We start from the raw sequence: 57,671 nt of genomic DNA, 5'->3' as shown, positions 1-57,671 counted from the left end.
TCATTGGTACCACTGATGTGGAATACAAAGGTGATCCGAAAGATGTCAAAATCGATGAAAACGAAGTTAACTATTTACTGAAAGTATATAATGACCACTTCAAAAAACAGCTAACGGTTAGCGATATCGTTTGGGATTACTCAGGTGTTCGTCCACTATGTGATGACGAATCTGATTCACCACAAGCCATCACTCGTGACTACACATTAGATATTCACGATGAACAAGGTAAAGCCCCATTACTGTCTGTATTTGGTGGTAAATTAACGACTTATCGAAAATTAGCCGAAGCCGCTGTCAATAAGCTCGCCACCTACTACCCGAATGCAGGTAGCCCTTGGACTAAAAATGGTCAATTACCTGGCGGGGATATTGAAGGTTGCGACCGTGACGGCTATGCACGTGTACTGCGCCAACATTATCAATGGCTACCTGAAGGCTTAGCCCTGCGTTTTGCCAGAACTTACGGTAGCAACAGTAAATTAATCCTTGAAGGTGCGAATTCACTCAGTGATCTCGGTGAAGCCTTTGGTGCCAATGTTTACGAGGCTGAATTACGTTATTTAGTTAAACATGAATGGGTAACTGAATTAGATGATGCTATCTGGCGCCGTACTAAGCTCGGTATGTGGCTAAATGATGAAGAAAAACAACGTATTGCACAGTGGTTATCAGAGCATTCGCTATCTGAGCGTGCTTCTGTATAACGGCAAAATATCATGACTCGCTAAACAATGTTTCCCTAGATTAGGGGCTTTTAGTTAAGTGACTTGTAAGGCCTGATTTTACTGTTCAACAGGGGTCAGGCCTTTTAATTTGGCGCTATATCACTGACAAGGTAACTTTGATGATACCTTACTACCTTAGTTCCCTCTCATTTATGCCATGTCATCCGTTTTTTTGAAACCTAATCCTAATAAAGTACATATCCCTATTGAATCAAAATACCCCTTAAATTTTACTCGTCACATCTAGGCCTAACGTCATCTTACGGGACGCGCACGCATGCTGTTAGTTTAGTGCGTAAGCAACCGTGAGTTCACTTTGACCTCAACCCCATATCTGATAATCTGTGCTTATAAATATCTATTGATAGTTAAATATAATGATAAATAAGTTTAAAAACCTAAAGTTCTTTGAAAACGAACCACTAGTTCATCATTTAAACTACACACTGACAGAAACCGAGGTGAAGAACATACTGAATGGTTGGCTACCCTTATGTATGGAAGATAAATGGCTCTCTTATAGTGAAGAGGGTTATGTTTATGTTCATCGAAGCTGGACTGGGCATTTGATGTATAAGTTTGCCATCCGCAATAATGTTATCAATAGTGTGGAAATTGCGATGGATGATTTTGTCGATATGACCAACGAAAGAAAAATAGAGGTTTTCTTATCGCTCTTACCCCATTTATCAAAAGAGCATTCAAATGACTGGTCGTAGTATGAGGTTTCTGTAAAGGCGCTGCGGCTCTATCTTAGCCCCTAGAAAGAGGGAGTGGTGAGAAATCAACGCGCCTAAAGTCGCCAACAAAATTGGACACTTTATCGCTAAACAGCTTATAATACCCATTCACCTTACCAAATTACTCAACTTAGTAGGTACGCCCCACGATGAATTAAGCACTGCCAGAAAATATTTTCCAATACCAATTTGGTATTCATTTTTCTGTTCCTGGCAGGCAACCACTTTCATCGACGCTTATTGATAAGTCAACAACGTTGTCTGTCCTCGCAATTTTGGAGGTGCATATGACTGTTGCTTGTCACTTTTCACAACTTAATATTGAATTTAACCAAACCGCCCTATTTCCCCCACTGAGCGGGACTTTATCTTGCCAAAAAAACGCCTTAATCGGGAATAATGGCACTGGTAAGTCGGTTTTAATGCGACTTCTTGCACAAACTCTCCCCCCTACACAAGGTAACGTGCACTGGAATATTCCCTTTCTCCACGTCGATCAGTTAACTCGATTAGCGGGTGATACATTGGTTGATGCTTTAGGCATCTCTGAGATTTATTATGCATTTGCCCGCATTGAATCAGGAAATGGCACCTTTGATGATTTCGAACAGGTTGAAGATAAATGGCATTTGCCATCTCAATGGGAAAATCTATTGGACTCAGCCAGACTACCCGTTTCCATGGAAACCCCTATTGCATCTTTAAGTGGTGGCGAACGCACACGTCTCGCCCTTTGCCGTGCTTTTTTGCAGAAAAATAGTTTTCTATTACTTGATGAACCCGATAATCACTTAGATGCGCAGAGTCGACAATGGCTAAGTGAAAAGTTATCTGAACATACCGCTGGGTGCTTAGTTATATCGCATAATCGGGCATTGCTCGGGGAGATGGACGCCACCTTTGAGCTAACCGCTAAAGGGTTGTATGAATATGGAGGGAATTATGACTTATACGACACTCAGAAAAACTTCGAAATAGCGGCAATTGATGCACAAGCCGAACGTTTAGAAAAACAAATTAATCAAGAGAAAAAACAACAACAGATCACATTGAAAAAAGCGGCTCAACGTAAAAAACAAGGAGAGAAGATTCGTTATGGTGGTTCTCAATCCTTGTTACTACTTGATATGCAGAAAAATCGTGCCGAAAAAAGGCAGTCAAAAGTTGCCGACCGCCATCAGCGCGTCATGGATAACTTACAAAATCAGCAACAAGAAAACCATGAAAAAATTCGCCATATCAAACCGCAAAAAATGGCGATTAACTACCAAAGTGAGGGAAGAAAAGTAACCGTTTTCGCTTCTGAATTAATGTTACCTTATGGCCATTCATCACCACTTTCATTCACTATATACAGTGGAGAACACTGGCATATTCAGGGCAACAATGGTTGCGGGAAATCCACGTTACTCAAAGTATTAATGGGGTATCTTCCGGCGGTCTCAGGAGAATATCGTTTAAGTGGCACAGTGTGTTATTTAGATCAGCATTTGAGTTTACTGGATAAATCCTTGCCGGTTGGGGAAGCACTTCATCAATACCAACCATTATTCTCCGTTGAACAATGGCGCACACAGCTTGGTATGCTACGCATTCGAGGGGAGAAATCATTACAGCCACTAACACAACTTAGTGGCGGTGAACAATTGAAAGCCACCTTGTTAGCGCTCACTCATAGCCCTAACCCGCCGGCTATTTTGTTACTTGATGAACCCGATAACCATCTGGACTTGGACTCAAAACAGTTACTTGAGGACTTACTCAACGATTATCAAGGTAGTTTATTACTGGTTTCTCATGATGAAGCATTCATTGAACGGTGCAATATCACCAACACGTTAACTCTCTCTGATGATTAACACTATTGGCCACCATAACCCACGGTGGCCAATTTTTAACGAATAAAGGTGTTTTTTACTCGGCTAGACACCAAAAAATAGGGGACCCATAAGGCGCAGTAGAAACTCCCATTAATCGCTGTAATCACATTCGAATAATTAACTTCAATACCGAATGTATAGGGGAAAACAAAGCGAGCCACAATAATCATCACGGTATACAGTAACATGGTAATGATAAATAACCATTTCGCGCTTTTTTTCCATTTTGCTGCAGCAATAAATGTCCACAGAAACAAGGCTATCAAAACCCCATAGCCTGTTTGTAACAGGTAAAACCCTGTCGAAAAACCAGCAACATAAAAGTCAGAATCAGCTTGTGTCGCTAATGGCCAAACGGTTTTTACTTGTGCAATATCTAGCAATAACATCATGACCGTTTTGTATAACATGTAAAATAACCCTATAACGGGTAAAATCAACCATCCACTGACCCCTTGTAGTGGTTTTTTCGCAACCGTCTGAGAAACACCTTGTACTATTGGCTGCCCTATTTGAGTGGTTGATTGGTGCGTATCCATTCCGATAACCTTTATGAGTTTTGCATTTTTTGTTCAATAAATGCTTTGAGTATAATAGCCTGATTATGTTGCGTGTCTTTTGCACTGTATAATAACGTTAAACTCCCCTGCTTTGCTTGTGAAACTAACGGCTGCCATGCCGTTGTATGGTTTAATTCTTGCAGGTAGTGCTCGGTAAATTGTACAAATTGATCAGTGTGTTGATGAAACCATTTTCGCAATTCATTTGTTGGTGCGACATCTTTATTCCATTCATCATGCTGTAAGTCGGTTTTTTTGATCCCCCTTGGCCATAGCCGGTCAACGAGTACCCGGTAACCATCGTCATCTGCAACAGGGTCATAGACTCTTTTACACTTAATCATCATGCCTCCTGCTTAATAAATTATCGTTGAAACAACACAAACTAGTTCACAAACGTATTTTTAACGCGTCTTGATACTAAGAAATAGGGTATCCAAATAGCGCAACCAATTAAACCTCTGAATATATCCTTAATATCTGAGGCATCCACCGCTATACCTAACAAACTACTCGCTAATAGAATATCCGTGATGGTCAAAGCTAAGGAAAAAAGCTGGAAAAAAATATACACTTTAATCGTCAACATTTTCTTAGTAAAAAAGACGTAGCAAAGAAAAAGTAAGACAGCATATAAAATAACGTTACCTAGCACTTCGAAGTAAATCAGCTCTTTAAATAACGGAATAAATGAATCGGATTGTGGGTTAGTTAGTTCATGCCAATATTCGATCACTTGGGCATTTTGGCTATAAATTACAAAAGGGAGCACAATAAGAGACAGCACGATCCCTAACATAGGCAAAATTAGCCACCCACCAATCCCTTTTAGTTCAGGGGTAGGTTTTGGCGGTGATGTCGAAGTACTATCTGGTAAACTCCCATTTTCAATTTTCATCTACACGTCCTTATTAGAGATAACCATCATGTCATTACAAAAATAATAGACTTAAGTAAGATAGCATATTTAATTAATAAAAAATGAGTAACTAAATGCGCTTAATCACAATATATAGTGAATAAAGAAAAATCCTATAAGGTCTTAATAATGAAAACATTTTTAGTTAAACTCCCCCTACCCTCACATTATCTTTCTAGTGATTTCTTCGCCTTTCATCTTAGAGACCAACAAAATGTCGCAGAAATTGTTGAAGGAAATACCTTGCACAAAGGATTAATCTGGCAACAACAAGCTGCAAAATTAAATTTAATGATTAAAAATCAGCAAGCAACGCTATCACTGGAAATTGACTCGCCAACCGTTATACCTCAAGAGTCTGAGCTTCATTCTCTCGCAAAACATTTATTAGGATTAAACCAACCAGTTGAACAGTTTGAAGCGCAATACATGACAGACCCAATAATTGGGAAACTGATTAAAAAACAACAGGGATTAAGAATTTATCAATCAGCTAATGCCTTTGAAGCCTTAGTTTGGGCTATTATTGGTCAACAAATCAGTGTTCATGCCGCAATTGCAATTCGCCGAAGATTTATCCAAGCAGTTGGGCTTCAACATACCTCAGGAATTTGGTGTTTTCCGGATGTACTGCAAGTTTCTCGAGTTAGTGACGATACCCTTCGCCAAGCAGGGTTTTCAATTGGTAAAGTCGTTGCTCTGAGAGCGCTTTGTGACGCAATAGAGAACCAACAAATTGACTTATCACAGCAAATAAACCATGAGAACGTAAATTTCATCACTGAACAACTATTACAAATTAAAGGTATTGGTCCTTGGACGGTTAGCTATGCACTCCTTCGTGGATTTAATTACTTAAATGGCTCTTTACATGGCGATGTTGCGGTCAGGCGTAATTTGCAAACGTTGCTGACTAAACAAGAGCCACCAACGGCTAAGGAAACAGAAAAATGGCTAACACAGTTTTCTCCTTGGCGAGCCCTTGTTGCCGCCCATTTGTGGCGTAGTCAATCTGCTGCGGGTTATTAACCCTCAGCTAAAAGTTAAGGTAATGACCTGATTTAATTCATTTTGGCCTTATGTTTTATTATCTGAATCGCTTAAATTTTATCAGGTAATAATTATGGATAATTTCAATGTGGGTGCAAACCATTTACATCATGTTCAAGGTGACAGGCTTTTTGACGATGAACTACCTAACGAAGCCGACGAAATATGGGGCCATATAAGAGAATGGTTCTCTCCCAAATTAGAACCCCTTGCATATGAATGCCTTAATGATTTTTATCATGGTGATCTATTAGTCACACCGCCTGAGCAACTTGAAAGCTTTTTGACATTAAAATCATTAGCTTCACAAGGGCATCAAAACAATTTTACGACAGAATATGTAAGGGGAATGGAGGCCGCTGAGTGCACTATAATAAACGCCACTCATGGTCTAGCTGAGTCTGTCCTCATACCATTAAGTGAACCTGAATATTTGGGGAGTTTGGCAGACTTTACAGCAAGAAGGTAATTCCTTTTCACTTATTAAATATTTTTCTTGGAAGGCCATACCGCTTTAAATTTAAGGTCATCCCCTGATTTGATTTCTTATAACTTTATATTTATATCGCCCAGAAATAACCAGTATTTATAAGGGGGTAACATTGAATAATTTTAGCATTGGTCATAATAGCAACCAAATTAATAGTATTAACAATCATATAGGTACATTCCAATTAAATACTCTATGGCAAGCAATAGAAGAATGTTTTCCACCAGAAACTCATGAACGAGCAAATGAACACTTTAATAATCTTTTTTCGAATGCTAGGTTACAACCGAATGAGCAACTAGCAATTTTTTTGACATTACAATCATTAGCTTCACCCAGTACCCAAAGTAATTTTAGAACTGGCTATTATTCAGGAACAAATACCGTTACCTGCACCATAGATACTTTTCGTCAAAATGGTTCCATGTGCATGGATATACCATTAATTGAACGCGATTATCATGCTGAACATCTTAATTTTGCTTTAAATAGCTGGGTAAATAACGCGCCGATAGGAGAGAACCGAAATGAGGCTGCCGATATAATACAACGATGTTTTGCGCAAAATAGCGATAATATTGATTTATCAAACCAGAATATTAGTAGTTTACCCACTTTTCTACCGCCTAATTTGCGTTCGCTTAATGTGGCTAATAATCAGTTAACCTCCCTGCCCATATTTTCAGACTCACTAATAACATTAAATCTTTCTCATAACCAGCTAACGAGTTTGTCGAGTCTTCCTGAAGATTTAGAACGATTAAATATCGCTAATAACCAGTTAACCAACTTACCAAGACTTCCACTTTATATGGTTAGCTTACAGGCCAATAATAATCAATTAACCAACATGCCAATGCTGCCATACGCTTTATCTGATTTAAACGTATCGAATAATCAGCTGACTTACCTACAAACAAGCCAAACACCGCTAATAACCTTAGATATTTCTCATAACCAGTTTACTCAGCTTCCCTATCTACCCCCTACCCTAAGGGAACTGTATGCATCCCATAACCCATTAGTTAACAGCCCTATCATTCCTGCTGGTTTAGATTCTGATTTATAACGCAGTACCAGAAACAACAGATTTGCTGAGCCATAAAGTCGATATCTGAAGGGGAAATTTAATCCTAAAGCCACGTTACTCTGACTGACTCGTAAACAGTCACGGTGCCACAAACACAGAAGCCCAACTCAGGCGAATTGGGCTTCTGATGACTAACAATAACGTTTTAGCGTAACCAGTTAGTTTTCACTAATTGTACAACTTCGTCACCACGACCAGTCATAATCGCTTTTAACATATACAAACTAAAACCTTTTGCTTCTTGAGCTTCAATTTCTGGCGGCATTGACAGTTCCTGCTTAGCAGTCAGTACATCAACTACCACCGGACCATCATGAGCAAATGCGTCTTTCAAGGCTCCCTCTAGGTCTTCGCTTTTTTCAACACGGATCCCTTTGATACCGGCAGCATTGGCAATAGCGGCAAAATTAGGGTTGTGTAGATCAGTCCCTGCGGTTAAGAAACCTGCAACCTTCATCTCCATCGCGACAAACCCAAGCACCCCATTATTATGGATAATAATCTTCACTGGCAGTTGCATTTGTGAAAGGGAAATAAAGTCCCCCATTAACATACTAAAACCACCATCGCCACACATCGCAACGACTTGGCGTTTCTTATCAACCGCCTGTGCACCAATAGCCTGTGGCATCGCATTCGCCATTGAACCATGGTTAAATGAGCCGATAAGACGACGCTTGCCATTCATTTTCAAATAACGCGCAGCCCAAACGGTTGGAGTGCCAACATCACAAGTGAAAATAGCATCTTCCGCAGCAAGCTCACTGATTTTTGTTGCCAAATATTGTGGGTGGATCAACCCCTCATGCCCCGGTTTAGCAAGGTCATCCAACCCTTTACGTGCCTCTGCATAATGTTTTAAAGCACCGTCGAGGTGTTTTGTTTCCTGCTTGATCTGTAAATGAGGCTGTAACGCATCAAGTGTCGCTTTAATATCACCAATTAACCCCATATCAATATGGCAGTGTGACCCTAAGCTACCTGCATTAATATCAATTTGAATGATTTTTGCTTCATTGGGGTAGAAAGGACGGTAAGGGAATTGAGTTCCTAATAATACAACAGTATCCGCATTCATCATGGCGTGGTAACCTGATGAAAAGCCAATTAACCCAGTCATACCAACGCTATACGGGTTATTCCATTCAATATGTTCTTTACCTCGTAAAGCATGTACAACAGGAGCTTTCAGTGTTTCAGCTAACTTAACCACTTCATCATGAGCACCCGCGCAACCATTCCCACAAAACAGGGTCACATTCTTAGATTGATTAAGTACCTGAGCTAATTTTTCAATTTCACTACGCTGAGGCATGATTAACGGAGCTTGAGGCTGATACCATGTTTCTTTTGCGGTTTCAGGTGCATCTTTTAATGCTACATCACCGGGTATCACAACAACAGACACCCCTTTATTCAAAATCGCTTTACGCAGGGCAATCCCTAAAACCTGTGGAATTTGTTCTGGATTAGACACCATTTCACAGTAGTGGCTACATTCGCGGAACAGTTCTGTAGGATGCGTTTCTTGGAAATAATTACTGCCGATTTCACTTGATGGAATATGCGCTGCAATCGCCAATACTGGCACTCGATTACGATGACAGTCATACAACCCATTGATAAGGTGCATGTTACCTGGTCCACAGGAACCTGCACACACTGCCAAGTTTCCTGTCAACTGGGCCTCTGCCCCAGCGGCAAAAGCAGCAACCTCTTCATGGCGGGTTCCTAACCATTCGATAGCACCTTGACGGCGTAAGCTATCGGTTAAGCCATTCAATGAGTCTCCAGTAACGCCCCAAATACGTTTAACACCTGCATTATCAAGTACTTTTGCAATATAGGATGCAACACTCTGTTTTTTCATATTGGCACTCTTTTAAATCGCATGTTATACACAGCATATTTTTTCCTAAAATAAACTGCATATTATTGAGGTAAGCAACAAAGTCCTTCTTTATATTCTGCCACTCTCGTTTATAACTAAGCATACAAATGACTGACTATTTAATTGATTGTAACTAAGTCAATTCTGCATTCCTACTTGTCTAGCTGATTATAAAAAAGAACAACATAATCCACCGTTATTATCAAAAGAAGAAGGTACTGACAGCACAAATTAATTAGCGAAGGGTTACAATACACTTTCAAATAAATAATTCTTAGAGAGTATTATTTGCTTTTTTGCTACCCATCTATATATGACTATCAACAATAAAATAATGATTCAATTATTTAATATTAGCCACCGAAACTTACCCGTGAAAATAATGATTCTGATCAAAATAGTGCCATTTATCCGCTAGGCTTACGCTTAAACGACCCTCTATTTTTTCTAAAATAATAGCTGTAGCTGTATTTCTGAATAATTTTGAACCTAATAATTTATTGGAGTTTACAGGTGATGAAAGGTGGTCAGAAAAAACAACAAGCGCTTTACGATAAGCGGATTTTGACTTAAGTAGCATTATCGCTTGCTCAATAACTCCTTGTATTTCTAAGCAATATGTATTCACATCAATACATAAACAATTATTTTTAATATTCAATTTATTATGAATGACAGTTGCTTGAGTCGATGAAAAAGACTTAATCATTGTAGAGGCAAGGATAAGAACATCAATATCATCATCCTTGATAATTGGTTTTGCCGCATTAATTAACATCGTTAACGCGTTTTTATTTGATGAAAACATAATGTGAGATTTCTTTGAATGAAGATTTATCCGTCTCTGATTGTCTCTTCTTGCACTCAGGCATTCCTCTACAATGCAATTATTTTTACTTATCAAGAATGGTCGATAGATATTAATTGCTGAAATTCTTATTGTACAATTCATGATACCCTCCTATGATGCACTAATATTTATCATAGACGGCTTTTCTTATTTTAAAATACAACACATTGATTAATATGATTTTAATAGTATCACTAAGAGGCTATTTAGCCAGTAAACTATGACAATACAACAGTAACAATCATAAAATACACTTTATGAAATTAGCGCTTAGCCTCCCCTTAATAACTAGCATAAAATACCTATATTTTACATTTAAGCGATATTAATGTAATATTACCCTCGGATTTTATAACTTAAGGTGATCTTCTTGCTGTATTTACAGGACAAACTCTCTCATTACTCTACCCACAAATTCCCTGCTTTAGGCCTGTTATTCAGCGCTACATTAAAATATTAAAAACTTATCTATTACTTAAACAACGACTATTCTAAATAATAAGGTTTTGCATTTTATTCAGATATGAAAACCCACATCTTAAATGCAGTTGTTTTGGTTGTTCACATTCAAATAAGAGGATGGTTTCATGAAATTCAAGAAGAAAAAAGAAAAACCGTTAAATATTAGTGATATTACAATAATTGATGACGGGAAACTTAAAAAAGCAATTACCGCCGCTTCGCTGGGTAATGCGATGGAATGGTTTGACTTTGGTGTTTACGGCTTCTTAGCCTATGTCTTAGGTCAGGTTTTCTTTCCGGACGCATCACCGAGCGTTCAGATGATTGCAGCATTAGCGACTTTCTCAGTACCTTTCTTAGTTAGGCCTTTAGGTGGGGTCGTATTCGGGATACTTGGCGACAAATACGGTCGTCAGAAAGTGCTTTCAATGACCATTATTATTATGGCTGTAAGTACCTTCTGTATTGGTTTAATTCCCGCTTATGAAACGATTGGTATCTGGGCACCCATACTGCTATTAATTGCTAAATTAGCTCAAGGTTTCTCTGTGGGTGGCGAATACTCCGGTGCCGCTATATTTGTTGCTGAATACTCACCCGACCGTAAACGTGGGTTTATGGGAAGCTGGTTAGATTTCGGTTCTATTGCTGGCTTCGTATTGGGTGCCGGTGTTGTGGTGCTTATTTCCAGTATCGTTGGTGAGGCTAACTTCCATGATTGGGGGTGGAGAATTCCATTCTTCTTAGCATTACCATTAGGGATCATCGGCCTTTATCTGCGCCATTCCCTTGAGGAAACGCCTGCATTCCAACAACATATCGAATCATTAGAGCAACAAGATAAAGCTAATATTCAAGATCCACCAAAAGTCTCCGTGCGTGAAGTTGCATCTAAGTACTGGAAAAGCTTACTTATTTGTGTTGGATTAGTGATAGCAACTAATGTAACTTATTATATGTTGCTTACCTACATGCCAAGTTATTTATCACATAACTTAAATTACTCGACTGACCATGGTGTACTCATCATCATTGCAATTATGATTGGTATGCTATTTGTTCAACCGATTATCGGTTTAACCAGTGATAAAATTGGCCGTCGCCCATTTGTTATCACTGGTAGCGTAGGGTTAATTCTTTTAGCCTATCCAGCATTTATGTTAATAAATAGCGGTTCAGTTGGCTTAATTTTCCTTGGCTTATTAATTCTAGCTGTTTTACTGAACTGTTTTACTGGGGTTATGGCATCAATTTTACCGGCGATTTTCCCAACGCATATTCGTTACAGTGCCCTTGCCATCGCATTTAATATTTCCGTGTTAATTGCGGGTGCCACTCCAACTGTTGCGGCTTGGTTAGTTGAATCAACTACCGACTTGTATATGCCTGCTTATTACCTGATTGTAATCGCACTAATTGGCTTATACACCGGTATTCGAATGCCAGAAACAGCCAATAAACCATTGCGAGGGGCAACACCTGCGGCATCAGATAAAGCAGAAGCAAAAGAAATTTTAAGTGAGCACTTTGACAATATTGAGCAAAGAGTTGAAGATATTGATCAAGAAATTGCTGAGCTTGAGAAAAAACGCCAATCTTTAATCAACCAGCACCCTAAATTAGATTAAACACTGTAGGGCCTGAAATATGGCCCTTCTGCTTTTTAAACACAACGAATAAAACTGAATATCCCAAGGAGGGAGGCGATGGCAGCCAAACAAGTTTGTCATCTTATCTGGTTCCGCAATGATTTACGGGTCACTGATAACAAAGCACTATCCTCTGCTTGTGCGGACCCCCAAGCCAATGTTATCGCCCTCTTCACCGCCACGCCGGAACAATGGCAACAACACGATGTATCGCCAAGGCAAATTTCGTTTATCCACCAGCATCTCATTGAATTACAACGTTCTCTTGCCAAATTAGGTATCCCATTAGTTTGCCAAACGGTGGCGAATTTTATGGATGCGGCCGAGTGGGTATTAAACTATGCTAAAACTCAGCAAGCTGATGCCTTGTTCTTTAATCGCCAATATGAATGGAATGAAAAACAAAGGGATGACTGGCTGGTAAAAAATGCTCATGGAATGCATATTCATGCTTTTGATGATTTTTTGTTATTGCCGCCGGGTTCTGTGACCAACCAAAAGGGGGAAATGTACCAAGTGTATACCCCTTTTCGTCGTGCCTTTCTCACCCAATTAACCGCCACAGACTGCCGTTCATTGCGTGTACCAAACAAAAGAGCCGACTCTTTAAATATCAAAGAAACCGCCCCTTTATTCCCACATGAGCACATAGCGGTTTCCCAGCAATTCCCTATTGGTGAACAAGCCGCCTTAAAACAGCTAAGGCAGTTCTGTACTCAACACGTCACACGCTACCAGCAAGATAGAGATATCCCCTCTATTCACGGGACCAGCCAATTATCGCCATATCTTGCCATTGGTGTACTGTCACCTCGGCAGTGTTTTAACCGGTTACAAGCAGAAAACCCAGATGTTTTAGATTACCCTGATAGCGGTGCATTCACTTGGTTAAATGAATTGATCTGGCGTGAATTTTATAGCCATTTACTCGTCGCATTTCCACGTCTTTGTCGCTATCAGCCATTTATTCAATGGACTCAACATATTCATTGGAATAATTCATCAACTGATTTCGACGCATGGAAAACCGGAAAAACAGGTTATCCTATTGTTGACGCCGCCATGCGACAACTTAATGAAACTGGTTGGATGCATAATCGCTTGCGTATGATTGTCGCAAGCTTCTTAGTAAAGGATTTGCTTATCGACTGGCGCAAAGGTGAAAAATATTTCATCAGCCAACTGATTGATGGCAGCCTAGCCGCAAATAATGGTGGTTGGCAGTGGTCTGCATCAACGGGGGTCGACGCTTGCCCGTGGTTTCGTATTTTCAACCCAACAACCCAAGGGAAAAAGTTCGATGCCCAAGGGAAATTTATACGCCGCTGGCTGCCAGAGCTAAATAACGTACCCGATAAATATATTCATACCCCCCATGAATGGTCTCTAATCAACAATACACCTCTCGATTACCCAGAACCGATTGTTGACCATAAGCAAGCCCGTTTAGCCACTTTAGAAGCTTTTGAAGCAGGGAAACGTAATAGTCTAAAACAGTAGGCTGTTTAAAATACGATAAATCGCAAAGTTATTATTTGCGTTAGGGGATATCATACGGCGCTAACAATAAGGAGTATATATGAACGTTATCTTACAAGTTGATTTCCCCTACCAAGGGCCTTGGGGCGCAGAAATGACCATAGCAATGGATGAATTAGCCAATTCGATTAACCAAGAACCTGGCTTTGTATGGAAAATTTGGACAGAAAACCAGCAAACCCAACAAGCCGGTGGGGTTTATCTGTTTACTTCTGAGGCTGATGCCAAAGCTTACCTACAAAAACACAGCGCACGCTTGAAATCATTTGGTATTCCTGAAGTTCGTGGTGAAATTTTTGCAGTAAATACTGCGCTTAGCCAATTGAACCAAGCACAGTTTATAAGCGAGTAATTATTTACTGGCGCTGAAATTCGAATAGCATCACATCTGAGGTAAATGAGCCATCTTCCTGAACCGCAAAATGGCTTTTTACCTCATGACTTAATGTTTTTTGATATTGACGGATCGCATTAACCAAAAGCTCTGGAGTTCGCATCCGCTCAACCCAACTGGTAAACTCCAGCGGCAAACGAAAACTTTTGACCCCACTGACGAACAACCCTGCGTTATTGAGCATACCAGACCATTCACCCGCCGAATAATCTCGAATATGTGAAGTATCACGGAGAACTTCAACCGTTTGCAGATAAATGTCTAACAACGGGTGCCCCGGAGAAACAACATCAATAAAAATGCCTTTTCCTGCAGGCTGTAAAACACGATGCACCTCACGCAGCGCTTTTTCTACGTCATGCCAATGGTGCGCTGAATAACGGCTAATCACCATATCAAACGAATTATCTTCAAATGGTAATGACTCCGCAGTCCCTTTGCATGTCGTAATATTGTTGAGCCCGCGTTCCTGTGCATTTTTAGCGACCACATTGAGCATCGAATCCGATAAGTCATAGGCAACCACTGACTTTACTAACTGAGCCGCATGAAAGCTGGCATGACCCGCACCACAACCTAGGTCAAGCACATGTGCCTGCTGACTCGCTTGCAGCAATTGCTGTAAAATCTGTAAGTCTTCACCCTGCGCATGAACTTGGCTGGTTAAATACGAATTAGCCTGCTCGTCAAATTGTTGGTAAACCGCTTGGTGGTGCGTTTTCATTTCACTTTCCCTAGGTCAAATTAACAATAACTCAATAAAAGCAGAAAATGATTGAAAAAGCACCTATTTATTCAACCAATAGTTTGGCAACAAGTAATGACTAAAAATCCCCTTCCCGTCGTTCCACTAAGGTTAAAATACTGTATAACGCCACCACTGTGTTGTCCTGATTAAAGACTTGCACATCCCATTCAACCACGCCATTTGGTGTATCTTCAGCAAGTTTTTGCGCTTTTTTAATCTTTTTCTTGCATGTTAGGCGAACTTGGATCGTATCACCAATTTTAACAGGTTCAATAAAACGTAGGTTTTCCATTCCATAATTAGCGATGACAGGCCCAACACCCGCATCTACAAATAACCCTGCCGCAGCCGAAACAACAAAATACCCATGAGCGATGCGTTCACCAAATAAGGATTGCGCCGCACCAATTTTGTCGACGTGTACATAGAAATGGTCACCACTCAGGCAAGCAAAATGAGTAATATCCGCTTCTGTCACTGTGCGTCTTGCTGTTAGCAGCGTATCGCCAATCACGAGGTCCTCAAAGTGTTTGCGGAATGGATGCACTACGTCAGCAACGGTATCTGCGCCCCTAATCCATTGTTTTGTAATAGAAGTTAACATCGATGGGCTGCCCTGAATGGCTGTACGCTGCATATAGTGTTTCACTGCCCGAAGCCCGCCAAGCTCCTCACCACCACCCGCACGCCCAGGCCCACCATGTACCAATAAGGGGAGTGGAGAACCATGCCCTGTTGACTCCAACGCTGAAGCTTCATTTAAAATCAGCATCCGGCCGTGAGCCCTTGCGCTCATACGGATTACCGATTGAGCTACTTGCGGGTCTGCGGTCACTAATGTCCCCGCTAAGCTTCCTCCCCCTAAAATGGCTAATTGTACAGCCTGCTGAATATCATCATTGTCATAACACATTAAGGTTGCGACTGGCCCAAAAGCCTCGGTTTCATGTACCGCATGGTGTTTAAAAGGTTCCGCACAATAGAGTAAAGTTGGTGGATAAAATGCCCCATTCTTGGGGTCTCCCCCCACAATATCCAGTTGATTAAACTGCCCACCACACAAGACTTCACAGCCGTTTTGACGCAAATAGTCGACTTTGTCTTGCACATCTTGGCGCTGTTCTAAGTTAATCAATGCCCCCATACGAACCCCTTCAACCGCAGGGTCCCCCATCGTCGTGCTCGATAAACGCTTAAGTAGCGCTTGCTTGACATTTTCAAGCTGATTTTTGGGCACAATAACCCGACGAATAGCGGTGCATTTCTGCCCTGCTTTTGCCGTCATTTCACGAACTACTTCCTTAATAAATAAAGCAAATTCAGGTTGTTCCGGATGTACGTCATTCCCTAATACCGCGCAGTTTAGTGAGTCTGCCTCCATGGTGAATGGAACCGATTTCGCAATAATTGTGGGATGTGATTTTAGCTTCTGCCCTGTCGCCGCAGAACCGGTAAATGTCACGACATCTTCAAAATCAAGGTAGTCAAACATATTACCCACACCACCACAAACCAACTGGATCGCCCCTTCGGGAACCAGACCACTCTCAACCATTAGCTTCACCATCGCTTGAGTCACCTGCGCGGATGCTGTTGCAGGCTTGATAATCGCAGGCATACCAGCCAACCACGTTGGAGCCAGCTTTTCCAGCATCCCCCAGCAAGGGAAATTAAACGCATTGATATGCAAAGCAACCCCACGACGAGATGTCAAAATATGACGACCAATAAATTGCCCTTGTTTCGATAGTGGGATCATTTCATCTTCTGGCCAAATAGTATCATCTGGTAATTCACGGTTTGCTAACCCTGAATAGGAGAATAAAGTGGCAATCCCCCCTTCAATATCAACCCAACTATCCGCTTTCGTCGCCCCGGTTTGTGCTGAAATAGCATAGAGGTGCGCTTTATGTTCTAGCAGGTACTTCGCCAATGATTTGAGCATTTGACCACGTTGCTGAAATGTGAGTGCAGACAAGGTTTCACCACCCACTTTTCGACCATATTCTAAGCTATCCGCTAATGGCAGCCCCTCGGTCGTTACCGTATATAAGGTTTCATTCGTCAGAGCATGGTAAATTTTCCGCCCTTCCCCCTCACCTTGTACCCACTTCCCCATAATATAACTTGTTAAATGTGACATATTCCTCTCCAGAAATAAAAACACTAAATAATATTTGATTGTAAATATGTATCATAAATACAAGCATAGATGCCAATTTAAATTTAACAAATTAAAAACATTTCCGCATAAAAACCATCTTTCATATTAAAACCACATAAAACATACCGAATATAACCAACTGTTTATATTGATTTAATAATTATTAATTGTGAGGCGCATCGCAAAAGCAGGTTAATAAACATTGACCTTTTTGTTAACCATTCCTAGCATTAATGTTAAATAAATATGATTCATCATTCAAAAATTACATTTAATTTTCGAATCACTTAATGGAAAAATCAATGAGCGAGCTAAATCAGGCTAACTTCGAAGCCAAAATCGAAGCCGATATTTCCATCGAGCCCAAGGACTGGATGCCCGATGCTTATCGGCAGAACCTTATCCGCCAAATAGGCCAACATGCCCATTCGGAAGTGATTGGCATGTTACCGGAAGCAAATTGGTTAACACGCGCACCAACACTGCGCCGCAAAGCTATCTTACTGGCCAAAATTCAAGATGAAGCAGGGCATGGTCTATATCTGTATAGCGCAGCAGAAACCCTCGGTTGCTCTCGCCAAGACATTTACCAAAAACTACTTGATGAAAAAATGAAGTATTCCTCCATTTTCAATTACCCCACATTAAGCTGGGCTGACATTGGTGTAATTGGTTGGTTAGTCGATGGGGCAGCCATTGTAAACCAAGTGGCTCTGTGCCGCGCATCATATGGGCCATATGCACGCGCCATGGTGAAAATCTGTAAAGAAGAAAGTTTCCATCAACGTCAAGGTTATGAAGCAGTTATGGCGCTTGCACAAGGAAGTGAAGAACAAAAAGCAATGCTGCAAGATGCAATAAACCGCTTTTGGTGGCCTGTACTGACCATGTTTGGCCCAAATGATTCAGACTCACCGCATAGCGCACAAAGTATGGCTTGGAAAATCAAGCGCTTCAGTAATGATGAATTACGCCAAAAATTTGTGGATAACACAGTTCCGCAGGTTGAAGCACTCGGCATGACTATTCCTGACCCTGATTTGGTTTGGGATGAAGAACTTGGTCACTACCGATTTGGCGAAATTGACTGGGAAGAATTTTATCAAGTCATTAAAGGTAATGGTATTTGTAATCACGAACGTGTTGGTGCGAAACGCAAAGGATGGGAAGACGGTGCTTGGGTACGTGAAGGCGCAATGGCACATAGTCGCAAACAAAAAGCCGTTAAATCTGCCGCTTAACTCATTTAACCACTTACTGAAAAGGAAAACCCCATGAGCAATCAAGATTGGCCACTGTATGAAGTTTTTGTCCGTAGCAAACAAGGGCTTGCTCATCGCCACGTTGGTAGCTTACACGCGGCCGATGACCAAATGGCGCTGGAAAATGCCCGCGACGCCTACACAAGGCGCAGCGAGGGCTGTTCGATTTGGGTGGTAAAAGCTGCACATTTAATCGCCTCACAGCCCGAAGACAAGAGCACATTTTTTGACCCTGCAGATACCAAAGTCTATCGCCACCCAACTTTCTATACCATCCCTGATGGTATCAAAAACATGTAAGGAGCTTACGATGGATCAACAACAACAGCTCCACCACTACACATTAAGGCTCGGTGATACCCCATTAATTCTTGCACAGCGCCTATGCGAATGGTGTGGCCATGCCCCTGAAATTGAAATTGACCTTGCACTGTCTAATATCGGCTTAGACTTATTGGGGCAAGCTCGTCATTTTTTAAGTTATGCAGCGCAATTAAAAGGGGCCGGATATGATGAGGACACCCTCGCTTTTTTGCGTGATGAAAGGGAATTTAGCAACCTATTACTCGTCGAACAACCGAATAATGACTTTGCCGATACCCTAGTGCGCCAATTCTTTATAGATGCTTATCACGTTCCATTATATGAATCACTGATTCATAGCCACGATAAACAACTCTCAGCGATAGCTGAAAAATCCTTAAAAGAAGCCCTTTATCATTTACGTTTTAGCCGTAATTGGATGATCCGCTTAGGGGATGGTAGCGAAGAGAGTCACAGGAAAATTCAGCGCTCCATTGATGAATTATGGCGCTTTACCGGTGAACTCTTCCATGCAGACGCTATTGAAGTTGCACTCAGCGAGGTGGGCATAGCCGTTGACCCACGCAGCCTAAAAGAAACTTGGCTAAATACGGTCAATGAAACATTTGCCGAGGCGACACTCAACATACCTGAAAAAGAGGCCTATCGCATCGGTGGTAAGCAAGGTAGCCACACTGAACACTTAGGCCTGTTATTAACACAGCTGCAATTTATGCAACGTGCTTACCCAAATAGCCAGTGGTGACGTGATGGAACAGAGACTGCAACCTAACCAGCTTCAATCCCCCCAAGTTCATGTGATCTGGCAACAGCTTCAGCAAATTCCTGATCCTGAGCTGCCAGCACTCTCTATTACTGATCTTGGCATGATCCGCAATGTGGTACCTAACAAACAAGGGTGGAAAGTTATTTTTACACCTACCTATTCTGGTTGCCCAGCAACTGAATTTTTAATCAATGAAATCAAAACGGTTCTTGGTAAAGCAGGGTTCCAAAATATCGATATTGAAGTGATGCTGACCCCAGCTTGGACAACTGACTGGATGAACCAAGACGCCAAAAGGCGCTTACGGGAATTCGGTATCGCACCCCCGCAAGGAACATCCTGTGAACACCCTGAACACAAAGGTGCTGTCTGTTGTCCACGCTGTGATAGCCAACAAACAGAAAAAATTAGTGAGTTTGGTTCAACAGCCTGCAAAGCATTGTATCGCTGCACTGAATGTTTAGAACCGTTTGATTACTTTAAATGTATTTAGGGGCACCCTCATGACTGTATTCCATCGTTTAAATATTGCCGCTATTGAACGTGACACCCCTGATGCTGTCGCAGTGACATTCAGTGTTCCTGATGCGTTACGCGAGCAATATCATTATCGACCAGGGCAACACCTGACTTTAAAAGCCTCCATTCAGGGGGAAAATTTACGCCGTTGTTATTCTATTTGTAGCTCACCCGATGAAAACACACTGAAAATTGGCGTTAAAGCGATCTACGAAGGTCGGTTTTCCAATTTTATCAACCAACATCTAACTGTCGGTGATAGCCTTGAGGTGATGATCCCTCAAGGGCAATTTGGCTATCAACCTGAGCCGAATACTCAGGCGCACTATCTTGCTATCGCTGCCGGTTCAGGGATCACCCCCCTACTTTCGATTATTAAAGCCACATTACAGACGGAAACCAAAAGTCACTTTGTGTTGATTTATGGTAACCGCAATAGCCGTTCGGTGATGTTTAAAGAAAGCATTGCAGACCTCAAAAACCGGTTTGCACAGCGTTTTCAAGTACTTTACCTATTTAGCCAAGAGCAACAAGATAGCGAGTTATTAAGTGGACGCATCAGCCAACAGCAGCTCAATGCATTAGGTAAAACGTTATTGAATTTTCAACAATTTGACCGCGCTTTTATTTGTGGTCCAGAAAGTATGATGGATGAAGTACACGACACATTAATCAATTATGGTATGCCAAAAGAGTTTGTTCATACCGAGCGCTTTAATACATCCGGTATCAAATTCAAGCCGACCTCCGCCCTCGCCACCGAAACTCGTCAAGTCAGTATCCACCTTGATGGTCGCACAATGAACATCAGTATGGATAGCCAAGATGACAGCATTCTTGATGCCGCTTTACGCCAAGGAGCCGACTTGCCCTATGCCTGTAAAGGTGGGGTTTGCGCAACTTGTAAATGTAAATTGCGTGCAGGAGAAGTCGAAATGGGCGTCAATTATAGCTTAGAGCCTGACCAAATTTCTGATGGTTATATTCTTAGCTGCCAGTCTTGGCCTAAAGGAGATGGCGTCGTTCTGGATTTTGATGTGTAGGAGCCACAATGGAAAACCCTTGGATTTTATCTCACCAAAACAACCGGGTACTGACACTGACACTCAATCGGCCAGAAGTACGCAATGCATTAAGTACCGATTGTTTAGAACTCTTAGTGCAAAACTTAGAGCAAGCAGCAGCCAATGATGAGATTGGCGCGATCGTTATCACTGGGAATTCACGTTTTTTTGCTGCTGGCGCTGATCTTAAAGAATTACAGCAACAAACCGTTGCTAACGCTATCACTGATAGACGACCCCAAGTATGGCAGCGGCTCTCAATGATATCAAAACCTATCATTACCGCTGCTAATGGTTACGCCTTAGGCGCTGGGTTTGAACTACTGCTTGCTAGCGACATCATTATTGCGGGGGAGTCCGCACGTTTCGGCTTGCCTGAAATAACACTCGGTCTAATACCCGGTGCGGGAGGGACACAACGGCTGATCCGCTCCGTTGGTAAGTCTCTTGCCATGCAAATGGTACTCACAGGGGAGCCTATCAATGCAAAACACGCTCTTCAGGCAGGGCTAATTAGCGAAATTTGTGTGGATGAATTAGTTGTTGAACGAGCTCAGAAAATTGCGCAACGCATTGCAATACATGCACCTTTAGCGGTTCGGGCGGCAAAAGCTTCGCTAATTCATTCCCAAGAAAATCATTTGGCTGAAGGTTTACAACTTGAGCGTCAGTACTTTGTCGCCTTAGCCGGCACCGAAGATCGACGCGAAGGGATCGATGCATTCTTTGAAAAACGAAAACCTCAGTTTACAGGGAAATAATTATGACAAACCAAGCGATGATCCTCGCAACGCAAGAGAATGGGGTCCTCACTATTACATTAAACCGCCCCGATCGACTTAATAGCTTTAACGATGAAATGCATCGTCAGCTTAGTGATGCTATCAAGCTTGCGGAACGAGATGAAACGATACGCTGTTTAGTGATCACCGGAGCTGGTAGAGGGTTTTGTGCTGGTCAAGACCTTAACGACCGGAACGTCAGCGTAGGTAACGAAACGCCTGACCTTGGTTTCTCCGTTGAAACCTACTATAACCCGTTAATCCGCCGTTTAACCTCTTTGCCAAAACCAATCATCTGCGCCGTTAACGGTGTTGCTGCGGGCGCAGGCGCTGCCATTGCCCTTGCAGGGGATATCGTAATTGCAGCAAAAAGTGCGAGTTTTATTCAATCATTCTGCCGCTTGGGGCTAGTTCCCGATTCTGGTGGAAGCTGGTTTTTGCCCCAACTTGCAGGCCATGCAAGAGCCATGGGAATGGCATTATTAGGCGATAAAATTAGTGCAGAGCAAGCCTTGCAGTGGGGAATGATTTGGCAAGTCACGGAAAACGAAGAGCTATCCGATACCGTAAACCTGTTGGCTATGCATTTAGCTACTCAACCGACTTACGGTTTAGGGTTAATCAAAAAAGCGATTTACGCCGCGGCAACCAATACCCTTGATGAACAACTTGACCTTGAGCGTGATTTACAACGCTTAGGGGGGCGTAGTGAAGACTACCGCGAAGGGGTCAGTGCCTTTTTAAATAAACGCGAACCGCAATTCAAAGGGAGATAGCCATGACTTTACCTTTGAATACTCGCATCCAGACTGTAGCCGTAATTGGCGCAGGCACCATGGGCATTGGTATTGCGCAAGTGGCAGCTACAGCAGGCTTAACTGTTTTACTGTTTGATGTTAATCAACAGGTATTAACCCAATCAATATCAGCAATGACCCAACGTTTACGCAAACGGGTTACCCAAGGGAAAGCTGAAGCCAAAGCGACAGAAAGCATCATCGAAAACATTACTGTGGTGCAAAATTTATCTCAATTAGCGAATGCGCAACTGGTCATTGAAGCTATCGCAGAAAAATTAGAGATAAAACAAGCTATTTTTAACGATTTAGAAGCTATTTGTAGCGAAAAAACTATATTTGCAAGCAATACCTCATCGCTCTCAATTACTGCCATTGCCAGTCAATTAAAACACCCTGAACGCCTTGCTGGGCTGCATTTTTTTAACCCCGCCCCCGTGATGAAGTTAGTCGAAGTAGTTCGTGGGTTAGAAACATCAGACCACGTTATTTCACAATTAAAAATATTGACCAAGTCATTCGGTAAAGTCCCTGTTATTTGCCGTTCTACCCCTGGTTTTATTGTTAACCGAGTGGCAAGACCATTTTACGCAGAAACATTACGAGCCCTTGAAGAGCAAATTGGCAGCCCCGCAACGTTAGATTGCGCAATACGCGATGCAGGTGGATTTGCCATGGGGCCATTACAACTTACTGACTTAATCGGCCATGACATCAACTATGCGGTGACTGAATCGGTGTTTAAAGCCTTCGGCTATGACCCACGATTTCAAACCTCATTAATGCAGTTAGAATTAGTTCAGGCTGGGCATTTCGGTCGTAAATCAAAACAAGGTTTCTATCATTACGATGATAACAAACCGCAACCTAAGCCATTATTTGCAGCAAAAGCCCTTCTTGACCAACCACAACAGGTCAAAGTATGTGGGAATTGGCAAATATTTCCTGAATTTGTGCAGCTTTTATCTGAAAGTGGGATCTCACTCGAAGGATCAACACAACAGCAAGAACAATCCCCAACACTCATTGTTAATGACGTTATTATTATGTTAACAAATGGTGAATCAACATCATCTCATGCGCAAAAGTTGGGGCAAGCTGTCGTGCAATTTGATTTATCTGCTAATTACCTTGCCGCAACGGCAGTCACTCTCAGCTGTGCTGCACAAAATAACGTGCAACAAAACCAGCAAGCAATTGCATTTTTTCAATCGCTTGGGAAAAACGTGATTGTACTACCTGACTACCCTGCACTCTTAGCAATGAGAACTGTTGCGATGTTATGTAATGAAGCGCTGGATGTCGTCAATAAAGGGATAGCAACCACACTGGATACAGATAACGCCATGCGTTTTGGTGTGAATTACCCCAAAGGCCCTTTAGCTTGGGGAGCGCAACTTGGCTGGCAACGAGTATTAACAGTACTTGAGCACTTAACACAGTTTTATGGGGATAGCCGCTATCGGCCCAACCCATTATTAAGGCAGTTAGCTGTAGGCCATCAATCTTTATCTTTCAAGGAGTTGCTATGATTTCCGTACCAAATGTTACCCTTGCTCAACAATCAGCCCACATGATGTACAAAGATGACGCATGCGCAAAAGCTATGGGCATGTCTATTGAAAAAGTAGAGGAAGGTTTTGCGCAACTAAAAATGCCGATTACAGCACAAATGCTAAATGGCCATAAAACCTGTCACGGGGGGCAACTCTTTAGCCTTGCAGATACCGCCTTCGCCTATGCCTGCAACAGCCAAGGGCACGCTGCTGTTGCCTCTATGTGCTCTATCGATTTCATTCGCCCTGGTTTTGAAGGTGATTTACTCACTGCAATAGCGCAAATGAAACATCAAGGTAAACAAAATGGCCTATATGAAGTTGAAATAGTCAACCAAGACGGCAAAACATTAGCCTTATTTCATGGTCGTTCACATCGGCTGGGGCACCGTCTAGTAGGAGAACCATCATGATTGACGCCTATATTTGCGACGGTGTTCGCACACCTATTGGCCGCTATGGTGGTGCGCTTGCATCATTACGCCCCGATGACCTCGCCACTGTGCCTCTCAAAGCATTAATGGCGCGGCACCCACAGCTAGATTGGTCACTAGTCGATGACATTATTTTAGGTTGCGCAAACCAAGCAGGGGAAGATAACCGCAATGTCGCGCGTATGGCCAGTTTACTGTCGGGCTTACCAGTTTCTGTTTCCGGTACCACCATTAACCGATTATGTGGTTCAGGCCTTGATGCTATTGCGTTTGCGGCAAGAAGTATCAAAGCGGGAGAGTCTGGTTTGATGATTGCAGGTGGCGTAGAGTCAATGAGCCGCGCCCCTTTCGTAATGGGAAAACACGAATCGGCTTTCTCACGACAAGCTCAAGTCTTTGATACGACAATTGGCTGGCGGTTTATTAACCCGTTAATGGAACAACAGTTTTCAACTGACTCTATGCCAGAAACAGCTGAAAACGTTGCTGAAACATATCAGATCAGCCGTGAGGACCAAGATGCTTTCGCCCTGCGCAGCCAACAACGTACTGAAGCCGCAAGAATCAAAGGTTTTTTTGCGCAAGAAATAACCCCTGTCACCGTTAAACAACGCAAAAATGAGTTACTTGTCACTGAAGACGAGCACCCTCGTGCGGAAACAACTTTTGAACAACTACAAAAACTAAAAACCCCTTTTCGTGAAAACGGAACGGTCACCGCGGGTAATGCTTCAGGGGTCAATGATGGTGCTGCTGCATTAATCATTGCATCCGAAAGCATTGCTAAGCAGCAAGGGCTTACCCCACGAGCACGCGTTATCGCGACAGCGACTTGTGGTGTTGAACCAAGGTTGATGGGAATTGGCCCACTTCCTGCTGCATTAAAAGCCCTAGAGGTTGCCGGTCTAAGTATAGAGCAAATGGATGTTATTGAATTAAACGAAGCCTTTGCAGCACAAGCACTGGCTGTCTTAAGGGGGTTAGGTTTACCTGACGATGCCCCACATGTTAACCCCAACGGTGGAGCAATATCCTTGGGTCACCCATTAGGTATGAGTGGTGCAAGGCTGGCCATTGCCGCTGTCAACGAACTCCATCGCAAACAAGGTCGCTACGGGTTGTGCACCATGTGCATTGGTGTTGGTCAAGGGATAGCTATGGTTATTGAACGAGTTTAAACAACGTCTTAATACCAATAAAAACAGCCTGAACCCTACACCTGCTCAGGCTAAAACCAGAAACAACATCAATGTGAACTGGTAAATATAATAATTATGAGGACTGGCAATTATGAGCATGATACAAGACAACATCGACCCAATCGAATTTGCCTCACGCGATGAAATCGAGTCATTACAGTATTCTCGGATGAAGTGGACACTCACTCACGCATATGAAAATGTGCCTATGTACCGTAAGAAATTCGACGATGCAGGGGTACATCCTGACGACTTTAAACAACTTAGTGATATCGAAAAATTCCCTTATACAACAAAGCAAGATTTACGTGAAAACTACCCATTTCGTACTTTCGCAGTGCCAATGGACCAAATTATTCGTATTCATGCATCCTCTGGCACGACAGGCCGCCCGACAGTTGTTGGCTATACCCAACGGGATATCGATAATTGGGCTGATTTAATTGCCCGTAGCCTACGCTCAGCGGGGACTGTTCGCGGTGATAAAGTTCATGTCGCCTATGGTTATGGTTTATTTACCGGTGGTCTAGGTGCTCACTATGGTGCAGAGCGCCTTGGTGCTGCGGTGATCCCAATGTCTGGTGGCCAAACAGAAAAGCAAGCGCAACTAATCGCCGATTTTAAGCCTGATGTCATTATGGTAACCCCATCGTATTGCTTAAGTATCATCGATGAGCTTGAAAAAATCATGGGTGGAGATGCTAGTAAGTGCTCACTTAGATTAGGTGTATTTGGTGCGGAACCTTGGACTGAATCACTACGCTCAGAAATTGAAACTCGCCTTGGGATCAAAGCATTAGATATTTATGGTTTATCAGAGGTCATGGGGCCAGGCGTAGCTATGGAGTGTGCTGACGCAGGCGCTAGCGGCCCAACCATCTGGGAAGACCATTTTTACCCAGAAATCATTTCCCCTGATACACTTAAAACACTGGGGGATGGTGAACATGGTGAGTTAGTGTTTACTACCCTGACAAAAGAGGCTATGCCTGTTATTCGCTATAGGACTCGTGACCTGACTCACTTAATGAGCGGGGTAAATCGTAATATGCGCCGTATTGGTAAAATTACTGGTCGCTCTGACGATATGATGATTATACGTGGCGTAAATGTCTTCCCTTCCCAAATTGAAGAACAAATTATGCAATTCAAAGAGCTATCTCCACATTACCAATTAGAAATTGGTCGCCAAGGTAATATGGATAATTTGTCAGTCCGCGTGGAGCTCAAGCACCCTGAGCAACTTACCTATGATGAGCGCTGCAATATTTGCCATCATTTAAAACATCGTATCAAATCGATGGTAGGGATTAGCACCCGGATCAGTATTGTCAATTGCGGTGATATCCCCCGCTCCCAAGGTAAAGCGGAGCGTGTTATTGATACTCGAATTGCGATTTAATTCAACTCATTAAGGCATATTGAAGTTAGCTTATTTGGTATGCCTTAATGCCAAAAAATAGCACTAATTAAAGGTAATGGAAGACAACTTTTAAATTTATGTCTACTATTCAGTAAGCCTTCTGATACATAAATTTTATAGATGAAATATAAATGGATAATAAACTCAGCCAATTTATACAACATGCCATAGAAAGCCAGCCCATTAGCGGGACCTCTCTGATTAGCTCACTCTACGGTGATGCTTTACATCACCGCGGAGGCGAGGTGTGGTTAGGCAGTTTAACCAAACTATTAGAGCCGATGGGGTTTAGCGATCGCTTTGTTCGCACTTCTGTGTTTCGTTTACAAAAAGAAGGCTGGCTAGATGTTGAGAAAATTGGTCGCCGTAGCTACTACCGCATTTCTGAACGCGGGCAAAGCCGATTCCGCCGAGCAGAAAGTAAAATCTACCTTGCTGAACAGCCTGATTGGGATGGGAAATGGGAACTACTATTATTGGAAGCGGCTGATAAAGATGAAAAAACCAGGCTAAAAAAAGAACTTAGCTGGTTAGGGTTTGGCCAATTTAATACCTCTCTCATGGCAGCACCGAGCTGCGCACAAGCTGATGTTCCTTCTCTATTAAATGAGCTCAATGCCACTGAGCACGCCATCTATTTTCATGCAGATTACCCTTATAGCCGTTCAGAAAAAAACTTGAAAGAGTTAGTATCACAAGCTTGGTCTTTGCAAGAAATATCAGAGCATTACCACCAATTTATTTCATTATTTAGGCCCTTGGCACTACTCCTTAAAGAGAATACTGAGCCACAAATATCCCCAGAACATTGCTTCCAATTACGTTTGTTGTTAATTCACTTCTATCGCCGAGTCACACTAAAAGACCCTTTGTTGCCTGATGAACTGCTTCCAGCACAATGGGAGGGCCATATTGCTCGCCACCTTTGTACCAATATTTACCAACGAATTGACCAAGCCGCAACACAATATGTTTCAGAACGATGTGAAACCACGGTAGGGGAACTTCCTCAACCTTCGAGCGCCTACTATCGGCGTTTTGGCGGAGTTTTAAGAGATATCGCCGCCTAAACTTACATTAAAGGAGCCTATATGCCTTTTTATCAAATTGATGGTATTACACCTGTCGTCAGCACTGAAAGCTTTGTTCACCCTACCGCGGTTGTCATTGGTGACGTAATCATTGGCAAAAATGTCTATATCGGCCCCAATGCCAGCTTACGAGGTGATTTTGGCCGCTTGATCATTAAAGATGGTGCCAATATTCAAGATAATTGCATCATGCATGGGTTTCCACAGTACGAAACCATCGTCGAAGAAGAAGGGCACATCGGTCATGGTGCGGTTTTGCATGGTTGCCATATCAAACGTAACGCTTTAATCGGTATGAATAGCGTGATTATGGATGGAGCAGTAATTGGTGAAAACTCAATTGTGGGCGCCTGTGCCTTTGTAAAAGCTGAGGCCATATTTCCAGAAAATAGCTTGATTGTTGGAACGCCTGCCAAAGTGTTACGTGCGTTATCAGACAAAGAAATTGCTTGGAAAAGCAGTGGGACAAAAGATTACCAAAATTTAGTGATCCGCTGCCTAAGTACCTTTAAAGAAGTTGCCCCTTTACAGGAAGTTGAAACCAACCGTCCTAAACTTAGCTTTGAGAACATCATTCCCAAATCTCAGCTATAGAATGAAAAAGGAGCAAACCTATTTGCTCCCTCTTTTGGGCCAAAACCAGATAACATCACTTCACTTTATTACCAAATGGGGGTTTAGCGAACCACACTGTAATAATCAATGCGATAAATACCCAGCCACATAACCAGAAAATTTCATTAGCCGCGATAATCAGCCCTTGGTTGGTAATTTCCTTCGCAATAAAACCAGATGTTTGTTCTGTACTGAGCCCATGAGCGGCCATACCTTGGTACATATCTAAAGATTCAGGGTTGTAATCCGTAATATGCTCTGTCAGTTGACTATGATGAAGGGCTTCTCTATCGCTCCACATAGTCGTCGTAATTGAAGTCCCAATCGACCCTGCTAAGGTACGGAAAAAGTTGGCTAAACTAGAGGCAGAGGCAAGTTTTTCCGGAGGTAACCCTGATAACGTCAATGTCGTCAACGGCATAAAGAAACAAGCTACGGCCATGCCTTGCACTAACTGCGGCCATACTACCGCAGAAAACCCCATGCTCGGTTCAAAAGTATACGCCCGCCAAAAAAAGCAAATCGCATAAAACACAAAACTAAAGGTGACTATCCAGCGAATATCGAGGAAATCGGAGAGTTTTGCGACTGGTGCCGAAAAAAGTACAGGAAGCAAGCCTATCGGTGCTAAAGCAAGCCCAGCCCATGTGGCGGTATAACCATAAACTTCCTGTAAAAGTTGCGGCAACAATACAATCGCCCCAAAATATGCCATATAGGCCAAGCTAACTGACACCGTCCCTATCGTAAAATTACGCGACTTAAAGAGAGATAGTTCAACAATTGGGTTTTTATCTGTTAGCTCCCAAATCACTAAGAACACCAGTGCAATGGCTGAAATCACGCCTAATATGACAATTTCATTTGAAGCTAACCAACCTAGCTCCTTGCCTTTATCTAACAACACCTGTAAACAGCCTACACCTACCGATAACAATGCTAAGCCAATCACATTAAACGGCACTTTCACTATGGTTGATTCCATTCCTCTTAAGATGATAGAACCGACAATAATCACAAAAATACCGAGTGGTATATTCATGAAAAAGATCCAACTCCAGTGGAAATTATCACTGATATAGCCACCAAAAATAGGGCCGAATACCGGCGCTAAAATAATCGTCATTGACCAAAATGCCAATGCCATATTTTGCATTTTAGGTGGATAACAACGCATGATCAGGCTTTGTGACAGTGGGATAACCGGCCCAGCAACTGCACCTTGTAAAACACGATACAGAATCAGCATTCCTAAACTATCAGAGAAACCACAAAGCAATGAAAATAAAGTAAAAAGTGCGGTTGCCCATAAGAAAACCCGTATTTCTCCAAAACGCTTGGCAAGGTAACCGGAGATAGCGATAGAGATTGCATTCGATACCCCAAAAGAAGTGATGACCCATGTCCCTTGAGACACGGAAACACCAAGATTACCGGCAATCGTTGGGATAGCGACGTTAGCAATTGTTGAGTCGAGAACCTGCATAAAAGTCGCAAGGGATAACGCAATGGTTGCCCATACCAGCTTCGCCCCCTTCAGCGGTTGAATATCTGCCACAATAGCTCCTTTCAGGCTAATCTGCGTTATTCGTAATAATGGTGTCGATTATCTGGTCAACATCATTAAGTTTTAAGACCAGCGCATCACTTTCAAATGCAGGTGTTGTGCGCTGAACTTCCGCTAAAACTGGGCCACTTTGGTCTTTAATATCAATAGTTACATTCATTGATAAGCCAATACGAAGTGGGTATTTTGCTACTTGTTCAGGGTCTAATTCGATACGTACGGGCAAACGTTGAACAACTTTGATCCAGTTACCCGTCGCATTTTGTGCAGGTAATAAAGAAAATGCACTCCCTGTCCCCATGTCTAGCCCCACAACGGTGCCACTGTACACAATATCTTCGCCATAAAAGTCACTATTAATAGTCGCAGATTGACCAATACGCACTTTCTCTAACTGGGTTTCTTTAAAGTTGGCATCTACCCACACTGGCTGAACAGGGACAATTGCCATTAATGAGCTTTGTGGGCTAACTTGGGAACCCACTTGGACATTACGCCGCGAAACGTACCCTGTCATTGGGCTTTTAATTTCTGTCCGCTGCAAATTAATCCATGCACTGCGCACGCTATCAGCCGCTTGTAAAATTGCAGGTTGCTTTTTCAACTCGGTGTTGCGTAACAAAGCGCGATTTGCATTATATTGTTGAATGGAAATATCGAGCGCGGCTTGCGCAAGCTGTACGGCTTCTTGGGAGTGTTGTAAATCTTCTTTTGAGATCGTCCCACTACGCCCTAACGCTGCTCTGCGCTGATAGTCTTGTTGGGCTTGCGCAAGTGTCACCCGATTTTTTTGGATTTGTGCCTGATATTCATCGCCATTGATATATAATTCTTTGGTTTTGCGCACAGTAGTGGCAAGGTCATGTTTCGCTTGTTCGTAGGATAGTTGTGCATTGGTTTTGTCTAACACCACCAATACATCCCCAGCTTTAACTAAGTCGGTATTTTCGAAATTAACTTGGGTAACATTCCCTGTTGTTTGCGCAACAATGGGGATTTGTAGGCCTGAAACATAAGCATCATCGGTATATTCTTGAAAACGTAAAATGAGAAACCAATAAATACCATAAGCAACAAATAATAGAATGATAATAATTGTAGCAATAACCATCCATATTTTTCTGCGCTTTTCATTTGTCGTTTTTTGATTATTTATTTCTGTCTGTGGCGATTGGCTCATAATAAGTCTCAAATTCCAAATTCAATATTATGTTTTACTCTATATTTACGGAGTATATATAATAAAGCAATAGACAACACGTGCATTAAAATTAAAACCATTCCAAAATAAAAGTTAACATCATGATATTTAAACATAAAAAACACAACCCCATAGTATATGAGATTAATTAAAAACTATAAATCAATCTAATTAAACTAATCTTAATTAGATTGATTAATTTTATAAACATACCTGCACCAACTATTTTATATAAAAATAAAGTTAATTGCACCGACAAATAAAATAACTTAACCTATAATTAATCTTCTTTTTTAGATTAGATAAATACTCAATAGTAAAAATATATTGTGGTTACATTGAATAATAATCGTTTAATCACGACTTAGCCTCTGTAATATCCTCTTGCCCTTACAGATTCGTATATTCTGTTTTTCCCTTCCGTCAAGAACCATAAAGCGCTCACCCTTTGCTGCGGTACTCGTGAAATCATTGTTCTCTTTTTTCGTCACAAACACTCCGTCTACTGTACATTTACTTATCACAAATTTCCCTAACCCAATGTTAAATATTGATTTTATGTTAAGGCTGAAACATCAATGAGCTGTACAAGTTAAGAGTAAGTAAAAAACCTTATTCGAGATCAAATATTGACTATAAATTAGCTAGGCAATTATTTATTTTTGATATGTTTTAGTGATAGTATTCGCAAACAATATAATTATCATTCTCATTTATATTTACAGGGATAATCATGACTTCGAACTATCACTACTCTTTTATTGCCGCAGGGGTTTGTGCGGCATTAGCCACGTTTAATGCTACAGCAGCAGATAACAATTCAGATACCATGGTCGTCAGTGCTTCAGGCTACTCACAACAATTACGTGATGCCCCTGCCAGTGTGACCGTAATCAGCGCAAAACAATTGCAAAATAAACCGGTACGTGATTTAGCTGACGCCGTAAAAGATGTTGAAGGTGTCAGTGTAGTTGGTGCCGCTAATAAACAAGATATTAATATTCGAGGCTTACCCGGCGAGTATACGTTGATCCTTGTGGATGGTCGTCGCCAAAATAGCCGTGAATCGCGTCCAAATGGTAGCGGTGGTTTTGAAGCTGGCTTTATGCCACCAGTGGAAGCGATTGAGCGTATCGAAGTCATCCGCGGACCAATGTCCTCTCTGTATGGCTCCGATGCAATGGGTGGTGTGATTAATATCATCACCAAAAAAGTGACCAATGAGTGGCACGGTAGCGTCACCGCAGGTACCATTATCCAAGAAAATAGTGATAGTGGTAATTCGACTGACGGTAACTTCTACCTGTCGGGGCCATTAATTCAAGATAAATTAGGCTTGCAGTTATATGGTGGTGGTGATTATCGACAGGAAGATAAAATTACTGACGGTCACTACAAAAAAGATAATAAAAGCCTTACTGCTAAGTTAAGCTTTACACCAACTGAGAATCAAACATTCCTTTTAGAAGCTGGTAGAAGCACACAGGAAAGAGAGGAGAATCCGGGTAAGTCCCTTGCTGAGTATGAAATGCGAGGAAAATCAAAACAAGACAACAAGAAGACCCAAATCTACAATAACCGAAATCATGCGGCACTCACATACAAAGGTGAATGGGATACTTTTAATACTGAATTTAGTGTCTATCAAGAACAAACTAAAAGAAAAACCAAAACCGAGATTGAGATCGCAAATACAGTTCCAAAACTTTTTGAATACCGTTATGAAGACCGCGTACCTGAAATTACCAACACCGTCGTGGATGGTAAAGTTGTCGCATTCTTACCTGACAACATCTTAACAATCGGTGGTCAATACCAATACTCAAAACTCAAAGACAGTTCACTAGTTTCAAAAGGGAAATTTGAAAATAACAACATGAGTGTCGACCAATCGGCACTATTCATCGAAAATGAATTTACCGCAACTGATGACCTCATTTTAACCGGTGGATTACGTTTAGATCACCATGAAACTTATGGTAACCACTGGAACCCTCGGGGTTATGCGATTTATTATTTAACAGATGAAATTACCATCAAAGGTGGGGTTTCCTCCGCATTCCGTGCGCCAACATTACGTGAAATCAGCAAAGGTTATGGCACATCTACAGAAGGCGGAAATGGAATCATCTACGGTAACCCTGACCTAAAACCTGAAAAAAGTATCAGTGAAGAAATCAGTATTGCGTATAACCATGAGTCTGGCTTTGATGCCAGCTTAACGCTGTTTAATACGGACTTTAAAAATAAATTAACTAGTTATGATACTGGAGTAAAAGATACCGTTAAAGAACTCTCTATTTATAAATACGATAACGTTGGTAAAGCCAATATTAAAGGGGTTGAAGTTGCAACAGGTATTCCAATTGCTCAAGATTGGAAACTCAGTATGAACTACACCTATACGGATTCAGAACGTAAAAGTGATGATGAAAAGCTAAACAAAACTTTATCACTCAAAGGCTATCCATTGGATAAAACACCAAAACATATGGCAAATGCGAAATTAGATTGGCAGTTTAACGAAGACCTCAATCTGTATACCCGCGCACAATATACGGGTAAACAAGTGTGGGCCGCACAGCGCAATGGTGCAAAAGTACCTCGTTATCGTAGTGGCTATACCACTATGGATGTCGGCGCAACTTACCAATTGTTTAAAAATACCAAGCTTAACTTCGCCGTGTTAAATATTGGTAATGAAAAAGGTCCTAAAATTGACAAAGTGGATGGCAACTGGGACGTCGAAGACGGACGCCGTTATTGGGCAAACGTCAACGTCAGTTTCTAAGCGCTTATCTTGTTAATTTTTGACGGCTACCTTAATTGAGGTAGCCTCTTTAGCTTAAAAAACCATGAATAAACTGTTAATTTCCAGCTTACTACTGTGTATGACAAGTTCCGCATTAGCACGCCCTAGCCAAACTATCCCTAGTATGGATGAGCGAGTCAGCCAGTTTTACGATATTCAACAAACGGATATGGCATATGGTGACCGCGCATTACGTATCTATAGCGCTGTACCTTATCACTCCACGGTCAAGCGCCCTGTACTGTACATGCTTGATGGCAATGGCCTATACCCCAAAGCGGTTAATCGCGCAGTTGAAAAGCTGCCAGCGGATAAACTACCGATTATTATAGGCCTTGGCTACCCTGTCGACGAAGCATTTCCCAAAGCGTGGCGAACTCTCGACTACACCCCACCCGTTTCAGGTGACGATTTTAAACAAGGTGGCGGTTCCCCTGCGCTATACCAATTTTTAACTCACACAATCCGTCCATGGGTTGAGCAACAGTTTCCTATTGATAAAAGCAAGCAAACTCTATTTGGCCATTCATTTGGTGGGTTATTTACCTTAATGGCTTATCAGCAGCAGCCCAATGATTTTCAATTCTACATCACGGCTAGCCCGTCTCTTTGGTGGGGCAAAGGGGAAATGGTCGATTTAGCAAAACTGACGCACCCACAAGCCGCTGCGCCGCTTTTCGTCACATTAGGAGGATTGGAAGAAAGCCCTGATTTATCTAAGCTCAGTCAAGAGCAAATACAGAATTATCAAGAACGTAAAAGCTGGATCAACGCTCGCCAAGTGTGTGAGGAAATACAAAACCAGCAAAGAACCTGTGAATTTACCTTATTTGATGGAAAAACCCACGGTTCGGTGATCCCCGATGCTATTGATAAAGCACTCGAAGTTGCTAGCCAATAGCCGTTAATTAATGGGTTTTAGTAAGTCACTGTATAATTCTGTTAAAACCCCTTTTTCTGCGAATTCCTTACGGATCCATTGAGTCACAAGCCCAGTCGCTGAGTGCTGTGTCGCTAATAACATATGTGAATCCTGCCGCGGGTTTTGTATGTTTTTAGTGACTAACCGGCCAGTCTTTACATGTTCTTTCACCATATAATCAGGCAAAAAGCCAATCCCTTCCCCTAATATCTGACATTGGCATTTAGTATTGAAATCAGGAACTTGTATGGCTTCTTGCCCATGAAGCAGCCACCCTACACGTTTATTAATGGTATGCGCGGTGTCTTCGACCATAATATTGGGATACAAACGCAACTGGCTTTCAGCAATCGGTTCAGGCATTAATGCCAAAGGGTGCGTGGCAGCGATAGCGAATTGCCAATGGATGGCGCCAATTTCAGTGTAATCAATCCCCCCGCCATCCATCAGTGTTCCCGGAGCCCCAATCGCAATATCGGCATGGTTATTAATAATCGCATCCCACACACCATTATACACTTCGGTTGTCACCGTAATATGGCAAGTAGCAAACTGTTTTTTTAATATTTGCAGTAACTTAGCGGTATGGTAAGGCGTATATAATAACTGGTTAATACAAATACGAACTCGCGCTTCAATCCCCTGCTCAATGGAATAAATACTTTTTTGAATTAAATGAAAGTTATTCAGTAGGTCAGTTGCTTTACGATAAAAGTAATAGCCAGCTTCTGTCAGCTCAATATTCCGCGTATTACGAATAAATAACGCGACATCCAAATAGGTTTCAATACGTTTAATCGTGTAACTCACCGCAGAGGTTGTCACCCCTAACTCCTCTGCCGCCTTACTAAAACTGGCAAATTTTGCTGCTGTCGTGTAAGTCAGTAAATTTTCTTCAGTGAAAATTGAGTTCATCGTTGTATTCCCAAATTGAACAAAAATAAACCAAACTGTTTTTTTTTAACTCTTAGCACTCAAAATATGACGACTATCTGTGAATAAAATTCAACAGGCTGAATAATAGACTATTTTTCGACCATATATTTATAGCTTAACAGAATTATTCATAACGAGAAGAGGTTTAATTCTATTTAGCTTTTTTAAATACAAAAGCACATTTTTAAATGTGGCTATTAATATTCAAAATACTTAATATTATTGAATTAAATACTCAAACCAAGTATTAACATTCAATGTTAAAATGATCAAACAATTCACAATCTTAACAAATTTAATACTTTCAAGTTGATGTCCATCACAGAACTGATCAAATCATTATTAGCCTGTTTAATTAACAAAAAAAATCACACTATTTTGGCTATAAAACACCCAAAACACATCAAAAAACGATGAAAAATAATGCTTACACGCACAAAAAAGGCTTATTGTTGAATTGAATTCAATAATCGAGTGCTTAATTGATGAATTAAATTTAAACGGATTCTTTTTATTAATGACAATTGCTATGCTTTGGACATCATAAATAATCTTTAAATTGTCTTTATCTATGTTGGTGATAACAATAAACCAACCTAAGGGGAAAATGATGACCTCCAATACTCTCGCTCACGAATTTTTAACTGCAGCTGAACAAGGACAATTAGAATTATTAAAAAATTGCCTTGAAAAAGGTGTGGATATTAACACCACCAACCGTCAAGGCTGCACTGCTATCGTCAATGCTAGCCTGAATAAACATTATGAATGTGTTTCTTTTCTGATTAGTGCAGGTGCTGACATTAATAAACAGGACCAAACTTGTTTTAACCCTTTTTTATTAAGCTGTTTAAATGATGATTTAACATTATTGCGCCTTGTATTACCTGCAAAACCAAATTTAGATTTATTGACCCGCTTTGGTGGCGTTGGAATTACCCCAGCAAGCGAAAAAGGGCATGTAGATATTGTTCGTGAGTTACTCGAAAAAACTGATATCAATGTAAACCATACCAACTTCGTCGGTTGGACACCATTACTTGAAGCAATCGTTTTAAATGATGGTGGCGAAAAGCAACAACAAATTGTCAAATTACTATTAGACCACGGCGCAAACCCGCATATGACCGATAAATATGGTAAAAAGCCGTTAGAGCTGGCTCGTGAAAAAGGCTATAACGAAATAGCTGAATTATTGATTGCCGCGGGGGCATAATCGAACCGTCCCGATCAGGAGGCATGTGAACGCATCCATATCTCATCGGCAAAGGTTATACGGGCTTACGGCTGATACACATTTTCTTCAGGTTTTACATCAGCCGCAGCTTACAGGAAAAGTAGAGCAGGTTTTCAATAAAGCGATAAATATCTCAATAGGCAATATTCTTTATACTTTATTAAGCTCTCAGTTAGACAATGCACCAAATAGTTGCCGATTAATAAATAAAGACTTTTCTCTTTTAACCTTAAAAGTAGGAGACCCAATTTATTTTTCAGATAATGAAATGGTTATTGGTGAAAATTATTTAATTTCATTTTCGTTATGTAAAAAATGGCAATCACCCATTATTATTTTTGATTATAAAAAATTAACTAACCCAGATTATTTATTATATATAGCAAACCAAATAAAAAGTTTGGACATAATTTTAAATCATAATGTGGATTCCCTATTTAATTATCAGGGAGATAACGTCTTTTATCTATCAATAGCTAAACAACTGGTTCAGTTACGGTTAAAACTGATTGAATTATTGATTAATAAAGACCAACAAAAATTACCCCATATCATTCGCCAATTTGTTGGCTTAGGTATCGGGTTAACACCATCCGGTGATGACTATTTAGTTGGGTTAATGGCATTTTTATTGTTAAAGGAGCACCCTGCTTTTGCTTTTTATCCTGAGTTTTATCAAGGGATTATTCAAAGCAAAAGCCAAACAACGCCTATAAGTGCCATAACCCTAGAGAAAGCCTTAAACCAAGAATATCGCGAAAATATGCAGCAATTAATTCAAATGTTAGTTGATGCGAAAGAGACAAATATTTATCCACAATTTTTAGAGATTTTAAATATCGGGTCAAGTTCTGGCAGCGACATGCTATTTGGCTTACGTGATGCCCTGTATCTCACCCATTATTTCGGAGAAAACTATGTCGACTAAAGTTGTCATAAAAAAGAATACTTATTTTGATTCCGTGTCACTGATGTCTATTTCAACAAAGGCCAATCAACTTGATAATGTTGAACAAGCCTTTGTTGCGATGGCAACAGAAATGAATAAAGGCGTACTCAGAAATTTAGGGCTATTAACCCCTGAATTGGAAGAGGCTAAAAATGGCGATTTAATGATTGTCATTAAAGGGCCAAGCGATGATGCTAACGATGCCACATTAATTGCCATTGAAGACTTATTTAATAAAAAAAACCAAGGTGGTGGCCAACACGAAGCCAAATATGCCACGGTTAATTCTGCGAAAACCCACATCCCCGATGCTAACCTTGCGGTAATCTCTGTGAATGGCCAATTTGCCGCCCGTGAAGCCCGCATTGCATTAGAAAACGACCTCAACGTGATGTTATTTTCTGACAACGTTTCAATTGAAGATGAATTAGCACTCAAACAACTCGCTAGCAAGAAAGGTCTACTCATGATGGGCCCAGACTGCGGAACCGCAATTATCAATGGCACTGCATTGTGTTTTGGTAATAGCGTGCGCCGTGGCAGCATTGGGATCATCGGTGCATCCGGTACTGGCAGCCAAGAGCTTAGCGTTCGTATTCATGAATTTGGTGCAGGTGTTTCTCAACTAATTGGTACCGGTGGCCGCGATTTAAGTGAGAAAATTGGCGGGATCATGATGATTGATGCCCTAAAGATGTTAGATGCCGATGATGAAACCCAAGTTATTGCCCTCATTTCTAAGCCACCAGCCGCCGCTGTTGCAAAGAAAGTACTAGAACAAGCTGAAAAATGCCACAAACCAGTCGTTGTTTGTTTCTTAGGTAGCCAGCCTCTACCAGAAGATAAACCTGGGCTAACGTTTGCACAAAGCACCAAAGAGGCGGCACTAAAAGCAGTGCTATTAACGGGTATTCGTAAAGAAGATTTAGATTTACATTCTCTAAACTGGCCTTTAATTGAAGAAGTCAGAGCGAAGCTCAAACCTGAGCAAAAATATATTCGTGGCTTATTCTGTGGCGGAACGCTATGCGATGAAGCGATGTTTGCCGCTTTGGAAAAATACGATGATGTTTACAGCAATATTCAACCAAACCCTGACTACCGCCTGAAAGACTTAAATCAAAGTATCGCTCACACTTTCCTCGACTTTGGTGATGATGATTTCACTAATGGTAAACCTCACCCAATGATCGACCCGACCAACCGTATCGAACGCTTATTACAAGAAGCTCGCGACCCTGAGGTCGGCGTGATTATGATGGACTTTGTTTTAGGCTTCGGTTCTCACGAAGACCCCGTTGGCGTCATGATTGATGCTATCAAAGAAGCTAAAAACATCGCTAAACAAGATGGTCGTGAACTTGAAATTTTAGGCTATGTACTCGGTACGGACCAAGATACTCCATCCATGGATGCACAAGTCAAAATGCTGACAGATGCAGGGGTCATCTGGGCAAGTAGCAGCACCAATACGGGTTTATTAGGACGTGAGTTTGTGTGGAAAGGGGAGAACGCATAATGACTTCATTATTTAAACAACCGCTAAATGTTATCAACGTTGGCATCGAGATGTTCAGTGATGACCTGAAAAAACAACATGTTCCAGTCACTCACCTAAACTGGACGCCTCCAGGACAAGGGAACGTGGCAGTGATCCGCGCCCTCGACCAAATTGAAGGTAATGCGGCATTACAAGAAAAAATTGCAGCGGCTAACGCACAAGCCCTTGAGCGCATTATTCAATCCCAACCAGTATTAGTTGGCTATGACCAAGCGATTAATGTGGTACCGGGCATGACTAAAAACACCATCCTACACGCCGGTCCACCCGTTGCTTGGAAAGACATGTGTGGAGCTATGAAAGGGGCTGTTACTGGTGCGCTGGTCTTTGAAGGGCTCGCGAAAGATTTAGCCGATGCAGAGCGCGTAGCGGCATCTGGTGAGGTTATTTTCTCCCCTTGCCATGAACACGACTGTGTTGGGTCAATGGCTGGGGTAACGTCTGCATCTATGTTTATGCATATCGTTGAAAACAAAACCTATGGCAACCGCGCATTCACCAACCTCAGTGAACAAATGGCGAAAATCCTACGCATGGGTGCCAATGACCAAAGCGTTATTGACCGTTTAAATTGGATGCGTGATGTATTAGGGCCAATGCTACGCGACGCAATGAAAATTGTAGGTGAAATTGACCTGCGTTTAATGCTAGCCCAAGCCTTACACATGGGGGATGAGTGCCATAACCGTAATAACGCTGGTACCACCTTACTGATCCAAGCATTAACGACAGGAATTATTCAAACTGATTTCTCTGTCGCACAACAAAAAGAAGTGTTTGATTTTGTGGCAAGTAGTGATTACTTCTCCGGCCCAACTTGGATGGCAATGTGTAAAGCGTCAATGGATGCAGCACATGGTATTGAATACAGTACCGTTGTCACCACCATGGCTCGTAATGGTTATGAATTTGGTTTACGTATCAGCGGATTACCGGGTCAGTGGTTTACAGGGCCTTCACAGCAAGTTATTGGCCCAATGTTTGCAGGTTATAAGCCTGAGGATTCTGGCTTAGATATTGGTGACTCGGCAATCACAGAAACCTACGGTATTGGGGGCTTTGCAATGGCAACCGCACCTGCCATCGTTGCGCTGGTTGGTGGTACGGTAGAAGAGGCGGTAGATTTCTCACGTCAAATGCGCGAAATCACACTCGGTGAAAACCCGAATGTGACTATCCCATTACTCGGCTTTATGGGTATCCCGACAGCCATCGATATTACCAAAGTTTCAGCCAGCGGTATTTTACCTGTTATCAACACAGCAATTGCCCACAAAGATGCAGGTATCGGTATGATTGGAGCAGGTATTGTTCACCCGCCATTTGATTGCTTTGAAAAAGCCATGTTGGCCTACGCACAGAAATATGCTTAGTTTTCAATCATAAAAAAAGACGCCCAACTTCGGTTGGGCAATAAAAATAAAACAAATACCCTGAATATTCAGCAACACAGATAAACTGCAACTTTGAATATCATGATATACACCCTCTAGCGTGTATACCCTAAATAATTTGAGTTGCAGCAAGGCGGCAAACGAAGATATCCCAAGGAGCATACTCATGTATGTGACTTAGATAGCTAAGAGCAGCCAACACAGCTGTGGCTCAAAGTATGACGGGTATACAGGGGAATACTATATGAGTATATTTAATATAAAGTGGAAACGTGGGGACTTGGCTGCCTATTTTGGCTTAATGACCAATAACTTAACTAACCTACTCACCATGATGGGCTTATTAATTTTCGTTGTTGGTATCCCATCTGAACTTGTTTATGGTCGCATTGCACCCGCTTTTGGTCTCGCCGTTTTACTTGCCAGTATTAGCTATGCTTACTTTGGCCAGCAAATGATCAAACAAACAGGGCGCAGCGATGTAACCGCTCTGCCATCAGGGCCAAGTGCACCTTCTATCTTTACCGTGACCTTCTTAGTCATTATGCCGGTGTACCAAACCACGCAGAATGCTGAGTTTGCTATCCAAATCGCATTGGTTTGGTGTTTCGTTGAATCAATGATCCTCGTTGGTGGCTCATTCTTAGGCGAAACTATCCGTAAAATGATCCCTCGTACGGTGCTGTTATCTTGTCTTTCTGGGCTTGGGCTATTATTGCTAGCAATGAACCCAATGCTGCAAGCCTTTGAAGCACCAACCGTTTCATTTATTGTTTTATTATTAATTTTCATTAACTGGTTTGGTAAAAAGCCTATCTTTGCACGTATTCCTACCGGTTTATTATTGCTTATCGCGGGAACAGTACTTGCGTGGGCTTCTGGGCTGCAAAGTGCAGAGGCAATAAAAGACTCTATGGCGTCATTCGGCTTTAACCCTCCAGGGATTCATATTGACAGCTTCTTCCAAGGCTTACCGCATGCACTTCCATATTTAGCTTCTGCGGTACCATTAGGCTTAGCAAACTATATCTTTGACCTTGAAAACATTGAAAGTGCTCACGCTGCAGGTGATGAATACAATACCCGTAAGGTTATGTTAGCTAACGGCTTATCTTCAACTGTTGGCTGCTTCATGGGTAACCCATTCCCAGTCACTGTTTATGTTGGGCATGCTGGCTGGAAAGCAATGGGGGCCAGTGTTGGTTATACGCTAGCATCAGGTATCACCATGTTTATTGTCCCATTGTTTGGTATCGGTGCATTCATGCTCGCTATCATTCCAATGACAGCTATCGTACCAATATTGGTGTTTATCGGTGTTGTCACTGCCAACCAAGTGGTACGAGAAACACCGAAGATTGAAGTGCCTGTTATCTTTATCTGTCTATTCCCATGGATTGCTAACTGGGCGCTCACTATGGTCAACAGTGTGATGGGGGCCGCAGGGACGTCAGCAAGTGCAATAGGCGTTGAAACATTACTACACAAAGGTGTTTATTATCAAGGCCTTGTACACTTAGGTAACGGTGCGCCATTGGCAAGTATGCTATGGGGTTGTATCGCTATCTTCGCTATCCTCAACCAACCACTACGTGGGGCAATTGCTGCGGCAGCTGGCGCAATATTAGTATTCTTTGGAATTATTCACTCCCCAGCAGTAGGAATTGCAACCGGTTCAACCTTGATGTTTGTTTACGCTTACCTCATGATGGCAGCTTTATTTGTACTCAAATATTTTTTAGATAGCCGTAAATCGGTGGAAGAACAACAAGCTGAACAATCTGAGAAACTCAGTAAGTCAGTGTAATCAAACCAACCTTTTATAGCCGGTGTCTACAGTACACCGGCTGTGAGCTAAATCTCTGTATCAGGAAACATTAACAATGAAAGAACTCGTGGTTGTTGCCATCGGGGGCAACAGTATTATCAAAGATAACAACAGCCAGTCTATCGAAGCTCAAGAAAAAGCCGTTCAAGAAGTGGCACTGCATATTAGTGACATGCTTGAGGGCAACTACAACATTGTTTTGACCCATGGAAATGGACCCCAAGTTGGATTAGACCTACGCCGCGCTGAAATAGCCCATGAAACAGAAGGTTTGCCGTTAACCCCCCTTGCTAACTGCGTCGCTGATACTCAAGGTGGCATTGGCTATTTAATTCAGCAGGCACTCACTAACGTGCTAGCGAAACGTCACAATCGCCAAGCTATTACAGTTGTTACACAAGTTGAAGTCGATAAGAACGACCCTAACTTTAGCGCCCCAACCAAGCCAATTGGTGCATTTTTTACAGAACAACAGGCTAAAGAATTACAACAAGCGAACCCGAGCTGGCATTTTGTCGAAGATTCCGGTCGAGGCTATCGCCGAGTGGTCGCATCTCCAGAACCAAAACGTGTGGTTGAATCAAAAGCGATCCGTACCTTAACGGAACATGACTACGTAGTGGTTGCAGCTGGAGGCGGTGGCATTCCTGTTATTCAAAATGGCGATGGTGGCTACCAAAGCGTTGATGCAGTGATAGATAAAGACCTCTCCACGACATTACTGGCGAAAGAATTAAATGCCGATATTTTGATTATTACTACTGGTGTCGAAAAAGTCTGCATTCACTTCGGTAAACCAGAGCAAAAAGCTCTTGGTGAAACGACCACTAGCGACATGCAACGCTATATGGAAGAAGGCCATTTCCCCGCAGGCAGTATGTTACCGAAAATCGAAGCGAGCCTGTCATTTATTGCCAATGGCGGTAAACGTGTGATTATCACCACACCAGAAAAACTACCGGAAGCCTTACGAGGTGAGACGGGAACCCATATCATCCAAGGGTAAGGGTTATTTACAACGTACCATTATTTTGGAACGCTAGAGTTTCTCGTTAATGTCTCAATATCACCCCCAGATCGCAAAATAGCGATCTGGATGGTGAACTGCTGATCAAAAACTGGAAATTCGACTCTATTTCATCATCACAAGGAGTTTCTATGAAAGCAGACCAATCATCCGGCAGAAGAGAGTTCCTTTCCACTAGCGCCAAAGTCGCCGCTGCTTGTACCCTTTTTGGTACCGTATCAGGTATTGCATCCGCGCAAAATCAACCCACAATGTCATCCGATATTACTCGCATTACCGACAGCCATTATTACCTTGACGATGTATTACTCGAAACAGGCTTTAATTTCCGCGATACTACGGTGATTGGCACTAAAACCGCATTGCAAACGGTTGAAATCGATCAAGGTAAAATTGTCGCCATTTTACCGAATAAACAACATGTTAATCACCAGCTAAATGCTTATAACGCTCAAGGCAAATTGATGCTACCGGCGTTTCGCGATATGCATATCCACCTTGATAAAACCTTCTATGGCGGGCCATGGCAAGCGCCACAGTCACGTGAAGGTAAAACAATTATGGATATGATCACCCTAGAGCAGAAACTGTTACCTGAACTGCAACCCTTCACCGAAGAAAGAGCCAATGCGCTGATCACGTTGATCCAATCCCATGGATCAACCATTGCCAGAAGCCATTGTAATATCGAACCCGTTTCTGGATTAAAAAATTTAGAAACCCTACAAAAAGTACTTAATGAACACCAACAAGATTTAACTTGTGAAATTGTCGCTTTCCCACAGCATGGGTTATTGTTGTCAAAATCAGAACCCTTAATGCGCGAAGCCATGCAAGCTGGCGCCCATTATGTGGGAGGCTTAGACCCCACTAACGTTGATGGGGCAATGGAAAAATCTCTCGATACGATGTTCCAAATCGCTCTCGATTATAATAAAGGCGTAGACATTCATTTACATGAAACCAGCCCTGCGGGTTTTGCTGCCATCGAGTATATGATCAAAACAGTGAATGAAAACCCAAGTTTGCGCGGTAAAGTAACGATTAGCCATGCCTTTGCTCTTGCAACACTGAGCCCAGAACAAGCCGAAAAAACCGCAAGGCAACTGGCGGAACAACAAATGACTATCGCCTCAACAGTACCGATAGGTACATTACATATGCCATTGAAAATATTAAATAATAATGGCGTATTTGTGATGACCGGAACAGACAGCGTTATCGACCATTGGTCACCGTTTGGGCTGGGTGATATGCTCGAAAAAGCCAACTTGTATGCTCAGTTGTATACTCGCCCAGATGAACTGGCACTGTCTCGCGCTTTAGCAATTGCGACAGGGAATATTTTGCCATTAGATACCAAAGGCCAGCAAATTTGGCCCACCAAAGGCGATGATGCTAGCTTTGTTCTCGTCGACGCATCTTGCTCAGCTGAGGCCGTTGCGCGAATTTCACCAAGGCATGCCTCTTTCCATAAAGGCAAACTCGCCTACGGCACAATGCAAAAATCGATAGCTTAATGTCAGTTCATTGAACTAGCGCCGAATGGCGCTAGCTTCAGGCTGGCTTTGCAGTATATCGGCTAACCGAGGCAAAAATTAAACCCAGTAAACCTTGATTATCTACAGTTTGTAATACTGTAATCGGTTTTGCCATTGGCTCAGGAATACCGACTCGTAAACGTAACGCATCATAATAATAGCTTTTTCCACGTAATGCCCCTTGCAGCTCAATACCCACTTGTTTTTTCTCGTAGGTTACTAGGCTTTTATCTAATAGCCATGCAACGGTTAACACATCGTGAACCCAACACCCCGCCAGCTGACGCGTAGCCCGCGAATAATCAATCCACGGGCGCATAGTATTAACAAGAAATTGGCTCAATGTGGATTGAAGTACAGAAAACTTATCGAGGTCACTCTGTACCATCTGTGTTTGTACCGTAACATCCATTGGCACTAAAGTAATATTGGCACCACTATTCAAAACCGCATGGGCCGCCTCTGGGTCTAGCCCAAAATTGGTATCTTTAATATAACCAGGGACATTAAATACCGCTCCCATAATAACAATTTCAGCCACTTTCTCTGCCATTTCAGGGAACAATTGCATGGCCATGGCGATATTGGTTAAAGGACCAATCGCAATAATAGTGACCTGATGCGGGTTCTGACACACCCGCTCACCAATACGCCACGCAGCTTCTGGTGCTGATTTAGGTAAAGCAGGCACAGGGGGAAGGTTATCCCACAAATAGTTAAGTTGCGCCCGCTGTGCGCCATTATCTAATAATTCGCGCCATGGTCCGCTAGCTTCAATTAGTGCCGATGACGCCCCGCGGTAAACAGGAATGTCCTCATTCAGCGAGTTGACTAAATGGCTGGCCACATTAAAACCAACCTCACTAGGCGTATTCCCTGAAACGGTTGTGATCATCTCTAGTTGAATTTCTGGCGCTGCTATCGCAAGTGCAAGAGCAAGCCCATCATCAACATTCGCGCCTGCAACGCCGTTTCCCGGGTCACAATCAATAATTACACGCATAAATTTCCCTGAAATAATACATTATCAGCACCCGCAGGAGTGCCCAATTTGTAGCTCAAAATCCACCTCACAAATGGCTTCTTTATTTGGCCAGTTTTGTAGAATCTGTATCGCTTTTTCTGCTATTTTATCAACAGGTTGTCGAACAGTCGTGAGTGTAGGAACAGTATACTCCGATTGCACAGTACCATTAAAACACACCAGAGCAATGTCCTCTGGTACCCGCAGTTTTAGTTCAGCTAAGGCTTTCAAACAACCAAAAGCTTGTAACTCATTGGTTGCAAAAATGGCCTCAGGGAACCCTATTTTCTGCATTTGATAGATAGCTTGGTAACCCCAATCACGCGTATATTGCCCTGCAATAACCCATTTTTTCTGTATTCCAAGGTTGGCTTCTACCAAAGCGTTTTCCCAACCACTTAACCGGTCTTGGGTATTAAGCATTTCAATCGGCCCACAAATAATGCCAATATCTTTAAAACCATGCTCAATGAGATGGCGAGTGATTTTATAGGCTGCCAACTTTTCATTGACTTGAAGAGCACTGACGCCTTCGGTAGGGTCGACCCTATCTAACATCACACAAGGGGTACCCGAAGATTGGATCAGGTCAATGTACGGATGACGGTCAACACTGGTATAAATCAACCCTTCGACTTGGCGTAAAAGTAGGTTGTTAATCAGTTCTTTTTCACGCACACGGGAATCCCCTGCATCCCCTAATAACAAGACATGACCATGCTTGAAAGCTTCACGTTGCAATGCATGTGCAATAGAAGCCAAAAAAGGGTTAGAGATATCAGGGATCACCAACCCATAGGTTTGTGTACTGCCAGACGCCAGTGCTTTAGCGATACCATTCGGGCGATACCCCGTTTTTTTTATCGCCGCTAACACCTTCTGTTTCGTCGCCTCAGCAACAGGACGGGGACCGTTATTAATCACATAACTGACCACTGCAACAGAAGTTCCGGCTTCGCGGGCAACATCTACCCGCGTCACTTTACGATAGTTCACATCAGGCACGCAGCAATTCCTTTTTCACTTACTATTATCTTACGAAAGAATAGCAGCCACTCTGGTTTTTATATACCACCTGCGTTCACTTATATTGCATCTTCTGGCAAGTTAAGGTCACGGCCTCGCGTTTCTGGTGCAAAAAATGTGGTAACTAGACCAATACATGCCATCCCCATAAAATAAATAGCAATTGGCCACCAATGCCCAGTCCAAGATAATAACGCTGAGGCGACAAGGGGTGCTGTTCCCCCCGACAAAATAGAACCAAGCTCCTTAGCAAAGGCCATTTTTGTATAGCGATTACGTACCCCAAATAGCTCTACACCCCATGCCGCTTGCACGCCAAAAATCCCCAGAGATGCTAACCCCATTCCAACAATAATCGTTGGGATCACAACCAGCGGTTCCCGTGAATCCAGTAGCATAAAGGCGGGGACTGCATACAACATTAACAATAAGCAGAACCAGCGGTAAATAATACGGCGACCAAATCGGTCAGATAACCAGCCGGCAAAAGGGATAATGGCAAAACCGAGGATCGAGGCAATTAAAACCGCAGTTGTCGGTACCGATTTATCCACCAACAATATTTTGGTGACATAACCAATAATAAAACCTTGGGCTAGGTAAGACGGCCCATTTTCGCCAATCCGTAAGCCAACCATGGTCCAAAATGCACGCGTTCTCTGCCAAAAGGTACGGTTATCAACAGGGTGACTTACAGCATCAGACGCCAACGCTTGGCGACGCTCCTCTGCCAGTTGGGCTTTTTGCCGTTCAAATACAGGGGTTTCACGCATATGTTGGCGAATAAATAACGCTGCCAGCGCGATCAAAATACTACCAAGGAACGGAATACGCCATCCCCATGACATGAGGCTTTCTTTATCTAACTGTAAGACTATCAACCAAATCATTGAAGCCAGTAATGTTCCGCTGTTTGAACCTAGGGCAATAATCGAAGAGACTAACCCACGCCGCTTGACCGGAGCGTACTCCCCGAGCATCACAGTTCCACCAGATAGCTCAGCCCCAGCGCCAAGTCCTTGAGCAAACCGTAAAATAACCAAACAAACCGGCGCCCAAACACCAATCTGCGCGTGACTTGGAATTGCGCCAATTAGGGTTGTAGATATCCCCATCAGTGCAATGGTAATCACCATCACCATTTTTCTACCATGTTTATCACCTAGCCAGCCGAAAAATAATGCACCGATTGGGCGAGCGATAAACCCAACAGAATACGCGGCAAAACTGGATAACAGTGCCATAACCGGCGTCGCATCAGGGAAGAAAACATCACCGAAAATAATACCTGCTGCTAAACCATAGAGAGCAAAATCGGCATATTCCATGGTTGTCCCTAACCAACAGGAAAAAATCGCTCGGCGAAAATCTTTTTTCCCTTCAGGCGTATTTAACCGCTCTTGTGCGGCTTGTTGGTTAGCCTCGGTATTTAAATGTGTTGCCATAGTCATAAACCCTTGGTATTGGCGCAAAGCCTATTTGTAAAATAATCTAACTGGTATTTTTATTTACTTAAAGGATAGTCTACGCGCGTAGAATTAAGCAAACGAGGGAATGTTATTTTGTGAGCATTATCACTTGATGATAGAAATATGAAATTTATATGACTGAAAATAAAAGAAGAAATTTTGGGGGAAAACATAAAGAATCAGAAAATGTAAAATACCTCGATGTTAGTTATATTGATTACGGAAATAGAAAAGCCACTATTTATATTAAGTGGCTTTTCATCTTCATTTCACGCTCAATAGGTAATTAACAATATCGCGTAAATAGCGCCATTTCATCCAGATTTCGTCTAGAAGGGGCAAACCAGTGTATCGCTCAATTTCCGTTATCAATTCCAGCATTTCTAATGAGTCAATATGCAGATCTTCGATAATACTTGAATCCATCGTAACCTGTAATTTAATACCTGAATAAGCCCGCAGCGCATAAATAGTATTTTCTAACCATTGTTGGTGAACTTGACTCATTGTGATCCACCTTTAGTCGCCGCGTTCTGATAGCCAATAATACCATTTAGAGGTTTCATCTGTTCTTCCGTTGCAACAGCATAACGCTCTTTTTCCGCTTGGCCTCGCGTCAGTGCACCACGCTCAGTTAATGTCACTAGCGACCCCGCATTAGGGAGATGTGAGCTAGTATCCACAACGACTTTTGTTGCTTCACGTTCACCACGATAAACCTCTTTATCTGACTGATTACGAGTCAGTGCCCCATTCGCCGTTAAAGTCACTGGTTTTTGTGCATCAGGTTTTTTCAGCACCCAATGATTATTTTCATCTTTCTGGTAACGGTTAACCGTAAAATCATTTTTTGGCTGAGTGTTAATGAAAAACTCCGTTGTTTTTGGCTTCGCCTCAATGGATTTTTCCCCTGATGGCAAACGAGACTCTTCCAAAGCTTCAGTCCTAATCAAGTGAGAGCTATCCTGTGGCTCCAAAGAGGTATTATTCAACGGTGATACCTTATTAGATGCCGTAACTGGCTTTTCAATAATAGGCTGTTTTACTTCAGTATTTTCCTGGTCTTTAGCATTGTCCATATCATAATCCACATCGGGCTCTTGTACTGGCTGGCTGAATACAACACGTGTTAGTGGTTTTTTCGATGGTGGTAATGCCGAATCCTTATCATTTGTAGCCTGTGTAGGCTCCTGAAACGATGTGTTACTTACTCCAGGTTCTTGATGACTTATCTGACTAATATTTTCGCTAAATGGAGAGCCTAAGTGATAGTGATATTCTGTATTATAACTATTTGTTATCTTGGATGATGGAGCACCCATTTTTTCTGTTGGATTATACATGCCATCAATAACGTCATCCTCTGTTTTCACTGATGGTGTTGCTGATTTTACAGGCTCACTCAATGCCATTTTTATTTTTAATGGGCTAATAATTTCTATCTTTTGTTCAATATAACGAAATAAATTATTTAAATGCTGATATTTATCACCATATTTTTTCTGTTCAAGGTTACTGTACTCCTTTATAGTATTTTCGATATCCCTTCCTTTTTGTATATTTAAATCACTCACCAAAAAGCTATCCGTTGAACGGCTATTAATCACCTCGTCAGAAAAAAACGCACTAAGTTGGTGTTTAATTGCAGAGTCAACATATTTTTCTTGATAACAAATAGCTAATTTCTCCAGTGTAATATTATCCGATAAGAATTTATCTAACTGTTTATCTAAATTTCCCTGTGTTTTTTTTAGCGTAACCTCAATATTCTCATCCGTATTTAAATCTTGTATTCCATCTATTTCTTTAATTAATTTTGCGGCTGCAGAAACTAATGCTGAGGGGAGTTCTTCAGGAGCAAATAACGTTAATGTCACTAGAGCCGTTTCTGGACGAAGGTTTAACTCTTGCTGAGTTGTACTGCCATGGTTACCTGCTCCTAAAACTTTCGCCACCATATTACGAGTAATGTTACTGTTAGACTTAATAACTAGCTGTGTTATATTGTCTATTTGCTGTTGGTGGTTATTGCTGTGTAAGTCACCAACATTACCAGAAATATTCATTTCGTTCTTAATATTATTTTTAGGTAAAACACTTTCGGCATCTAATGAATGAACATTATTTAAATTAGAAGCGAATACATTACCATCTTTAATAACGGAATTATGATGAAAAGAATTAGAGATATTATGAATCCCAGAGTTATTCTGAGTACTAATCATAGTTAGTCCTTATGATAATTAATATTTTTAATTTATACCAAGAAAGATCACATACTGATAAAACCACTATTATATTGGTTTAAATCTTTTATTAATTGAACTAGCAACTGAGTTAATGTATCAAAGTGGCTATTATCTTGACGGAATGTTTCTAATAAACGTGAAACAGAGTTATTAATCACATTTTTTTGTGCGTCAATCGCTGTTTGCATACTTTGTACGCTCTGTGCAAGCAAATTTACGCCTTTACTTGCCCACCCTGCACTAGAAGAATCAATATCATAGATTGATTTCATAATTTCGCGTAGTGGCTTCAGGTCTGGATAAATTCGAATAACTTTACTATCATCAGAACCTCTTGTTTCGACTTTAAATCCCTGTCCGTCCAGTTTCTTTTTCCAAAATTCAAAAACAGGCTCACTATATTTTATTTCATATATTTTTTCGGCGCTATTTTCTGGCTTAGACCAATTTTCATAGTATGTAATGTTTACCGCATCAGAATTTGTAATTAACGGTTTATTTCCTCTTACTGTTTTATGGTCGGTATAAGGCTCAAAAAGGTCATCTAGCCTATTTAATAAAGCCACTCTTTGCAGTTTTATCTTTCCACTATCTCCTGCTTTAATATATTCGGGTATTTTACCTAATGCCGTATTTACATCCTGCATATATTTTGTGGTTGCTTTTATTATTTCACCAAATTCTTTTTGGTAACCTTTATGAATATTATCAATCATGCCACTAATGGCACCAATGTGCTTTCTACCATCTTCAATCGGAGGTAATATATTCGATGATTTCTTTCGCATCATCGTTGCGCCACTAGGTTCAAGTGCAAACTCTTCGTTTAAGCCTAATAGTACTCTCGACGCCTTATCTCCCGATATTTTTAACTCACGCAATAACGTTTTTGCTTGTTCAATAATTTGATCAAGTTGGTTTGATTCTACTTGAGTGCGTACTGTAGGGCTTGGTACTTCATAACCCAGCTGTTGAAAATAACTGTCCACTTGTTGATAAATATCGTCATTCGGGTCAATAAAAATACCCGCCCCAGTAGGGGGCAGATCTATTCCAGCAGAAGGCTTAACATAGGAAACTTGAGAATTGGCTAATACAGTTGAGAATATTACCTCCATTATTAGCTCCTATTAACCTTTTACCACGGCTTGGAATGTGCGTATATTGCCATCGCGAACATCTCTTAGCGTCTCATTCATTTTCTTCAGTAATTCACCACTTTCACTAATCGCTTTATCCGCGTTTTCAGACACTTTACGCGCAGCGGATGAAATGTCTTGCTCTATCATCGCGTTAGCACTTTGGGCTTTTGCTTCCGCCTGTGATGTTGATGCCGCCATATTCCCCGCACTATCGGATAAACGTGCACCTTGCTCTGCAACACCACGCTTTATACTCTCTTTAGTGGCAATATTATTATGTTCGTTAAGCTGATTTTGACCATACGCTTTCGTGCTGTTCGCTGCATCTTGACCGTTTTTAGTGACTAATGCTTTTTGCCCCATTGTGGCTTGATCAGTTAGTTCAATAGACAATCCATCCTTACCTTTTAACACGGCTCCACCATTGGTTTTACCCGTTAATGCATATGCTTGACCATTTAGCTGCGATAATCTGTCACCTGCATTGATATTGTTAATACCTGATTTTAAATTTGTATTGATTGATTTATTCTGGGTATGAAGCGATTTCGCTTGGAATGCTGCCCCTGCGCCACTCACGCCTAAAGAAACACTAAAATTGATAATAGCGCCTTCCATCATTTTTTTGCCTTCTTTAATTGTGGATGCGGCTGCAGCTTCTATCATCTTGCCACTCAACACATTAAATGCAGTGCTTATTTGACGGTCAGCGATTTTTATCTCCGAAGCAACTTTACGAATAAGTTTTGATATTTCTACAATAATGTCACTACTTATAATTCCAAGAAATTGACGAGGCTTTGCTAAATCAACTTGTCCTATCGCCTTTTGCTCTGCTTGTTCAAAAATACGTTGCAGTTCATTCGCAATTTTAGGTTGTAATAGACTTGAGATCTGCTCAACATTTTCCATTTCTTGCACGTCAAGGCTTGAAAGCTCATATATTAATTGCTCTGGTCTCATCTCCTCAATTACAGGTAGATTTAATATTGGCTTTTCAGATAGTTCATTCTCAATAAGCGATGGTAAATTAGCCAAACTGATTTCTTGGCTTCCTCCTACCAACGTTGATGTAGGTATCTCTTTAGAGTGAGTTATTCCTCCAGTATTGAAGATAGCTTTATTTGAAATCGCTGGCTGCATAGTAATGGTTGTCATTTTAATTACTCCTTAATTTACGCATAACGCGCTGTTTTCATCATATCGACTTTGCTTTGGCTAGATTGTTGAAGACCATTGAGCATGGTTGTGAACATTTCATCAAACTGTTCATAATTCTTTGACATGGCTTTAATTAACTGATTTAGCAACTCAGTAATGGCCTCTATAGCCGCATTGTTTAGCATCATCCCTGCAAGCATCTCCTTCATTTTTTCCCCCATAGATGCCGCATGTAAATTAAGTCCTCCCGTTGTTGCTGCGCTGGCTACGGTTAGTGCAGCACCCGAGCCTTTTGCTACGACTTCCACTTTAGCCATCGCTACACTTTGATTCTTCACTTTCTCAATTTTTTTGGCTTTATCTATTGTTTTTTCAACAGTTTTTACCGTGTCTTTGACATCATCAACTTTGTCGGCTAGCTTAGTGAATTTGGTTAACTTCGCGACGCTACCTGCACTATCCACAACGGAGTCGCCTACCTTCACCATTTGCCCACCAATAGAGACCAAGTCTGAGGATTTCTCAACTTTAGCCGCCACTTGACCAATGGTTTTAGCTACCTGACTTACATCATCAAATTTGTCTGATAACTTAGCTAACTTGGATAGTTTCACCATGCTATCGGCGCTGTCAGCGACAGAATCACTCACTTTCACCATTTGCCCACCAATGGAGACCAAGTCTGAGGATTTCTCAGCTTTAGCCACCACTTGGCTAATCGCTTTAGTGACATGTTTTGCCTCATCAAACTTATCCGACAACTTAGCCAACTTAGATAGTTTCACCATGCTGTCTGCGCTATCCGCGACAGAATCACTTACTTTGGCAGTATTATTTGCAATATTCCCTAATGCATTCGTTAAGCTTTTAGGCATTGCTTTAATGGTATTTTTTAGCAATGTCCCCACATTTTTCATTAATAATTTAGCGGCACTTTTCACTGTGTTCACAAGGTTTTTTATCATCGACCCCATTGAAAGTAATGAAACAGCTAAGAACGCTACCGCAGCAACAATCATGCCTACAATACTGCCGATCTGCTTCGCTTTATCTTTATCAACACCAAACTCAATCAGCATATCGGTTACTACTGAAGAAATTTCATTTGCCAGCATTTGCATTAAGCTGCCATGCCCCGTTTCTTCTAGAACAATATCCGCAACGGCCATTGCAATCCCAATGGCGGCAATAGCAAGCGTCAACGGTGCAGCAGTCCCAAAAGTTGCCACTGTGGCAATCACTGAAACAGCCAATAAAACATAACTGAAAATTTTACTCGCACAAGAAGCCGCTTTATTTGATTCTGCCGCTTTACGTTCAGCTTCCGCGGCCTCTTTGGCTTTTTTCTCTGAATCTTTCCGAGAGGCTTCACTGATTTTCATCATGACCTCTTCTTGCTCTTTCATGCTACGAATAGAGTCTTCGTTCATCGCTTTTTTAAGCTGGGCCGTTAGCATGGTTAAAAGTGCTAACGTGTTCTCCCATTTATCACCATCAATGTCAGGTCTGCGTGGTGCATTTTCAAAGAACTGGTTTAGCTTATGGCTATCTTCCTGTGCAATTTCCGCCTGTTTTGTTACCGACTCAGCTGTTGCCAGTACTTGAATATTTAATAGGTTGATTTGGTGATTTAGCGTGGCTATTGATTGGCTTAACTGTTGCTTATCTGCTAATAATTTATTGCTTTGGCTGGTTAACCCTTCAATTGTCTGAGTTAAAGATTGCTTTGCCTGTGACAATTTATTCAATGCTTCAATATCTTCTGCATCGGTGGAGTTGACTGGAGGTATGGTAATTAACTCATTGATTTCAGCTAATTGTTCCTGTGCAGTTTGTAGCTTAAGGCCAGCCTGTTCGAACTGTTCTTGTAAAGAATCAGATTGTCTGTTTAAGCTATTTAACTCCGCTCGCAGTGTTTTATCTTCTTTTTGCTGCTCCTCAAATTGGTCATGCAAGCTACTCAATGCATCGGTGTTTTTCTTAAAAGTATCTAAAAGGATATTACCTTGTTCTCTGATTGATTCAGACTCTACATTCAGTAGCTTTATTTTGTTACTCAACTCACTAATATTCCCTTCGTGCAACAATTGGCGTATTGTTGAAAAAGTTTCTATCAGTAACGCCTTTGCATTAAAGCTTTTTTCTTGCTGAGGCGAATTTGCCCCTTGCGGGTTTGCTGTTTTAGCCATCGTCCGCATTTTTGGTGCATTTAATTGTGGCGAATTTTCAGCACGAGAACGTTTCATTTGTTCTGTTGAAGCTAATGCCCCGCAGGCTTCTTCTAAGACTAGAACTGATTTCGTGATATCTTCCGTCAAAGCTAACGGGTTCTCACCCTTCAGAAAAGTGTGAATATTTTTTATTCGTTCGCTATTTCCACTATTTGAAATATCAACCATTTTTATATCCTTAAGTATTAGAGCTTGGGTCCTTGGGCTCTACTGTTGCAAGATTTTTCTTTAATGCCGTTAAATAAGCCTGTGATTTGTTTTGTAAATCAACATCAGTACTGCTTTCCAATACACTTTCAAAGCAATGCAGTGCCGCACTACTTTTCTTCATCATTAAATTACACTGCCCCGCATGGAATAACGGCCTGTAGTCGTCTTTGGCAAGAACAAACGCTAAAGCATACAATTCAGTGGCCTTGTCATAACGTTTCGTTAATTGATAAACTGCAGCAAGCCCCATGACATAATCTGTATTATAAAAATCATAAATACTTAAAAAGCGGAAAAAAGTTTCAGCCTCTTTTAATTTTCCTTGCTGATAAAATTCGTAAGCATAGGAATAGATACCGTCCATTGTACTTTGTGGGATACCATGGATATCTTTATAAGTCGCACCATCCATTAGTGCTGTTGTGATATTTCCGAGCAATTCGTCCATATCAATATTTTGTGATTCTTCATATTGGGTATTATTCATTTATTTACCTTTGCATTAATATTGAATATATGATGCATTTTTACTTTTGCATCATAATTAATCAGATTTTTTTTGGCTTTAAAAAAACGATTTATTCTATGAATTATTTAATTTCATTCGAGAAAATTATAAATCAATGTCTTTCCTTCCTCATTAATTCATTCAAAGCTTCATCCACATCTATTCCCATTTGCACTAATTCGACCCTAATTAACCAAGATATAATTTGCATGATTTCCTCTAACCCATTTTCATCTATAAAACTGTCTTTCTTATATAACCGCCAAATGTTCCTTGCTAAAGGAATATCCCTAACAACTGGGACACCTTGTTGCTCAGCATATTTAATAATAGCTTTAGCTTGCATGCCTCGACTTTTTGACAGTAAAAAAGGTAATGGAGCAATATCTGAATCATAATAAATTAACATTGCAATATGAGTGGGGTTGGCCATAACAAATGTCGAATTACGGACATTAGATTTAACTTCTTCTGATAACAACTCTTGATGCAACCCTCTACGTGCACTTTTAATATGAGGGTCCCCTTCGTTATCTTTATACTCTTTTTTAACCTCTTGTTTTTCCATCTTTAAGTTTTTAATAAATAAGAAAAACTCAGTGATCATATCCACTAAAATAATCAACAGTGCAACAGACAAAAATACCACAATAAATGTAGTCGATAAACTTGCCCATTGATGGATCATCC

General features: G+C 41.6%; 51 protein-coding genes (2 of these 51 only partly in view). 31 read left to right on the top strand and 20 right to left on the bottom strand.

The genetic code is table 11. The features are described 5' to 3' along the window. The 3 genes from glpD to ABE954_RS01340 form a co-directional block, all read left to right on the top strand. Positions 1-707: the 3' end of a glycerol-3-phosphate dehydrogenase gene (glpD, locus tag ABE954_RS01350; protein WP_131680895.1), read on the top strand. Its footprint begins 799 nt before the window's first position; the window shows 707 of its 1,506 coding nt (coding positions 800-1,506); its start codon lies beyond the left edge, outside the window; it ends in the stop codon at positions 705-707. 398 nt (positions 708-1,105) lie between these two features. Next, positions 1,106-1,447 carry a hypothetical protein gene (locus ABE954_RS01345; RefSeq protein ID WP_196299261.1) on the top strand — a complete coding sequence of 114 codons (342 nt, stop codon included), beginning with the start codon at positions 1,106-1,108 and terminating at the stop codon, positions 1,445-1,447. 308 nt (positions 1,448-1,755) lie between these two features. Beyond that, positions 1,756-3,327, top strand: a complete 1,572-nt coding sequence (locus ABE954_RS01340; protein ID WP_210814124.1) for an ATP-binding cassette domain-containing protein — start codon at positions 1,756-1,758, stop codon at positions 3,325-3,327. 35 nt (positions 3,328-3,362) lie between these two features. Here ABE954_RS01340 and ABE954_RS01335 read toward each other — a convergent pair whose 3' ends face one another. The 3 genes from ABE954_RS01335 to ABE954_RS01325 are packed head-to-tail and all read right to left on the bottom strand — an operon-like array spanning position 3,363 to position 4,806. Further along, positions 3,363-3,887 (bottom strand): DUF2569 family protein, encoded by a 525-nt coding sequence (locus ABE954_RS01335; protein WP_080750921.1) that lies wholly within the window; start codon positions 3,885-3,887, stop codon positions 3,363-3,365. An 11-nt stretch (positions 3,888-3,898) separates the two neighbouring features. Continuing rightward, a complete protein-coding gene (locus ABE954_RS01330) occupies positions 3,899-4,252 on the bottom strand; it encodes a DUF488 domain-containing protein (protein WP_042847782.1) in 354 nt (117 codons plus the stop codon). Positions 4,253-4,293: 41 nt separating this feature from the next. After that, complete coding sequence (locus ABE954_RS01325) at positions 4,294-4,806, bottom strand: DUF2569 domain-containing protein (RefSeq protein WP_129466933.1); 513 nt, start codon at positions 4,804-4,806, stop codon at positions 4,294-4,296. 150 nt (positions 4,807-4,956) lie between these two features. On the opposite strand from ABE954_RS01325, the gene ABE954_RS01320 reads away from it, so the two are divergent. From ABE954_RS01320 to ABE954_RS01310, 3 genes are all read left to right on the top strand, one after another. Next, positions 4,957-5,856, top strand: a complete 900-nt coding sequence (locus tag ABE954_RS01320) for a DNA-3-methyladenine glycosylase (RefSeq protein WP_042847786.1) — start codon at positions 4,957-4,959, stop codon at positions 5,854-5,856. 94 nt (positions 5,857-5,950) lie between these two features. After that, complete coding sequence (locus ABE954_RS01315; RefSeq protein WP_042847787.1) at positions 5,951-6,346, top strand: hypothetical protein; 396 nt, start codon at positions 5,951-5,953, stop codon at positions 6,344-6,346. Between the two features lie 133 nt (positions 6,347-6,479). Further along, the gene (locus tag ABE954_RS01310) at positions 6,480-7,436 is read left to right on the top strand and encodes a leucine-rich repeat domain-containing protein (protein WP_129466931.1); all 957 of its coding nucleotides are present in this window, start codon (positions 6,480-6,482) and stop codon (positions 7,434-7,436) included. 166 nt (positions 7,437-7,602) lie between these two features. Here the strand turns inward: ABE954_RS01310 and poxB are convergent, their stop codons facing one another. Together poxB and ABE954_RS01300 are read right to left on the bottom strand one after the other, a co-directional pair. Next, positions 7,603-9,327, bottom strand: a complete 1,725-nt coding sequence (poxB, locus tag ABE954_RS01305) for a ubiquinone-dependent pyruvate dehydrogenase (protein WP_217008016.1) — start codon at positions 9,325-9,327, stop codon at positions 7,603-7,605. Positions 9,328-9,715: 388 nt separating this feature from the next. After that, positions 9,716-10,300: a hypothetical protein gene (locus ABE954_RS01300; RefSeq protein WP_166687024.1), complete on the bottom strand. Its 585-nt coding sequence runs from the start codon at positions 10,298-10,300 to the stop codon at positions 9,716-9,718. Between the two features lie 485 nt (positions 10,301-10,785). On the opposite strand from ABE954_RS01300, the gene proP reads away from it, so the two are divergent. The 3 genes from proP to ABE954_RS01285 all read left to right on the top strand — a co-directional run bounded on the left by proP (position 10,786) and on the right by ABE954_RS01285 (position 14,200). Beyond that, positions 10,786-12,288: a glycine betaine/L-proline transporter ProP gene (proP, locus tag ABE954_RS01295; RefSeq protein WP_129466929.1), complete on the top strand. Its 1,503-nt coding sequence runs from the start codon at positions 10,786-10,788 to the stop codon at positions 12,286-12,288. A 78-nt stretch (positions 12,289-12,366) separates the two neighbouring features. After that, entirely contained in the window at positions 12,367-13,809 is a 1,443-nt protein-coding gene (gene phrB / locus ABE954_RS01290) for a deoxyribodipyrimidine photo-lyase (RefSeq protein WP_187550786.1), read from the top strand. A 79-nt stretch (positions 13,810-13,888) separates the two neighbouring features. Then, positions 13,889-14,200 (top strand): monooxygenase, encoded by a 312-nt coding sequence (locus ABE954_RS01285; protein ID WP_042847792.1) that lies wholly within the window; start codon positions 13,889-13,891, stop codon positions 14,198-14,200. Positions 14,201-14,204: 4 nt separating this feature from the next. On the opposite strand, the gene ABE954_RS01280 is transcribed toward ABE954_RS01285, so the two are convergent. Further along, on the bottom strand, positions 14,205-14,966 hold the full coding sequence (locus ABE954_RS01280; protein WP_048605480.1) for a class I SAM-dependent methyltransferase: 762 nt from the start codon (positions 14,964-14,966) through the stop codon (positions 14,205-14,207). Between the two features lie 100 nt (positions 14,967-15,066). Further along, positions 15,067-17,133: a phenylacetic acid degradation bifunctional protein PaaZ gene (gene paaZ, locus ABE954_RS01275; RefSeq protein WP_131680900.1), complete on the bottom strand. Its 2,067-nt coding sequence runs from the start codon at positions 17,131-17,133 to the stop codon at positions 15,067-15,069. A gap of 323 nt (positions 17,134-17,456) precedes the next feature. Between paaZ and paaA the strand changes: the two genes are divergently transcribed. The 13 genes from paaA (at position 17,457) to paaY (ending at position 28,965) form a co-directional block, all read left to right on the top strand. Then, a complete protein-coding gene (gene paaA / locus ABE954_RS01270; RefSeq protein WP_371025704.1) occupies positions 17,457-18,395 on the top strand; it encodes a 1,2-phenylacetyl-CoA epoxidase subunit PaaA in 939 nt (312 codons plus the stop codon). A gap of 33 nt (positions 18,396-18,428) precedes the next feature. Beyond that, positions 18,429-18,716: a 1,2-phenylacetyl-CoA epoxidase subunit PaaB gene (gene paaB, locus ABE954_RS01265; protein ID WP_004262911.1), complete on the top strand. Its 288-nt coding sequence runs from the start codon at positions 18,429-18,431 to the stop codon at positions 18,714-18,716. 10 nt (positions 18,717-18,726) lie between these two features. After that, on the top strand, positions 18,727-19,485 hold the full coding sequence (gene paaC, locus ABE954_RS01260) for a 1,2-phenylacetyl-CoA epoxidase subunit PaaC (protein WP_206227245.1): 759 nt from the start codon (positions 18,727-18,729) through the stop codon (positions 19,483-19,485). 4 nt (positions 19,486-19,489) lie between these two features. Further along, entirely contained in the window at positions 19,490-19,999 is a 510-nt protein-coding gene (gene paaD / locus ABE954_RS01255) for a 1,2-phenylacetyl-CoA epoxidase subunit PaaD (RefSeq protein WP_042843389.1), read from the top strand. A 10-nt stretch (positions 20,000-20,009) separates the two neighbouring features. Then, positions 20,010-21,068, top strand: coding sequence for a 1,2-phenylacetyl-CoA epoxidase subunit PaaE (gene paaE / locus ABE954_RS01250; protein ID WP_042843388.1), 1,059 nt, complete (start codon positions 20,010-20,012; stop codon positions 21,066-21,068). Between the two features lie 8 nt (positions 21,069-21,076). Further along, entirely contained in the window at positions 21,077-21,850 is a 774-nt protein-coding gene (gene paaF, locus ABE954_RS01245) for a 2,3-dehydroadipyl-CoA hydratase PaaF (RefSeq protein ID WP_048605483.1), read from the top strand. A 2-nt stretch (positions 21,851-21,852) separates the two neighbouring features. Beyond that, positions 21,853-22,647 (top strand): 2-(1,2-epoxy-1,2-dihydrophenyl)acetyl-CoA isomerase PaaG, encoded by a 795-nt coding sequence (gene paaG / locus ABE954_RS01240; RefSeq protein ID WP_129466925.1) that lies wholly within the window; start codon positions 21,853-21,855, stop codon positions 22,645-22,647. Positions 22,648-22,649: 2 nt separating this feature from the next. Next, positions 22,650-24,200: a 3-hydroxyacyl-CoA dehydrogenase gene (locus ABE954_RS01235; RefSeq protein WP_166687020.1), complete on the top strand. Its 1,551-nt coding sequence runs from the start codon at positions 22,650-22,652 to the stop codon at positions 24,198-24,200. Further along, positions 24,197-24,637, top strand: coding sequence for a hydroxyphenylacetyl-CoA thioesterase PaaI (gene paaI, locus ABE954_RS01230; RefSeq protein WP_042843383.1), 441 nt, complete (start codon positions 24,197-24,199; stop codon positions 24,635-24,637). The genes ABE954_RS01235 and paaI overlap by 4 nt, the downstream gene beginning before the upstream one ends. Continuing rightward, complete coding sequence (gene pcaF / locus ABE954_RS01225; protein ID WP_042843382.1) at positions 24,634-25,836, top strand: 3-oxoadipyl-CoA thiolase; 1,203 nt, start codon at positions 24,634-24,636, stop codon at positions 25,834-25,836. Before paaI ends, pcaF begins: the two co-directional genes overlap by 4 nt. A 112-nt stretch (positions 25,837-25,948) precedes the next feature. Next, positions 25,949-27,259, top strand: a complete 1,311-nt coding sequence (gene paaK, locus ABE954_RS01220) for a phenylacetate--CoA ligase PaaK (RefSeq protein WP_166687019.1) — start codon at positions 25,949-25,951, stop codon at positions 27,257-27,259. 152 nt (positions 27,260-27,411) lie between these two features. Then, entirely contained in the window at positions 27,412-28,350 is a 939-nt protein-coding gene (gene paaX, locus ABE954_RS01215) for a phenylacetic acid degradation operon negative regulatory protein PaaX (RefSeq protein WP_042843379.1), read from the top strand. 21 nt (positions 28,351-28,371) lie between these two features. After that, complete coding sequence (paaY, locus tag ABE954_RS01210) at positions 28,372-28,965, top strand: phenylacetic acid degradation protein PaaY (RefSeq protein ID WP_042843378.1); 594 nt, start codon at positions 28,372-28,374, stop codon at positions 28,963-28,965. A 55-nt stretch (positions 28,966-29,020) separates the two neighbouring features. On the opposite strand, the gene ABE954_RS01205 is transcribed toward paaY, so the two are convergent. Together ABE954_RS01205 and emrA are read right to left on the bottom strand one after the other, a co-directional pair. Next, the gene (locus ABE954_RS01205; RefSeq protein WP_166687018.1) at positions 29,021-30,544 is read right to left on the bottom strand and encodes a DHA2 family efflux MFS transporter permease subunit; all 1,524 of its coding nucleotides are present in this window, start codon (positions 30,542-30,544) and stop codon (positions 29,021-29,023) included. A gap of 16 nt (positions 30,545-30,560) precedes the next feature. Next, entirely contained in the window at positions 30,561-31,733 is a 1,173-nt protein-coding gene (gene emrA / locus ABE954_RS01200) for a multidrug efflux MFS transporter periplasmic adaptor subunit EmrA (protein ID WP_042843376.1), read from the bottom strand. 754 nt (positions 31,734-32,487) lie between these two features. Here emrA and ABE954_RS01195 point away from each other — a divergent pair. Next, entirely contained in the window at positions 32,488-34,545 is a 2,058-nt protein-coding gene (locus ABE954_RS01195; protein WP_166687017.1) for a TonB-dependent receptor domain-containing protein, read from the top strand. A gap of 64 nt (positions 34,546-34,609) precedes the next feature. Then, on the top strand, positions 34,610-35,467 hold the full coding sequence (locus ABE954_RS01190) for an alpha/beta hydrolase (protein ID WP_129466922.1): 858 nt from the start codon (positions 34,610-34,612) through the stop codon (positions 35,465-35,467). Between the two features lie 3 nt (positions 35,468-35,470). On the opposite strand, the gene ABE954_RS01185 is transcribed toward ABE954_RS01190, so the two are convergent. Continuing rightward, positions 35,471-36,403, bottom strand: coding sequence for a LysR substrate-binding domain-containing protein (locus ABE954_RS01185; RefSeq protein ID WP_042843373.1), 933 nt, complete (start codon positions 36,401-36,403; stop codon positions 35,471-35,473). 631 nt (positions 36,404-37,034) lie between these two features. On the opposite strand from ABE954_RS01185, the gene ABE954_RS01180 reads away from it, so the two are divergent. The 7 genes from ABE954_RS01180 (at position 37,035) to ABE954_RS01150 (ending at position 45,940) form a co-directional block, all read left to right on the top strand. Then, a complete protein-coding gene (locus ABE954_RS01180) occupies positions 37,035-37,640 on the top strand; it encodes an ankyrin repeat domain-containing protein (RefSeq protein ID WP_371025703.1) in 606 nt (201 codons plus the stop codon). 25 nt (positions 37,641-37,665) lie between these two features. Next, positions 37,666-38,589: a DUF2877 domain-containing protein gene (locus ABE954_RS01175; RefSeq protein WP_166687016.1), complete on the top strand. Its 924-nt coding sequence runs from the start codon at positions 37,666-37,668 to the stop codon at positions 38,587-38,589. Then, on the top strand, positions 38,579-40,129 hold the full coding sequence (gene fdrA, locus ABE954_RS01170) for an acyl-CoA synthetase FdrA (protein WP_129466920.1): 1,551 nt from the start codon (positions 38,579-38,581) through the stop codon (positions 40,127-40,129). Before ABE954_RS01175 ends, fdrA begins: the two co-directional genes overlap by 11 nt. Further along, complete coding sequence (locus ABE954_RS01165; RefSeq protein ID WP_042843366.1) at positions 40,129-41,544, top strand: DUF1116 domain-containing protein; 1,416 nt, start codon at positions 40,129-40,131, stop codon at positions 41,542-41,544. The genes fdrA and ABE954_RS01165 overlap by 1 nt, the downstream gene beginning before the upstream one ends. Before the next feature lie 265 nt (positions 41,545-41,809). After that, entirely contained in the window at positions 41,810-43,372 is a 1,563-nt protein-coding gene (locus tag ABE954_RS01160) for a xanthine permease (protein ID WP_042843365.1), read from the top strand. 76 nt (positions 43,373-43,448) lie between these two features. After that, positions 43,449-44,399 (top strand): carbamate kinase, encoded by a 951-nt coding sequence (arcC, locus tag ABE954_RS01155; RefSeq protein WP_166687015.1) that lies wholly within the window; start codon positions 43,449-43,451, stop codon positions 44,397-44,399. A gap of 152 nt (positions 44,400-44,551) precedes the next feature. Then, positions 44,552-45,940, top strand: a complete 1,389-nt coding sequence (locus ABE954_RS01150) for an amidohydrolase family protein (protein WP_131680905.1) — start codon at positions 44,552-44,554, stop codon at positions 45,938-45,940. Between the two features lie 37 nt (positions 45,941-45,977). Here the strand turns inward: ABE954_RS01150 and ABE954_RS01145 are convergent, their stop codons facing one another. The 10 genes from ABE954_RS01145 to ABE954_RS01100 form a co-directional block, all read right to left on the bottom strand. Continuing rightward, a complete protein-coding gene (locus tag ABE954_RS01145) occupies positions 45,978-46,964 on the bottom strand; it encodes a nucleoside hydrolase (protein WP_042843362.1) in 987 nt (328 codons plus the stop codon). A gap of 24 nt (positions 46,965-46,988) precedes the next feature. Continuing rightward, positions 46,989-47,990, bottom strand: coding sequence for a LacI family DNA-binding transcriptional regulator (locus ABE954_RS01140; RefSeq protein ID WP_129466918.1), 1,002 nt, complete (start codon positions 47,988-47,990; stop codon positions 46,989-46,991). Positions 47,991-48,070: 80 nt separating this feature from the next. Next, positions 48,071-49,456, bottom strand: a complete 1,386-nt coding sequence (locus tag ABE954_RS01135; protein ID WP_042843359.1) for an MFS transporter — start codon at positions 49,454-49,456, stop codon at positions 48,071-48,073. A 288-nt stretch (positions 49,457-49,744) separates the two neighbouring features. Continuing rightward, the gene (locus ABE954_RS01130) at positions 49,745-49,987 is read right to left on the bottom strand and encodes a phosphopantetheine-binding protein (RefSeq protein ID WP_048605503.1); all 243 of its coding nucleotides are present in this window, start codon (positions 49,985-49,987) and stop codon (positions 49,745-49,747) included. Beyond that, the gene (locus ABE954_RS01125) at positions 49,984-51,705 is read right to left on the bottom strand and encodes a hypothetical protein (RefSeq protein ID WP_166687014.1); all 1,722 of its coding nucleotides are present in this window, start codon (positions 51,703-51,705) and stop codon (positions 49,984-49,986) included. The genes ABE954_RS01130 and ABE954_RS01125 overlap by 4 nt, the downstream gene beginning before the upstream one ends. Positions 51,706-51,752: 47 nt before the next feature. Continuing rightward, the gene (locus ABE954_RS01120; RefSeq protein ID WP_210814115.1) at positions 51,753-52,847 is read right to left on the bottom strand and encodes an IpaD/SipD/SspD family type III secretion system needle tip protein; all 1,095 of its coding nucleotides are present in this window, start codon (positions 52,845-52,847) and stop codon (positions 51,753-51,755) included. Positions 52,848-52,859: 12 nt separating this feature from the next. Beyond that, positions 52,860-54,029 (bottom strand): hypothetical protein, encoded by a 1,170-nt coding sequence (locus ABE954_RS01115; protein ID WP_210814114.1) that lies wholly within the window; start codon positions 54,027-54,029, stop codon positions 52,860-52,862. Positions 54,030-54,046: 17 nt separating this feature from the next. Beyond that, on the bottom strand, positions 54,047-56,431 hold the full coding sequence (gene sctE, locus ABE954_RS01110; protein WP_371025702.1) for a type III secretion system translocon subunit SctE: 2,385 nt from the start codon (positions 56,429-56,431) through the stop codon (positions 54,047-54,049). Between the two features lie 10 nt (positions 56,432-56,441). Next, positions 56,442-56,960 carry a type III secretion system translocator chaperone SicA gene (gene sicA / locus ABE954_RS01105; protein WP_042843355.1) on the bottom strand — a complete coding sequence of 173 codons (519 nt, stop codon included), beginning with the start codon at positions 56,958-56,960 and terminating at the stop codon, positions 56,442-56,444. A gap of 133 nt (positions 56,961-57,093) precedes the next feature. Beyond that, positions 57,094-57,671 carry the 3' portion of an EscU/YscU/HrcU family type III secretion system export apparatus switch protein gene (locus ABE954_RS01100; protein WP_131680907.1) on the bottom strand. It continues 505 nt past the right edge of the window, so the window shows 578 of its 1,083 coding nt (coding positions 506-1,083); its start codon lies beyond the right edge, outside the window — the gene reads right to left on this strand; it ends in the stop codon at positions 57,094-57,096.

Source organism: Providencia sp. TYF-12 (genome assembly GCF_041344805.1).
Lineage (GTDB): Bacteria > Pseudomonadota > Gammaproteobacteria > Enterobacterales > Enterobacteriaceae > Providencia > Providencia huashanensis.
Note: the sequence above shows the minus strand (reverse complement) of the source record. Positions and strands in the feature narration are given on the sequence as shown.

Excerpts from the sequence above, each read along its gene's own strand:
- ABE954_RS01345 (WP_196299261.1), top strand. The coding sequence starts at position 1,106 with ATGATAAATAAGTTTAAAAACCTAAAGTTCTTTGAAAACGAACCACTA.
- ABE954_RS01340 (WP_210814124.1), top strand. The coding sequence starts at position 1,756 with ATGACTGTTGCTTGTCACTTTTCACAACTTAATATTGAATTTAACCAA.
- ABE954_RS01335 (WP_080750921.1), bottom strand. The coding sequence starts at position 3,887 with ATGGATACGCACCAATCAACCACTCAAATAGGGCAGCCAATAGTACAA.
- ABE954_RS01330 (WP_042847782.1), bottom strand. The coding sequence starts at position 4,252 with ATGATTAAGTGTAAAAGAGTCTATGACCCTGTTGCAGATGACGATGGT.
- ABE954_RS01325 (WP_129466933.1), bottom strand. The coding sequence starts at position 4,806 with ATGAAAATTGAAAATGGGAGTTTACCAGATAGTACTTCGACATCACCG.
- ABE954_RS01320 (WP_042847786.1), top strand. The coding sequence starts at position 4,957 with ATGAAAACATTTTTAGTTAAACTCCCCCTACCCTCACATTATCTTTCT.
- ABE954_RS01315 (WP_042847787.1), top strand. The coding sequence starts at position 5,951 with ATGGATAATTTCAATGTGGGTGCAAACCATTTACATCATGTTCAAGGT.
- poxB (WP_217008016.1), bottom strand. The coding sequence starts at position 9,327 with ATGAAAAAACAGAGTGTTGCATCCTATATTGCAAAAGTACTTGATAAT.
- ABE954_RS01300 (WP_166687024.1), bottom strand. The coding sequence starts at position 10,300 with ATGAATTGTACAATAAGAATTTCAGCAATTAATATCTATCGACCATTC.
- proP (WP_129466929.1), top strand. The coding sequence starts at position 10,786 with ATGAAATTCAAGAAGAAAAAAGAAAAACCGTTAAATATTAGTGATATT.
- phrB (WP_187550786.1), top strand. The coding sequence starts at position 12,367 with ATGGCAGCCAAACAAGTTTGTCATCTTATCTGGTTCCGCAATGATTTA.
- ABE954_RS01285 (WP_042847792.1), top strand. The coding sequence starts at position 13,889 with ATGAACGTTATCTTACAAGTTGATTTCCCCTACCAAGGGCCTTGGGGC.
- ABE954_RS01280 (WP_048605480.1), bottom strand. The coding sequence starts at position 14,966 with ATGAAAACGCACCACCAAGCGGTTTACCAACAATTTGACGAGCAGGCT.
- paaZ (WP_131680900.1), bottom strand. The coding sequence starts at position 17,133 with ATGTCACATTTAACAAGTTATATTATGGGGAAGTGGGTACAAGGTGAG.
- paaA (WP_371025704.1), top strand. The coding sequence starts at position 17,457 with ATGAGCGAGCTAAATCAGGCTAACTTCGAAGCCAAAATCGAAGCCGAT.
- paaB (WP_004262911.1), top strand. The coding sequence starts at position 18,429 with ATGAGCAATCAAGATTGGCCACTGTATGAAGTTTTTGTCCGTAGCAAA.
- paaC (WP_206227245.1), top strand. The coding sequence starts at position 18,727 with ATGGATCAACAACAACAGCTCCACCACTACACATTAAGGCTCGGTGAT.
- paaD (WP_042843389.1), top strand. The coding sequence starts at position 19,490 with ATGGAACAGAGACTGCAACCTAACCAGCTTCAATCCCCCCAAGTTCAT.
- paaE (WP_042843388.1), top strand. The coding sequence starts at position 20,010 with ATGACTGTATTCCATCGTTTAAATATTGCCGCTATTGAACGTGACACC.
- paaF (WP_048605483.1), top strand. The coding sequence starts at position 21,077 with ATGGAAAACCCTTGGATTTTATCTCACCAAAACAACCGGGTACTGACA.
- paaG (WP_129466925.1), top strand. The coding sequence starts at position 21,853 with ATGACAAACCAAGCGATGATCCTCGCAACGCAAGAGAATGGGGTCCTC.
- ABE954_RS01235 (WP_166687020.1), top strand. The coding sequence starts at position 22,650 with ATGACTTTACCTTTGAATACTCGCATCCAGACTGTAGCCGTAATTGGC.
- paaI (WP_042843383.1), top strand. The coding sequence starts at position 24,197 with ATGATTTCCGTACCAAATGTTACCCTTGCTCAACAATCAGCCCACATG.
- pcaF (WP_042843382.1), top strand. The coding sequence starts at position 24,634 with ATGATTGACGCCTATATTTGCGACGGTGTTCGCACACCTATTGGCCGC.
- paaK (WP_166687019.1), top strand. The coding sequence starts at position 25,949 with ATGAGCATGATACAAGACAACATCGACCCAATCGAATTTGCCTCACGC.
- paaX (WP_042843379.1), top strand. The coding sequence starts at position 27,412 with ATGGATAATAAACTCAGCCAATTTATACAACATGCCATAGAAAGCCAG.
- paaY (WP_042843378.1), top strand. The coding sequence starts at position 28,372 with ATGCCTTTTTATCAAATTGATGGTATTACACCTGTCGTCAGCACTGAA.
- emrA (WP_042843376.1), bottom strand. The coding sequence starts at position 31,733 with ATGAGCCAATCGCCACAGACAGAAATAAATAATCAAAAAACGACAAAT.
- ABE954_RS01195 (WP_166687017.1), top strand. The coding sequence starts at position 32,488 with ATGACTTCGAACTATCACTACTCTTTTATTGCCGCAGGGGTTTGTGCG.
- ABE954_RS01190 (WP_129466922.1), top strand. The coding sequence starts at position 34,610 with ATGAATAAACTGTTAATTTCCAGCTTACTACTGTGTATGACAAGTTCC.
- ABE954_RS01185 (WP_042843373.1), bottom strand. The coding sequence starts at position 36,403 with ATGAACTCAATTTTCACTGAAGAAAATTTACTGACTTACACGACAGCA.
- ABE954_RS01180 (WP_371025703.1), top strand. The coding sequence starts at position 37,035 with ATGACCTCCAATACTCTCGCTCACGAATTTTTAACTGCAGCTGAACAA.
- fdrA (WP_129466920.1), top strand. The coding sequence starts at position 38,579 with ATGTCGACTAAAGTTGTCATAAAAAAGAATACTTATTTTGATTCCGTG.
- ABE954_RS01165 (WP_042843366.1), top strand. The coding sequence starts at position 40,129 with ATGACTTCATTATTTAAACAACCGCTAAATGTTATCAACGTTGGCATC.
- ABE954_RS01160 (WP_042843365.1), top strand. The coding sequence starts at position 41,810 with ATGAGTATATTTAATATAAAGTGGAAACGTGGGGACTTGGCTGCCTAT.
- arcC (WP_166687015.1), top strand. The coding sequence starts at position 43,449 with ATGAAAGAACTCGTGGTTGTTGCCATCGGGGGCAACAGTATTATCAAA.
- ABE954_RS01150 (WP_131680905.1), top strand. The coding sequence starts at position 44,552 with ATGAAAGCAGACCAATCATCCGGCAGAAGAGAGTTCCTTTCCACTAGC.
- ABE954_RS01145 (WP_042843362.1), bottom strand. The coding sequence starts at position 46,964 with ATGCGTGTAATTATTGATTGTGACCCGGGAAACGGCGTTGCAGGCGCG.
- ABE954_RS01135 (WP_042843359.1), bottom strand. The coding sequence starts at position 49,456 with ATGGCAACACATTTAAATACCGAGGCTAACCAACAAGCCGCACAAGAG.
- ABE954_RS01130 (WP_048605503.1), bottom strand. The coding sequence starts at position 49,987 with ATGAGTCAAGTTCACCAACAATGGTTAGAAAATACTATTTATGCGCTG.
- ABE954_RS01125 (WP_166687014.1), bottom strand. The coding sequence starts at position 51,705 with ATGATTAGTACTCAGAATAACTCTGGGATTCATAATATCTCTAATTCT.
- ABE954_RS01120 (WP_210814115.1), bottom strand. The coding sequence starts at position 52,847 with ATGGAGGTAATATTCTCAACTGTATTAGCCAATTCTCAAGTTTCCTAT.
- ABE954_RS01115 (WP_210814114.1), bottom strand. The coding sequence starts at position 54,029 with ATGACAACCATTACTATGCAGCCAGCGATTTCAAATAAAGCTATCTTC.
- sctE (WP_371025702.1), bottom strand. The coding sequence starts at position 56,431 with ATGGTTGATATTTCAAATAGTGGAAATAGCGAACGAATAAAAAATATT.
- sicA (WP_042843355.1), bottom strand. The coding sequence starts at position 56,960 with ATGAATAATACCCAATATGAAGAATCACAAAATATTGATATGGACGAA.